General features: G+C 68.6%; 50 protein-coding genes and 2 pseudogenes. 27 read left to right on the top strand and 25 right to left on the bottom strand.

Annotation, left to right across the window (positions count from 1 at the left end; all coding sequences use genetic code 11):
* Nucleotides 1-134 precede the first annotated feature (134 nt).
* A complete protein-coding gene (locus tag AB0395_RS37470; protein ID WP_366289456.1) occupies nucleotides 135-641 on the bottom strand; it encodes a TetR/AcrR family transcriptional regulator in 507 nt (168 codons plus the stop codon).
* Between the two features lie 113 nt (nucleotides 642-754).
* Here AB0395_RS37470 and AB0395_RS37465 point away from each other — a divergent pair, with 113 nt between their 5' ends.
* Both AB0395_RS37465 and mnmA read left to right on the top strand, forming a co-directional pair.
* Nucleotides 755-1,918, top strand: a complete 1,164-nt coding sequence (locus tag AB0395_RS37465) for a cysteine desulfurase family protein (RefSeq protein WP_366289454.1) — start codon at nucleotides 755-757, stop codon at nucleotides 1,916-1,918.
* Nucleotides 1,919-2,127: 209 nt separating this feature from the next.
* Nucleotides 2,128-3,198, top strand: coding sequence for a tRNA 2-thiouridine(34) synthase MnmA (gene mnmA / locus AB0395_RS37460; protein WP_366289451.1), 1,071 nt, complete (start codon nucleotides 2,128-2,130; stop codon nucleotides 3,196-3,198).
* A 140-nt stretch (nucleotides 3,199-3,338) separates the two neighbouring features.
* Here mnmA and AB0395_RS37455 read toward each other — a convergent pair whose 3' ends face one another.
* The 7 genes from AB0395_RS37455 to AB0395_RS37425 all read right to left on the bottom strand — a co-directional run bounded on the left by AB0395_RS37455 (nucleotide 3,339) and on the right by AB0395_RS37425 (nucleotide 8,060).
* Complete coding sequence (locus tag AB0395_RS37455; RefSeq protein WP_366289449.1) at nucleotides 3,339-3,962, bottom strand: DNA-3-methyladenine glycosylase I; 624 nt, start codon at nucleotides 3,960-3,962, stop codon at nucleotides 3,339-3,341.
* A 4-nt stretch (nucleotides 3,963-3,966) separates the two neighbouring features.
* Entirely contained in the window at nucleotides 3,967-4,638 is a 672-nt protein-coding gene (locus AB0395_RS37450) for an alpha-ketoglutarate-dependent dioxygenase AlkB (RefSeq protein WP_366289446.1), read from the bottom strand.
* A 507-nt stretch (nucleotides 4,639-5,145) separates the two neighbouring features.
* A complete protein-coding gene (locus AB0395_RS37445) occupies nucleotides 5,146-5,436 on the bottom strand; it encodes an Ada metal-binding domain-containing protein (RefSeq protein ID WP_366289443.1) in 291 nt (96 codons plus the stop codon).
* Nucleotides 5,433-6,173, bottom strand: coding sequence for a 2OG-Fe(II) oxygenase (locus AB0395_RS37440; protein ID WP_366289441.1), 741 nt, complete (start codon nucleotides 6,171-6,173; stop codon nucleotides 5,433-5,435). The genes AB0395_RS37445 and AB0395_RS37440 overlap by 4 nt, the downstream gene beginning before the upstream one ends.
* Nucleotides 6,170-6,787: a methylated-DNA--[protein]-cysteine S-methyltransferase gene (locus AB0395_RS37435; RefSeq protein WP_366289438.1), complete on the bottom strand. Its 618-nt coding sequence runs from the start codon at nucleotides 6,785-6,787 to the stop codon at nucleotides 6,170-6,172. The genes AB0395_RS37440 and AB0395_RS37435 overlap by 4 nt, the downstream gene beginning before the upstream one ends.
* A complete protein-coding gene (locus AB0395_RS37430) occupies nucleotides 6,784-7,275 on the bottom strand; it encodes an RNA polymerase sigma factor (RefSeq protein ID WP_366289436.1) in 492 nt (163 codons plus the stop codon). The genes AB0395_RS37435 and AB0395_RS37430 overlap by 4 nt, the downstream gene beginning before the upstream one ends.
* A 50-nt stretch (nucleotides 7,276-7,325) precedes the next feature.
* Entirely contained in the window at nucleotides 7,326-8,060 is a 735-nt protein-coding gene (locus AB0395_RS37425; RefSeq protein ID WP_366289433.1) for a methylated-DNA--[protein]-cysteine S-methyltransferase, read from the bottom strand.
* A 132-nt stretch (nucleotides 8,061-8,192) separates the two neighbouring features.
* On the opposite strand from AB0395_RS37425, the gene AB0395_RS37420 reads away from it, so the two are divergent.
* Entirely contained in the window at nucleotides 8,193-8,432 is a 240-nt protein-coding gene (locus AB0395_RS37420) for a TOBE domain-containing protein (protein WP_366289430.1), read from the top strand.
* Here AB0395_RS37420 and AB0395_RS37415 read toward each other — a convergent pair.
* Nucleotides 8,395-8,940, bottom strand: a complete 546-nt coding sequence (locus tag AB0395_RS37415) for a hypothetical protein (RefSeq protein WP_366289428.1) — start codon at nucleotides 8,938-8,940, stop codon at nucleotides 8,395-8,397. The two genes, AB0395_RS37420 and AB0395_RS37415, sit on opposite strands and share 38 nt — an antisense overlap.
* 102 nt (nucleotides 8,941-9,042) lie before the next feature.
* Complete coding sequence (locus AB0395_RS37410) at nucleotides 9,043-9,396, bottom strand: gamma-glutamylcyclotransferase family protein (RefSeq protein WP_366289425.1); 354 nt, start codon at nucleotides 9,394-9,396, stop codon at nucleotides 9,043-9,045.
* A 165-nt stretch (nucleotides 9,397-9,561) separates the two neighbouring features.
* On the opposite strand from AB0395_RS37410, the gene AB0395_RS37405 reads away from it, so the two are divergent.
* Nucleotides 9,562-10,257, top strand: a complete 696-nt coding sequence (locus tag AB0395_RS37405) for a M24 family metallopeptidase (protein WP_366289423.1) — start codon at nucleotides 9,562-9,564, stop codon at nucleotides 10,255-10,257.
* Nucleotides 10,258-10,305: 48 nt separating this feature from the next.
* The gene (locus tag AB0395_RS37400) at nucleotides 10,306-10,512 is read left to right on the top strand and encodes a hypothetical protein (RefSeq protein ID WP_366289421.1); all 207 of its coding nucleotides are present in this window, start codon (nucleotides 10,306-10,308) and stop codon (nucleotides 10,510-10,512) included.
* Between the two features lie 51 nt (nucleotides 10,513-10,563).
* On the opposite strand, the pseudogene AB0395_RS37395 reads toward AB0395_RS37400, so the two are convergent.
* The 3 genes and pseudogenes from AB0395_RS37395 to AB0395_RS37385 form a co-directional block, all read right to left on the bottom strand.
* Nucleotides 10,564-10,833 (bottom strand): annotated as a pseudogene (locus AB0395_RS37395) (pyridoxamine 5'-phosphate oxidase family protein); the annotation flags it as partial.
* Nucleotides 10,793-11,500 (bottom strand): RraA family protein, encoded by a 708-nt coding sequence (locus AB0395_RS37390; RefSeq protein ID WP_366289419.1) that lies wholly within the window; start codon nucleotides 11,498-11,500, stop codon nucleotides 10,793-10,795. The pseudogene AB0395_RS37395 and the gene AB0395_RS37390, both read right to left, overlap by 41 nt.
* A 97-nt stretch (nucleotides 11,501-11,597) precedes the next feature.
* Nucleotides 11,598-12,239: an MBL fold metallo-hydrolase gene (locus AB0395_RS37385; protein WP_366289416.1), complete on the bottom strand. Its 642-nt coding sequence runs from the start codon at nucleotides 12,237-12,239 to the stop codon at nucleotides 11,598-11,600.
* Between the two features lie 155 nt (nucleotides 12,240-12,394).
* Between AB0395_RS37385 and AB0395_RS37380 the strand changes: the two genes are divergently transcribed.
* On the top strand, nucleotides 12,395-12,856 hold the full coding sequence (locus AB0395_RS37380) for a hypothetical protein (RefSeq protein ID WP_366289413.1): 462 nt from the start codon (nucleotides 12,395-12,397) through the stop codon (nucleotides 12,854-12,856).
* A 109-nt stretch (nucleotides 12,857-12,965) separates the two neighbouring features.
* On the opposite strand, the gene AB0395_RS37375 is transcribed toward AB0395_RS37380, so the two are convergent.
* The 4 genes from AB0395_RS37375 to cseB all read right to left on the bottom strand — a co-directional run bounded on the left by AB0395_RS37375 (nucleotide 12,966) and on the right by cseB (nucleotide 16,610).
* Nucleotides 12,966-14,057, bottom strand: coding sequence for a transglycosylase SLT domain-containing protein (locus AB0395_RS37375; protein ID WP_366289411.1), 1,092 nt, complete (start codon nucleotides 14,055-14,057; stop codon nucleotides 12,966-12,968).
* Nucleotides 14,054-14,374, bottom strand: coding sequence for a hypothetical protein (locus AB0395_RS37370; RefSeq protein ID WP_366289409.1), 321 nt, complete (start codon nucleotides 14,372-14,374; stop codon nucleotides 14,054-14,056). Before AB0395_RS37370 ends, AB0395_RS37375 begins: the two co-directional genes overlap by 4 nt.
* Before the next feature lie 261 nt (nucleotides 14,375-14,635).
* Nucleotides 14,636-15,892, bottom strand: a complete 1,257-nt coding sequence (locus tag AB0395_RS37365; protein WP_366289407.1) for a HAMP domain-containing sensor histidine kinase — start codon at nucleotides 15,890-15,892, stop codon at nucleotides 14,636-14,638.
* A gap of 1 nt (nucleotide 15,893) precedes the next feature.
* Nucleotides 15,894-16,610 (bottom strand): two-component system response regulator CseB, encoded by a 717-nt coding sequence (cseB, locus tag AB0395_RS37360; RefSeq protein WP_366289405.1) that lies wholly within the window; start codon nucleotides 16,608-16,610, stop codon nucleotides 15,894-15,896.
* Nucleotides 16,611-17,030: 420 nt separating this feature from the next.
* Here cseB and AB0395_RS37355 point away from each other — a divergent pair, with 420 nt between their 5' ends.
* Genes AB0395_RS37355 through AB0395_RS37345 form a run of 3 tightly spaced genes read left to right on the top strand, consistent with a single transcriptional unit; the run spans nucleotide 17,031 to nucleotide 18,038 of the window.
* Nucleotides 17,031-17,357 (top strand): PadR family transcriptional regulator, encoded by a 327-nt coding sequence (locus AB0395_RS37355; protein ID WP_366289403.1) that lies wholly within the window; start codon nucleotides 17,031-17,033, stop codon nucleotides 17,355-17,357.
* Nucleotides 17,354-17,710 carry a DUF1048 domain-containing protein gene (locus tag AB0395_RS37350; protein WP_366289400.1) on the top strand — a complete coding sequence of 119 codons (357 nt, stop codon included), beginning with the start codon at nucleotides 17,354-17,356 and terminating at the stop codon, nucleotides 17,708-17,710. The genes AB0395_RS37355 and AB0395_RS37350 overlap by 4 nt, the downstream gene beginning before the upstream one ends.
* A gap of 1 nt (nucleotide 17,711) precedes the next feature.
* Nucleotides 17,712-18,038 (top strand): DUF1048 domain-containing protein, encoded by a 327-nt coding sequence (locus AB0395_RS37345; protein ID WP_366289398.1) that lies wholly within the window; start codon nucleotides 17,712-17,714, stop codon nucleotides 18,036-18,038.
* 18 nt (nucleotides 18,039-18,056) lie between these two features.
* On the opposite strand, the gene AB0395_RS37340 is transcribed toward AB0395_RS37345, so the two are convergent.
* Nucleotides 18,057-18,185, bottom strand: coding sequence for a hypothetical protein (locus AB0395_RS37340; RefSeq protein ID WP_366289395.1), 129 nt, complete (start codon nucleotides 18,183-18,185; stop codon nucleotides 18,057-18,059).
* Between the two features lie 93 nt (nucleotides 18,186-18,278).
* Between AB0395_RS37340 and AB0395_RS37335 the strand changes: the two genes are divergently transcribed.
* The 5 genes and pseudogenes from AB0395_RS37335 to AB0395_RS37315 all read left to right on the top strand — a co-directional run bounded on the left by AB0395_RS37335 (nucleotide 18,279) and on the right by AB0395_RS37315 (nucleotide 20,710).
* Nucleotides 18,279-18,566, top strand: a complete 288-nt coding sequence (locus AB0395_RS37335; protein WP_366289392.1) for a hypothetical protein — start codon at nucleotides 18,279-18,281, stop codon at nucleotides 18,564-18,566.
* A gap of 369 nt (nucleotides 18,567-18,935) precedes the next feature.
* A complete protein-coding gene (locus AB0395_RS37330) occupies nucleotides 18,936-19,118 on the top strand; it encodes a hypothetical protein (protein ID WP_366289389.1) in 183 nt (60 codons plus the stop codon).
* A 102-nt stretch (nucleotides 19,119-19,220) separates the two neighbouring features.
* Entirely contained in the window at nucleotides 19,221-19,487 is a 267-nt protein-coding gene (locus AB0395_RS37325) for a S8 family serine peptidase (protein WP_366289387.1), read from the top strand.
* Nucleotides 19,488-19,604: 117 nt separating this feature from the next.
* Nucleotides 19,605-20,039 (top strand): annotated as a pseudogene (locus AB0395_RS37320) (S8 family serine peptidase); the annotation flags it as partial.
* A gap of 167 nt (nucleotides 20,040-20,206) precedes the next feature.
* The gene (locus tag AB0395_RS37315) at nucleotides 20,207-20,710 is read left to right on the top strand and encodes a hypothetical protein (RefSeq protein WP_366289385.1); all 504 of its coding nucleotides are present in this window, start codon (nucleotides 20,207-20,209) and stop codon (nucleotides 20,708-20,710) included.
* A 113-nt stretch (nucleotides 20,711-20,823) separates the two neighbouring features.
* Here the strand turns inward: AB0395_RS37315 and AB0395_RS37310 are convergent, their stop codons facing one another.
* A complete protein-coding gene (locus tag AB0395_RS37310) occupies nucleotides 20,824-21,780 on the bottom strand; it encodes a TetR/AcrR family transcriptional regulator C-terminal domain-containing protein (protein ID WP_366289382.1) in 957 nt (318 codons plus the stop codon).
* A gap of 64 nt (nucleotides 21,781-21,844) precedes the next feature.
* Here AB0395_RS37310 and AB0395_RS37305 point away from each other — a divergent pair, with 64 nt between their 5' ends.
* Nucleotides 21,845-23,695 (top strand): right-handed parallel beta-helix repeat-containing protein, encoded by a 1,851-nt coding sequence (locus AB0395_RS37305; protein WP_366289379.1) that lies wholly within the window; start codon nucleotides 21,845-21,847, stop codon nucleotides 23,693-23,695.
* A gap of 537 nt (nucleotides 23,696-24,232) precedes the next feature.
* On the opposite strand, the gene AB0395_RS37300 is transcribed toward AB0395_RS37305, so the two are convergent.
* Together AB0395_RS37300 and AB0395_RS37295 are read right to left on the bottom strand one after the other, a co-directional pair.
* Nucleotides 24,233-24,667 (bottom strand): hemerythrin domain-containing protein, encoded by a 435-nt coding sequence (locus tag AB0395_RS37300; RefSeq protein ID WP_366289377.1) that lies wholly within the window; start codon nucleotides 24,665-24,667, stop codon nucleotides 24,233-24,235.
* Between the two features lie 22 nt (nucleotides 24,668-24,689).
* Nucleotides 24,690-25,757 (bottom strand): alkene reductase, encoded by a 1,068-nt coding sequence (locus AB0395_RS37295; RefSeq protein WP_366289375.1) that lies wholly within the window; start codon nucleotides 25,755-25,757, stop codon nucleotides 24,690-24,692.
* A 66-nt stretch (nucleotides 25,758-25,823) separates the two neighbouring features.
* Between AB0395_RS37295 and AB0395_RS37290 the strand changes: the two genes are divergently transcribed.
* Both AB0395_RS37290 and AB0395_RS37285 read left to right on the top strand, forming a co-directional pair.
* Complete coding sequence (locus AB0395_RS37290; protein WP_366289372.1) at nucleotides 25,824-28,028, top strand: LuxR C-terminal-related transcriptional regulator; 2,205 nt, start codon at nucleotides 25,824-25,826, stop codon at nucleotides 28,026-28,028.
* A gap of 499 nt (nucleotides 28,029-28,527) precedes the next feature.
* Nucleotides 28,528-28,839 carry a hypothetical protein gene (locus AB0395_RS37285; protein WP_366289369.1) on the top strand — a complete coding sequence of 104 codons (312 nt, stop codon included), beginning with the start codon at nucleotides 28,528-28,530 and terminating at the stop codon, nucleotides 28,837-28,839.
* Nucleotides 28,840-28,871: 32 nt separating this feature from the next.
* Here AB0395_RS37285 and AB0395_RS37280 read toward each other — a convergent pair whose 3' ends face one another.
* Entirely contained in the window at nucleotides 28,872-29,351 is a 480-nt protein-coding gene (locus tag AB0395_RS37280; protein WP_366289367.1) for an ATP-binding protein, read from the bottom strand.
* Between the two features lie 428 nt (nucleotides 29,352-29,779).
* Here AB0395_RS37280 and AB0395_RS37275 point away from each other — a divergent pair, with 428 nt between their 5' ends.
* Together AB0395_RS37275 and AB0395_RS37270 are read left to right on the top strand one after the other, a co-directional pair.
* Complete coding sequence (locus AB0395_RS37275) at nucleotides 29,780-30,613, top strand: helix-turn-helix transcriptional regulator (protein ID WP_366289459.1); 834 nt, start codon at nucleotides 29,780-29,782, stop codon at nucleotides 30,611-30,613.
* Between the two features lie 21 nt (nucleotides 30,614-30,634).
* Nucleotides 30,635-30,847 carry a DUF397 domain-containing protein gene (locus AB0395_RS37270; protein WP_366289364.1) on the top strand — a complete coding sequence of 71 codons (213 nt, stop codon included), beginning with the start codon at nucleotides 30,635-30,637 and terminating at the stop codon, nucleotides 30,845-30,847.
* A gap of 332 nt (nucleotides 30,848-31,179) precedes the next feature.
* On the opposite strand, the gene AB0395_RS37265 is transcribed toward AB0395_RS37270, so the two are convergent.
* Nucleotides 31,180-31,674 (bottom strand): hypothetical protein, encoded by a 495-nt coding sequence (locus tag AB0395_RS37265; RefSeq protein WP_366289361.1) that lies wholly within the window; start codon nucleotides 31,672-31,674, stop codon nucleotides 31,180-31,182.
* Between the two features lie 250 nt (nucleotides 31,675-31,924).
* Entirely contained in the window at nucleotides 31,925-32,623 is a 699-nt protein-coding gene (locus tag AB0395_RS37260; protein ID WP_366289358.1) for a hypothetical protein, read from the bottom strand.
* Nucleotides 32,624-33,982: 1,359 nt separating this feature from the next.
* Here AB0395_RS37260 and AB0395_RS37255 point away from each other — a divergent pair.
* The 8 genes from AB0395_RS37255 to AB0395_RS37220 are packed head-to-tail and all read left to right on the top strand — an operon-like array spanning nucleotide 33,983 to nucleotide 42,417.
* Nucleotides 33,983-35,008, top strand: coding sequence for a hypothetical protein (locus AB0395_RS37255; RefSeq protein WP_366289356.1), 1,026 nt, complete (start codon nucleotides 33,983-33,985; stop codon nucleotides 35,006-35,008).
* A 48-nt stretch (nucleotides 35,009-35,056) separates the two neighbouring features.
* Nucleotides 35,057-35,842, top strand: a complete 786-nt coding sequence (locus tag AB0395_RS37250; RefSeq protein ID WP_366289353.1) for an FCD domain-containing protein — start codon at nucleotides 35,057-35,059, stop codon at nucleotides 35,840-35,842.
* Between the two features lie 50 nt (nucleotides 35,843-35,892).
* Nucleotides 35,893-37,050 carry an extracellular solute-binding protein gene (locus AB0395_RS37245; protein ID WP_366289351.1) on the top strand — a complete coding sequence of 386 codons (1,158 nt, stop codon included), beginning with the start codon at nucleotides 35,893-35,895 and terminating at the stop codon, nucleotides 37,048-37,050.
* A 25-nt stretch (nucleotides 37,051-37,075) separates the two neighbouring features.
* Entirely contained in the window at nucleotides 37,076-38,230 is a 1,155-nt protein-coding gene (locus AB0395_RS37240) for an ABC transporter ATP-binding protein (protein ID WP_366289348.1), read from the top strand.
* The gene (locus AB0395_RS37235; RefSeq protein WP_366289345.1) at nucleotides 38,227-39,135 is read left to right on the top strand and encodes a hypothetical protein; all 909 of its coding nucleotides are present in this window, start codon (nucleotides 38,227-38,229) and stop codon (nucleotides 39,133-39,135) included. Before AB0395_RS37240 ends, AB0395_RS37235 begins: the two co-directional genes overlap by 4 nt.
* Nucleotides 39,132-39,968 carry an ABC transporter permease gene (locus AB0395_RS37230; protein ID WP_366289342.1) on the top strand — a complete coding sequence of 279 codons (837 nt, stop codon included), beginning with the start codon at nucleotides 39,132-39,134 and terminating at the stop codon, nucleotides 39,966-39,968. The genes AB0395_RS37235 and AB0395_RS37230 overlap by 4 nt, the downstream gene beginning before the upstream one ends.
* Nucleotides 39,965-41,206 (top strand): amidohydrolase family protein, encoded by a 1,242-nt coding sequence (locus tag AB0395_RS37225; protein ID WP_366289339.1) that lies wholly within the window; start codon nucleotides 39,965-39,967, stop codon nucleotides 41,204-41,206. The genes AB0395_RS37230 and AB0395_RS37225 overlap by 4 nt, the downstream gene beginning before the upstream one ends.
* A complete protein-coding gene (locus AB0395_RS37220; protein ID WP_366289337.1) occupies nucleotides 41,203-42,417 on the top strand; it encodes an amidohydrolase family protein in 1,215 nt (404 codons plus the stop codon). The genes AB0395_RS37225 and AB0395_RS37220 overlap by 4 nt, the downstream gene beginning before the upstream one ends.
* Nucleotides 42,418-42,543: 126 nt before the next feature.
* On the opposite strand, the gene AB0395_RS37215 is transcribed toward AB0395_RS37220, so the two are convergent.
* Entirely contained in the window at nucleotides 42,544-43,380 is an 837-nt protein-coding gene (locus AB0395_RS37215) for an intradiol ring-cleavage dioxygenase (protein WP_366289335.1), read from the bottom strand.
* Nucleotides 43,381-43,564 lie beyond the last annotated feature (184 nt).

Below are 43,564 nucleotides of genomic sequence, written 5' to 3'. Positions count from 1 at the left end.
CACCTACACCCGCCAGGTCGTGCTGGCCGTGGACGTGGACCGGCTGCACTCAACCGCCATGGATGAGGGCCTGCCCGCCGACCAGGCGTCAGGGATCGGCTGTCAGAGCCTGGTTGTCAGGGCCCGGTCGGTCGTCAGGCGGACAGCAGGGCCAGCAGGCGCTGCTTCAGCTCCGTGTAACGCTCGTCGTCGTAGAGCCCGGGGTCATGGCTCGCCAGGTCCCACAGCCCCTCGCAGGCGAGGCGCACAATCTGCGCCGCCATGGGGTCGGGCTCGCTGTCGAGCCCCTCGCGGTGCCAGCGGGCCATCGCCTCACGCAGTGGGGCGAGCAGGTAGAGGTTGCCCGAGGCGCTGGTGACCACGGCCCAACGTCGCAGCCTGCCGCTTCGCACGGCGGCGAACGTCGCGTCCAGATAATTCTTGGTGTAGGTGTCGTGGCCCTGCTGGGCGACGAGCTGGTCGAAATCCTCGATCAGCCGCTCGACCATGCCCTTGATCAGGGCTTCCTTCGTGCCGAAGTGGTAGAGCAGGCCGCCTTTGCTGCATCCGGCGCGCTCGGCGACGGCTGACAGGGTGAGCGCCTGAGAGCCCTGGTTGCACAGCAGATCCTCTGCCGCGTCCAAAAGCTCTTCCCGTCTCATGCGTCTTACTGTACCGGCTGGACGGTTTAGTGGTCAAACCGGGGGGTGGGCTCCTCGCGGAGCACGGATACCCTTGGAGAGCCACAAGCGATCTGGGGAAGGGAAGTGCGGTAGTGGAGTCCGCCTATCTCGATCACGCGGCGACCACGCCGATGCTTCCCGAGGCGATCGAGGCTATGACGGCCCAGCTCGGGCGGGTCGGCAACGCGTCGTCGCTGCACACCGCAGGCCGACGCGCGCGCCAGGTCGTCGAGGAGTCGCGCGAAAGCGTCGCCGACGCGCTCGGGGCCCGGCCAAGCGAGGTCGTGTTCACCTCCGGGGGCACCGAGGCCGACAACCTGGCCATCAAGGGCCTTTACTGGGCGCGCAGAGCCAAAGGCGCGACCCGCATCCTGGTCAGCGCCGTCGAGCACCACGCCGCGCTCGATCCCGCGCACTGGCTGGGCGACCGCCAGAACGCCGTCGTCGAACTGCTCGACGTGGACGAGTTCGGCCGGGTGCACCCGCAGACCCTTCGCACGGCCATCGAGCGTGACCCCGACAGCGTCGCCCTGGTCAGCGTCATGTGGGCCAACAACGAGGTCGGCACCGTGCAACCGGTGCGAGTGCTCGCGGCGATCGCCCGTGACCACGGCATCCCCTTCCACACCGACGCGGTCCAGGCCGTCGGTCAGCTTCCCGTCGCGTTCGCCGACTCCGGCGTCGACGCGCTCACGCTCTCCGGGCACAAGGTCGGCGGCCCGATGGGGGTCGGCGCGCTGCTGCTGGCCAGGGGCGTCGACCCGGTGCCGGTGCTGCACGGCGGCGGCCAGGAACGCGACGTGCGCTCCGGCACGATCGACGCTCCCTCCGTGGCCGGTCTCGCCGCGGCGGTGCAGACCGCGGTCGCCCGTCAGGCGGAGACCGCGGCGCGGCTGACCGGGCTCCGCGACGCCCTGATCCGCAAGATCCGCCAGGCCGTTCCCGACGTGATCCTCAACGGCGACCCGGTGAACCGGCTCCCCGGCAACGCGCACTTCTCCTTCCCCGGCTGCGAGGGTGACGCGTTGCTCATGCTCCTGGACGCCAAGGGCGTCGAGTGTTCGACGGGCTCGGCGTGCTCCGCGGGCGTCGCCCAGCCCTCCCACGTCCTGCTCGCCATGGGCGCGGACGCCGTCAGGGCGCGGGGCTCGCTCCGCTTCTCCCTCGGTCACACCTCGACAGAGCCGGATGTGGACCGGGTGGCCGACGTCATCGCCCTGGTCGTCGAGCGCGCCCGCCGCGCCGGTCTGACCTGACGGTGGCACGCGTCCATCACGCCGTCTGATCCGGCGACGGCGCGTGCCCGCCGCACCGGCTCGGTTTGACGATGGCGCGTGCCCGCCGTGCCGGTTCGGTCTGAGGGTGGCGCGTCCGCCGTGCCGGTTCGGTCTGAGGGCGGCGCGCGTCCGTCGTATGCTCCCGGCCCGACGATGTGTGCGCCGACGCGGGTACGCTCAAGGGTGTTATGAGACTTCGCGTGCTTGCCGCCATGTCCGGCGGCGTCGACTCAGCGGTGGCGGCCGCCCGCGTCGCCGAGGCCGGTCACGATGTCACCGGCGTGCACCTCGCCCTGTCCTCGAACCCGCAGTCGTATCGGACCGGTGCCAGAGGGTGCTGCACGATCGAGGACTCCCGGGACGCGCGCAGGGCCGCCGACGTGATCGGCATCCCCTTCTACATCTGGGACATGGCCGAGCGGTTCCATCGTGACGTGGTCGAGGACTTCGTCAGCGAGTATGCCGCGGGCCGTACGCCCAACCCGTGCCTGCGCTGCAACGAGAAGATCAAGTTCGAGGCGGTCCTGGACCGTGCCCTCGCGCTCGGCTTCGACGCGGTGGTCACCGGGCACCACGCCCGGATCGTCGACGGCGTGCTGAGCCGTAGTCCCGACGAGGGCAAGGACCAGTCCTACGTGCTCGGCGTGCTCACCAGGGAGCAGCTCAAGCACGCGATCTTCCCACTGGGCGACTCGACCAAGGCGCAGGTCCGTGAGGAGGCGGCGCGGCGCGGGCTCATGGTCGCCGACAAGCCCGACAGCCACGACATCTGCTTCATCGCCGACGGTGACACGCGGGGTTTCCTTGAGCGGCGTCTCGGCGCGGCCCAGGGCCCGATCGTCGACGAGTCCGGCGAGGTGGTCGGCAGTCATGAGGGGGCGTACGGTTTCACCGTCGGCCAGCGTAAGGGCCTGCACATCGACCGTCCCGCCCCGGACGGCCGTCCGCGCTACGTGCTGTCCATCGAGCCCGTCTCCAACACGGTCACGGTCGGCCCGCGCTCGGCCCTCGAGGTCGGCACCATCGTGGCCGGGCGTCCCGTGTGGAACGGGCCCGCCGCGGAGCCGTACGAGCCGCTGGCCTGCACGGTTCAGCTGCGCGCCCACGGAGAGGTCTACGGCTGCCGCGTCCAGCTCTCCGGGGACGAGGTCCACATCGCGCTCGACACCCCCGCGACCGGGGTCGCCGCTGGTCAGGCCGCCGTGTTCTATCTGGAGGACACCGTGATCGGGTCGGCCACGATCGCCAAGGCGGGGTGAGCGGGACCGCGGCGATGTGACCCGCTTCCAGTGTAGGTGCGGCCCGGGATCGACTCTTCGGGTCCTGGGATCGCGTGGGCCCAACATCTGTAGGGCGATCTCAACGTCAGTGGGACCGTTCGGGATCAGGTGTAGGAGGGTCACGATGTCCAGATTCCAGAGCTGCCCCGTCGATGCGAGCCGAGCAGATGGGTGTCGACGATGCCGATCGCCTCCATGAGCGCGTACATGGTGGTCGGGCCGACGAAGGCGAATCCGCGTCGGCGCAGCTCCTTTGACAATGCGACCGACTCGGCGGACTTCGTGGGGATCTCTGCAAAGGTCCGGGGGCAGGGCGTGCTCTCGGGGCGGAAGGACCACACCAGCTCGGCCAGGCCCATCTCCTCACGCAGCATGACGGTGGCGCGGGCGTTGGTGATGGTCGCCTGGATCTTCTGCCGGTTGCGCACGATGCCGACGTCGGCCATCAACCGCTCGACATCGGTCTCGGTGTACGCAGCGATCGTGTCCGGGAGGAAGTTGTCGAACGCCGCACGGAACGCGGGTCGCTTGCGGAGGATCGTTGCCCAGGACAGACCCGCCTGAAATCCTTCGAGACTGACGCGCTCGTAGACGCCGCGTTCGTCCGTGACCGGCATGCCCCACTCTGTGTCGTAGTAGTCACGCAGCAGAGGGGCAGCGGCTGCCCATGCGGGCCGGGCGAGCCCGTCGTCCCCGACGACGACGCCGGGGTCGGCAGTGGTGCTGCTTGCGTCCTGTGTCATTCGATCACCCGTCAAGCCCGGTCATGCGCATCGTGATGTTGATCCGGCCACGACTGATGCCGCATCCCTCGGGGGCGGTGCTCTCGTGCACCTTGGTGACACCGTGGTAGGCCAGTCGGGCGGGTCCGCCGAAGACGAAGAGGTCGCCGGAGGCCAGCAGCACGTCGGTATAGGGTCTGCCGCGGCTTTCCGTGTTGCCGAATCGGAACGTGCAGCTATCGCCGATGGACAGCGATACGACCGGGGCGCGGGAGATCTCGTCCTTGTCTTGGTGCATTCCCAAGCGGGCCTGTGCGTCGTAGTAGTTCACCAGCGCGGTGTCGGGCGTATAGGAGCGGATCGCGGCTGCGTCGTGGCCGGTGGCCTTGAGGGCTTGTCGTCCCAGGCGGATCATCCAGTCGGGGAACGGGAGGACACGGGCGCCGTTCACGTCGGTGGCCTCTCGCGTGTACTCGTACGGTCGCCAGTGCCAGCCCAGACATACGGTGCGCACCGACATCTCGTGTCCGCGGACCTTCGCGGCGCGGATGGGGACAGGGCCTTGCACCCACTCGTGGAACTGATCCACGATCCATTTCTGCTGTTCCCGAGTCAGCCAATCAGGGACCAGGGTGGCGCCCGGGGTGATCTCTCCCCCGTCACGCTCGGGGATCTCCGGAGTGAACAGCGCTGTCATCGCTTGCCCTCCGTGTGTGTGAGGTGCACGAGGGAAGCGTGCGCAACGAGCCAGGCGGTACCGTCTGCGCTTGCGCCGGCCAGGCCGTCCAGATTGGTCAGTCCGACGAGTGCGAGAGTGCGCGGGTCGCCGATTCCGGCGGTCGCGAGGGTGCGTGCGGGGCTCCAGGGAGTCGACCACAGCAGCCGCCGGGTCATCTGTGCCCAACCGGTTGCCGGCCCGACCATCACCCACAGGTCGGGGTCGGCGGCGGCGAACCGTGACGCGTGACGCAGCCAGGAGGCCCCGGCCTCGGGCCGGTGATCGTGTCGAGAGTTCCGCCTCCTGTGCGATCCCAGGCCGATTCGATCAGGCGTGAGGTCGCAAGGGCGTGAGGGGTGCGGCCGGAGCCGATCACGATATTGCGGGCACAGCGGTCGCGAGCAATTCTGATGACGGTCGCGACCTCGGCATCCGTAGCCGTCAGGTCCGCGTCACAACTCGCTGACGCCTTCAGCAAGGGGCTGGTCAGGGCTTCCATCGTTCACCGTTCTCTCTGGCGCTCTTCCACTTCTGAAAGTGGTCCCTGCAGCAGGCTCCGCAGGGGCGGAACCCGGCGGCGACCGCCGTGGCCTCGTCAGCGAAGAAGACCCGGTGCTTCACGTAGCCACCGCGAGCGACGGCGCGCAGCGCGGCGAGACAGTCGAGTCGCCCGTAGATCTTCGAGCCGCGATGGCCGCCCCACAGCCCCTTGACCACAGACCGATAGGGACAGCCGTCTGCCCCCACAAGGATGTACGGCTTCGTTGCGTCGCTCATGCGGCGTCATGGAAGACGAGAGCGAGGGTGTGACGTTCGCCGGACCGGATGGCGGATACGCCGTGCCGAACCGGCGCGGCGGACCATCCGCGGGCGGACCTGACGGGTCGGTCGCGGGTGGTGAAGAGGTATCCGTGACCGTGCGGCAGCAGCGTGGCCGTGCCCCGAGACTGGGCGCGCGGGCGCTGTTCCAGCAGCAGGAACTCGCCACCCGTATGATCCACGCCGGGCTCGTTGAGGTTGATCACGACCTGCAACGGGAACACGAGGTCGCCGTACAGGTCGCGATGCAGAGCGTTCCAATCCTTCTCGCCGTAGTGGAGCAGGATCGCCGAAGACTTCGTCTGGCCGGCGTCGTGGCACATCTGAAGCCACTCATCAAGCGAGTCCGGCCACGGTGCGGGCCGGCCGAGCTTGGTCCACCAGTCGCGGGCGATGGGAAGCAGTCGCGGATACAGCGCCTGCTTGAGCCGCTCGATCGGTTCCGGATACGGCGCGTTGAAGTATCGGTACTGGCCCTCACCGAAGCGGTGCCGGCCCATGTTGACGGTGCTGCGGAACAGGCCGTCCTGCTCGTACAGCTCCCTGATCTCCACGGTCTCCTCCGGGGTCAGCAGTTGCGGCAGCAGTGCGCCGCCGTACTCGTTGACCTCTGTGGTGATCGCCTCCCAGTCGCCGGACTCGACGCGGCTGTACCACCGATCCGTCTTCCTCCTGGCCGCCTTCCCGGTGCTCATGTTGCGGCCTCCAGGTTCAGCAGCGTGGTCTTGGCCTCGAGCCCGCCGATGTAACCGCCGAGCGTGCCGTCGGTACGCAGCACGCGGTGGCACGGGACGACGATCGGCAGCGGGTTGGTCGCACAGGCGGTGCCCACCGCTCGGACGGCCTTGGGGTTGCCGACGAGCTCGGCCATGTCTCGGTAGCTGCGGGTCTGGCCGTACCCGATCTCGGGCAGATGCGTCTGCACGAGGCGCCGGAATCCGCGAGACAGGGACAGGTCCAGCGTCAGGTCGAAGACCTGGCGGTGCTTGGCGAAGTACTCGTCGATCTCGCGAGCCGCTTCGTCCAGCCGCTTCGGGGCGCGCAGGATGCGCGGGCTAAGCTTCTGGCCGAGGGTCTCCAGGACTCGATCGTGGTCCTCGCCGGCGTACGCCACGCGGACCAGCCCTTTCGGGGTGGCGGCGAGCAGCAACTTGCCGACAGGTGAGTCGATGGTGGTGTAAGCGACATCGAGGAGATCGGCTCGCTCTACCGCCTGCTCCAGACGGTGGTGGAGCCGACTGAGAGTGCCGGCATCCACAGGCGTCGACAGCAGGGCGGTCATGTCGTCATCGTGGCGAATGTCGTTCATGATGATGCTCCTTTCGTGATCGCGCCCGGATATTTCTTCCTGAGATTCTTGAGCCCGTCTGCGGCGGCTCTTCGGGCCGCCTCAACAGTGCCGCCGAGGATCTCTGCGATCTCGGCGTATGCCAGCCCCGCCACATAGCGGTAGGCGACAGCCTGGCGTTGTTTGCTCGGGAGCCCTTTCACCGCGGCCCACAGGTCAGAGTCCCCAGAGTCCGGGATGCCCTGCCCTGTCGGTGCTTCCGGTACCTCGTCGATCGGTAGGGGATTCCTCTTCGCGACACGCAGCACGTCGATCGCCTTGCGATGCGCGATCGTCACGAGCCATGCCTCCACGTTCGCCGTCTCAGGCAGGTCGGGATAGGCGCGCATGGCGGAGAGGAAGGTCTCCGACCATGCGTCGTCCGCGTCGTGCGGGCCGAGGACGATCCGGCAGACGCGCAGCACGGTTGCGCCGTGCTGCGCGACTACGTTCTCGAATGGTTGTTTCATGTCCATCCCATTGAAGACATGCTTGTCAGTGGCAAACGTGAGTTTTCCGGTCAGAACAACCGTCCAGCGCTGACCGCAGGCGGCTCCTCAAGCTTCAGCAGCGCCTGCTTGCGCTCCAGTCCGCCGGCGTATCCGGTGAGGGAACCATTGGAGCCGACGACGCGGTGGCACGGCACGAAGATGCACAGCGGGTTCGCACCCACGGCCTGTCCGACCCGTTGCGCGAGACTGCGGTCTCTGACCTGCTCGGCGATACGACCGTAGGTGGTCGTGTCACCGCACTGAATGCTCTTCACGATGTCCCAGACAGTGTGCTGGAACACGTCCCCCTCGGCGGCGAGCGGAAGATCGAACTGCTTACGTCGACCCGCCAGGTAGTGGCGCAGCTGTCGGGCAGCTTCGTTCAGCAGCGGGTCCGTCGAGTCGGCCACCTCGGGGCCGAACGTCTCCTGCGAAGGCCGACGGACGTGGTGCCTGAAGTACAGGCCGGCAATCGTCTCGCCCTTTGCAACGAGCGTGATCGGTCCAAGGCGGGTCTCGATCACGATGTGTCGAGTGCTCATCTGCGTTTCCCTTCTCCTAGCTGGTAGACGTGCGCCGCTCGCAGAACGTGAGATTTCAGATGGTGTCGTCGCCGGTGACATGGGCGACGTCATCTCCCGTCGGCGGATCGCCTTGCGCAGCGAGACCAGTACGCACAGCTCGTACGGGATGCGCTCGATCCGGCCGCGGTCGTCGACCACCGCCTCCTGCCAGTCCTCGGGCGCCACATGCTCGATCGGCACGGTCTCGGTGTGGTCGTAAACAGCTCGACCTCGGCCTCATCCAATGTCCAGCACTCGATGTGGAGGGCCTCCAAGAGGGATGTCGGTGGCGTGCCGGCCTGAGCGACGCCTTGTCGGGGAAGGGGACAGGCGATGAACGATGTCGATCGGGGAGTGGTTGTCATGCGGTTGAGCGCGCGTAACAAGATTCCGGCGAGGGTCACCGCCGTGACCCACGGTGAGGCGACGGCGAATGTGGAGCTGGACGCCGGTGGGGTGCGGCTGGTGGCCTCGATCACCACCGAGGCCGCGCGGGAGCTGAGCCTGTCGCAGGGCAGCGAGGTGATCGCGGTGATCAAGGCCTCCGACCTGATCCTGGCGGTGAAGGACTGAGAGCGCGGAGCAGCCGCCCGGAGGGCGGGCCGGAAAAGCCGGTCCTCCGGCGCGGCGTCGCCAAGCCGTTCGTCGCCCTGCACCGGGCCGAATCCCCGGCTCTTCCCATGGAAGACGGGGACTGCTTCCTTCGGGGGTGGCCGACGATGAGGCGTAACGAGCCGACGAACTCCGGCTGGCTGCGCAACGCGCCATACCTGGCGTCCCACGCCCCGGAGGCGAGATCGTCTCTCAGGCGGCCGACGCCGCGCGCCTCGGCGGTCGCCTCCAGGGCCGGGACCGCGGTGGCCGGGCGTTGCGCCCGCATGGCCGCCGACGGCTCAACGGCCAGCACGTAGCGGTCGTCCGGTTCGTAGGAGCCCGCCCCGGCACCGACATTGACGACGGTACGGGCATCGCCGAGCGCGGCATGGACGTAGGCGGCGATGCGCGGGTCGGTGCGACGCTGCACGGCATACCCATGGCCATGGGTGTCGTAGTCGAAGTCTCCGGCGGCAGTGGCGATCATCGATGTCGTCCCTTCTGCGATGCGAACACCTTGTTCACCACGCGTCGCCGGGCGGGGTTCACCACGCGTCGCCGGGCGGGCGCGGTTTCCCCGGGCCCGGGCTCAGGGGGCGGTGTAGACCCAGGCGCGCACGCCCGAGGCGAGCGTCACCAGCGCCCGCTGGTAGTCGGCCACCTCGTAGTCGTCGGCGGCCGCCAGCTCCGTGGTGGTGATCTCGAACACCGTTCCCTCGACCTGGTGGGCGGGATCGCCCGTCGCGCGCACGATCGGATGGCGGTCGGCGCCGCTGACCGCGACGACGCCGGGGTCGGTGATCGCCACCATCGACAACGTGTAGCCGCACAGCACGTCCGCTCTGCCGTCCAGCTCCCTGCCGAAGGTCGACACCTGCACCTCGCGCTGCCGCAGCGTCCCGTAGGAGAACAGATATGTGCGGTCCGCAGTGGCCTCGGACAACGGACGTTCCTTCCCGTGTCGGCGTGGGCTTACCCGCCGAAGTGTAGAACGCGCCGATCATCACTCCGCCGCCGGGGCGAAGCCCCCTCCCGGAACGGCGGACATCGCCGATCTAGGCCGAGCCCGTTTCGAAGCGGCTGTGATGGCCGGTGATAGCGTCGCGCCATGCAGACGGTGGATGAAGAAGCCCGAGCGGTGGCCCTCCTGGACGCTCAAGGCAAGGCCGTGGAGCTTTTCGCGCAGGTGGAGCAGCGCGGGCTGGTGCGGCCCGGCGTGCTGGAGTCGGTGGTGAGCGCGCAGGTACGCGACCTGGCCGCGGACCTTTTCGGCGTCAGCCGTTACTGGCACAAACGGATCGTGCGCTCAGGCCCCAACACCTTGCACCCCTACCGCGACAACCCGCCCGACCGGGTCATCGGCGAGGACGACATCGCCTTCCTGGATTTCGGGCCGATCTTCTCCCAGTGGGAGGCCGACTTCGGACGCACCTTCGTCCTGGGTGATGATCCAGTTAAGCACCGCCTGCGAGACGAACTGGAGCCCCTCTTCACCAAGGCCAAGCAGTTCTTCCTCACTCAGCCCGACATCACCGGTGAGACGTTGTTCGCGTACGTGAACCAGTTGTCCGAGGAGGCCGGCTGGGAATACGGCGGCCCGCACGCAGGCCACCTCGTGGGTGAGTTCCCCCACGAGAAGGTGGCCGGCGACAAGGTCCACAGCTACATCGCCCCCGGCAACGACATGACCATGCGCCGACTGGATACCCTCGGGCGCCGCTGCCACTGGATCCTCGAAATCCACCTCGTCGACCGCGAACGCGGCATCGGCGGTTTCTACGAGGAACTGCTGACCTTGAGCTGACCGCCCCCGTGCGCCGAGGCGGTCACCGGCAGGGGTGGCCGCCCGCCGGTGTCGGTCCAGGCGTTTGGCAGGACGAGCCGGACGACGTCGCGGGTCAGCGACAGGCGGTGCTCTCCGGAAGGCGGGGGCGGCGACCAGACCGGGGTCGGCGGCGAGCCTGCTCTCGGCATCCCGCAGGGCGGCCTCGGCCTCGGCGGGATCGTCGAGAACCTGGGACTGGCGGCCGGTGAGCGCCTCGGCGCGCGAGGCGGGTGAGCGCGCCAGGAAGTCGGCCGCGCCGCGGTCGGCGCCGGTCGCCGTGACCGTCCCGCGGACGCGGATCTGACGGCCCTGCCGCGGCCAGTAGAACGTCAGGGCCGCGTGCGGGTTGGCCGCCAACTCGCGCCCCTTGCGGCTGAAGGCGCCGGAGGCGAACTCCGGCGCCGAGCCCGTCGTCTGATCACGTAAACGGTTCCCGGCGGGAGAGAGCGGTTGAGACGGCGGCGGTGTCGCGCCCGAGGTGTCCGGCGCGATCCCACCGCCACCGGGCGTGGGGTCACTCCTCGATGGCCCCGCCGACCGCCCGCAGGTGGTCACGGAAGGTCAGGGAGGGCGTCTGCTCGCGCTGGGCGAGGTAGGCGCCGAACCCCACCTGGTCGCGCAGGGAGACACCCCCGTGAATCCGTTCGGCCTGGCGCCGCTCGGTGTCGCGGATCGTCTCCGCGAGCGTGAAGAGGTCCTCGGCGCGGTCGGCCGGTACGAAGAGCACGCCGTCGTCGTCGCCCAGGACCAGATCGTCACGGCCGACTGTCCAGTCGCCGACGACGGCGGACTCCAGTGCCCCCTCGGGGCGCTCGTCCAGGCGCTGGGGACCGGTCGGGATCGAGCCCAGGCTGAAGACCGGCAACCCGATCGCCCGTATGTCGGCCGTGTCGCGGTGCAGCCCCCAGATCACGACCCCTTCGAGCCCGGCGGCCTGGGCCTCCAGGACCACGAGGTCGCCGACGCAGCTCTCGTCGAGCCGCCCGCCGTTGTCGACCACCAGCACGTCGCCGGGCGCGGCCTCCTCGAACGCCTCCAGGAAGACGTCGACGCTGCCGGCGTGCCGGGCGGGGGACACCCGCCCGGCCAGACGGCTGCCAGGCACCACGGCGCGGGTAAGTGCGGGGGCGCAGCGCACCGGGACCCGGGCGCGGATGCACGCGTCCGCCAGATGGGCGGTCGTCAGCGTCTCGAACCGCCGCCGTAGTTCCTTGGAATCCATGCCGTGCCTCCTGGCACCCGGTCGATCATCACTCGGACAGGTGAACGTCAGCCTGTAGCGACTGTAGATCAGGGAGGGGAACCGCGGTATGCCCCGGCTACGGCAGCATGACGGACTCGCCCGGCTTCAGGCGGTGGATCTCCGCCTTCTGCTTGTCGGACTCCATCTCGAGCCACCTGTCGATGAGGCCGAGGCCGATGTCGTTGAGCAAGCCGTCATGGGTTGAGTAGGCCCTGGCGGGGCGGACCTCGCGGAGGTACTCGATCATCTCGTAGGCCTTCAGCCACGGCGCGTTGGTCGGCACCAGCAGGGTGGGCACCTCGACTCCGGGCGGAGTGAGCGCGTCGCCCGGGTAGAAGACCTCCTCGTCCACCAGGAAACCGACGTTGCGGACGATCGGCATGTCCGGGTGGTTCGGCGCGTGCCACTCGCCGACGGCCTTCACCCCGAATCCCGCCGTGTCGAAGGTGTCGCCGTGCCGTACGACCTGGATCTTCGCCGGGACGTCGGCCAGCGTGGCGGCGACCGCCTCGTTGGTCCAGATCTCCAGCGCGGGGTTGGCCTCGGCCGCCCTGCGCAGCCGCTCGGCCTCCACGTGGTCGAAGTGCTCGTGGGTGATGAGGACGGCCCGCGCCCCCTCCAGTGCGGACTCCTCGCTGAAGGACCCCGGATCGATCACCAGGGCCGACTCGCCTTTCTCAAGGCGGACGCATGCGTGCCCGAACTTCGTCAGCTTCATCCTCCCAGCCTAGTGGCGTCCCGCCTGACGGGCCGGAGTGGGCGGTGGCGCTAAAACGGCGGTAATTGGCAGGAATGAAAAGGGTGGGCCGAAAGTCGTCTCGATGCGGTCATTAATGCCGTAGCAATTCCTTTTCACGGGGCGGAGAAGTATGTATGAGTGACAGGAAAACGACCGAGAGCGGTCGGCGGGGGTGGCGTCGGGCATTGGCCGCCGGGCTCGTGTTTCTCGCGTTCTCGGGTACGGCGGCCGCGGCGAACGCCGATTCGGCCGCCGGGCACGCGGCGGCGCCTTCCGCGTCCCCCTCGGCGGGCACGGGCACGCAGGGCGCCGATTCCGGCGGCGGGGTCCACACCATGGGCATCGGACTGCAGGTCTCCCCGTTGCGCGACGCCTGGGTGCACCACATGCCCCTCATCAACACGATCCCCGACCGCGTCTTCACCGCCCATCCCGGCGACAATCTGGCCGCTGTCTGCTGGATCTACGGGGAGCTCTACCAGGGGAACTACACCTGGGTCCTGGTCATCGACCGGAGCCAGGACAACGCCGTGGGATACCTCAGCGTGCTTGACCTGCCGTATTCCCCGTCCAACGCACCCTGCGGTTCGTGGTGAACGCCGGGCGCCGCGAAGATCCACGACCCCTTCGCGGCGCCCCGGTCCGCCCGCCTCATGCGCCCGTCCTGGCCGGCCGCCCGAGGCGGGCGCGAGCCGCCGGGGAGCGTCAGTAGCCGACGTAGCCGGTGCCGGTCTTGGAGCCGACGACGCCGGGCACGTTCGAGACCGAGCCGTAGCGACTGATCGCGTAGCGGACTCCCGCGATGATGTTGTCGACCGGGTTGTAGATGTCGTCGTGCCCGGCCAGCTTGTAGCTGTTGAAGGTCGGGTCGATGGTCTGCATCAGGCCCTTCGACGGATGCCCCGCCGCCGCGTTCGAGTCCCACAGGTTGATCGCATGCGGGTTGCCGCCTGACTCGTGCTGGATGATCATCGCGATGTCGCTGGGGTTCATCTTCTCCACCGGGTATCCCCGCGCCTTCAGGATCTCCAGCGCCTGGTCGATCCACTCCTTGAGCTGACCGGTCGGCGCGGGACCACCGCCGGGCGGCGGCGGTCCGCTCGCCCCGTAACCGCCGAAACCGCTGCCGGAGGCGCCGCCGTCCGCACTCCCGCCGGGCCCGAGGTGGGGCCGGTAGCCGACGGTCCTCTCCCAGACGACGGTACGGCCCACGCCGGGCACGAACGTCTGGTCGCCGGGTGCCGGGATGCCGGAGAAGGAGAGCTGCCGTTCGCCCATGTACTTCCTGACGTCGGCGAGCGCCTGGGTGACGGCCTTTTCTGCGGCCTCCACGTGGGGGCGGGCGTCGGCCACGGCCGTGTTCACCAGCGAGGCGATGTGCGGCTGGAGGTCCTTCTCCTTCGCGTCGGGGTTGCCGGAGCGGTAGGTGGCCACGTCGTCGAGGAGGGTTGAGCAGACGGTGCCGACCTTCGACTCGGAGTTCCTCAGCACCCCGGCCGCCGTGTCGAGGGAGTTGGCGCAGTTCGCCAGCGCGTCGTGGAGGGCGTCCGCCGCCTTGCCGTACTTGCGCATGTAGACGCCGAAGGCGTCGGCGGACTCGCCCTTCCAGGCCTCGTCGACCGCGTTGACCGCGGCGCCGAGGGTCCCGGCGTGCTCGACGAGCTTTCCCGCCGTGCCGCGCCAGCGGGTGGCGATGGCGCCGACGGCGTTGGCGTCGGCGTTCACCTTGTTCGCGAGGTCGAGGAGCGCGCCGCCGCCCGGCAGCGTGGAGACCTGCTCCAGGGTGCCCACGGTCACCCGGCCCCGTTGGCGGCGTCGGCCGCGCGGACGTTGTCCTCGATGTCGTTCAGGGCGCGCTCGACGTCCTTGAGCTTGCCGGTGACGTTCGCGAGCTCCTCGTCGACCGTCCTTTCGATCCCGTCGACGGCCGTGGCGAGCGCGGAGGAGTCGGTCAGCCTGCCGAACACGGTCGAGTCGGTCCCCTTGGCGGGATACGGATCGCCCAGCTCGCCGAACTTCCCGACCAGCTTCTTGGCTGTCGTACGGCACTGCTCGAGCGCGTCGTAGTTGTAGTCGATTCCCGCCACCCCGTCGACTCCCTCCCGTTCTGGCACAAAGTCGAGCAACGTTGATCATAGGGGAGGAGGAGTGACGACTCCGGAAAGATCAATGATTCTGCAGGTGTTTCTCATAGATTGACCGTCTTAGCCTACTAGCGGGGGCTTTCTCCGGTTTGGAGGTAGTACGCAATCATGCTCAGCGTGCGTTCCCGGCCCCCGGCGCCGTTCTCCGCGTCGAGATGGGGCAGATCCCAGGACCGCTGAAGAAGGCGGAAACGCCCAGGAGCGTCGACATCGGACCCGAATCGGCCCGGGTCAGTCCCGCAGGGCGCTCTCGGGAAGGCACAGGACGGCGACCGCGCCGCCACCGGGGGCGTTGGCGAGTGTGAGATCGGCGCCGACGACCCCGGCCTGACCGACGACGATCGCCAGGCCGAGGCCGTGTCCCCGGCCGCGCTCGGCCGCTCCCGTGCGGAACCGCTGCGGTCCGTGGGTCAGCAACTCGTCCGGGAAGCCGGGGCCGTGATCGCGCACGACGATGGTCGTTCCGTGCACGGCGACCTCCACCGGAGGGCGTCCGTGCCGGTGGGCGTTGATGACGAGGTTGGCGATGATCCGGTCCAGACGGCGCGGATCGGTCTCCGCGACCGGCGCGCCGGTCACCGTCACCGTCGCCTGGAGTCCCGTCCGCCGTACGGACTCCTCGACGACCTCGCCGAGCGGCACCGGCACGCGGTCGGCCCGCTCTGCGCCCGCGTCGAGGCGGGAGATCTCCAGCAGGTTCTCCACCAGGGTCCGCAGCACCCGCACTCGGTCGCGTACCAGGTCGGTGACCTCGCCGTCCGGGAGCAGTTCGGCCGAGGTCATCAGGCCCATCACCGGGGTGCGCAGCTCGTGGGCGACGTCGGCGGTGAAACGCTGTTCGCTGAGGAGCCACCGCTGCAGCGAGCCGGCCATCGAGTCGACCGCCGCGGCGATCTCGACGATCTCATCTCCCTCCCGGCCTGTCACGCCGATCCTGGCGTCCAGGTCGCCCTCCGCGATGCGGCGCGCCGTTCGGGCGACCCGGCGCAGCCGCCGGTTGGGCAGTTCGGCGGCCAGGGCGGCCAGCGGAACGAGGACGGCGAGGGCGGCCAGCGTGACCATGACGATGTGGCGGTCGAGCGCCTGGAGGCTGCGCAGTTCCGCCCCCATCTCTATCGACACGAACAGCGGCTCGCCCTTGACGACCTCCCCCGCCCACATCCATGGCTGGTCGGGCTTGCTGGTGTCGTACCAGTAGGAGGTCCCCTCCCCTCCCCTCCGCAGCTGCTTCAGCAGCGGTTCGGGGGCCTCGTCGAGGTTGGGGTAACCCTCCGTGTCGCCGGTTTTGCGGTACGCGGCGATGTCGGCCTCGAGTTCCCGGTAGGCGTGCTGCCGGCCGATCGTGAGCGACCATTCGTACGTCACCCGGTGGGCGAGCACCCCGACCACCGCCGCGACCACGCACGCCACGGCGGCGGTCAGGGCGGCGATCTTCCAGCGCAGGGAGCGCCAGTTCAGCAGATGGCGCGCCGAGGTGAGGAGGCTCATCTCAGCGCGGCAGCTTGTAGCCGAAACCGCGGACCGTCTCGATCCGGTCGGCGCCGATCTTCTTGCGCAGCCGTTGCACGCACAGATCGACGACCCGGCTGTCCCCGTCCCAGCCGTAGTCCCAGACGTTGCGCAGTAGCGTCTGCCGGTCGAGCACGATCCCCGGGTTGGCGGCGAACTCCAGCAGCAGCCGCAACTCGGTGGGTGCCAGGACGACCGGCTCGCCGGCCCGGCGCACCTCAAGGCCCTGCGGGTCGATGCTCAGGTCCCCGAAGACCAGGCAGGCGCCAACCGGCTCGGGGGGCCGCTCGGCCGGGGGCGCGGGCGGGACGAACGCCGCGCGGCGCAGGAGCGAGCGGATCCGCGCCACCAGCACCGCCGTGTCGACGGGCTTCACGACGTAGTCGTCGGCACCCGCCTCCAGCCCCGAAACCACGTCGAGCGCGTCGCCCCTGGCCGACATCATCAAGATCGGCACCACGCTCGACTCCCGCACCTTCCGGCACAGCCCGATGCCGTCCAGCGCGGGCAGCATCACGTCGAGCAGCAGCAGGTCGTGTCGCCCGTCGCGGAAGAGCTCAAGCCCGGTCAGGCCGTCGCCGGCCGCGGACACCTCGTAGCCGTATCGCTCCAGGGTCATCGCGACCGTCTTGCGGATCACCTCGTCGTCCTCGACGAGGAGTAGCGAGGGTGGACTCTCGCTGTCCGAAACAGACATCTCTTCCCAAAGTAGGTGTACGACTCGCTGGCGACACTACAACAACCTGCCGCGCCCATCCTGTGGCCACTGTGTTTCCGCGGCGGCTTGGGCGTGTATCGGCCGTGTATCGGTGGGTCGCGAATCCTCGGGCGGCGATGGACGTCACCGGTTGGACGTCACCGGCCGGATCGCTCCGGCCGGGTGCGCGGCCGTCGTTTTTTGCGCGCTTTTCGTCAATCTGTCAGCACGGGGTCCCGGTAGCAATGGAGCAGAATCCAACAAACCTGCCCCTGACCTGCCGTGAGTGATGTTCCGTACCGAGACAGAAGGACTCCGTGGTCTGTGCTCGCCGCCTGCTGGGCATGGTCGGCTACTCGGTGGTACCGTATAGTGGTACTCGGCGCCACCGAGTACCCGGAGGATGGAAGAGGACCCACGATGGACGACCTGACGGAGATGCTGAAGGGCACGCTTGAGGGCTGCGTGCTTGAAATCATCGACAGCGAGGAGACCTACGGGTACGCCATCACGCGTCGGCTGAACGAACTCGGCTTCGCCGACGTCGTCGAGGGGACGGTTTACACCATCCTGCTGCGACTGGAGAAGAACGGGCTCGTCCAGGTGACGAAACGACCGTCCGGGCTGGGACCGCCGCGCAAGTTCTATGCGCTCAACGACGCGGGGCGCAAAGAACTCGCGACGTTCTGGGCGAAATGGGAGTACGTCACATCGCGGATCGACAAGCTCAAGGAGGGCGGGAGATGAACTTCTGGGAGACCATTACAGGCAGTGATCTCACCAGGGAATGGAAGGCGTTCGAAGCCCGGGCCGAGGCACTGCCGGCCGACTACCGGACGGCGTGGGAAGAGATCAAGGGTCATCTTTCTCCCTACTCGGACTTCACAGGTCGAAACCTGATGCCGATTCTCGACGGTGCTCTGGGGCTGCTCGAAGAGACGGCGGCCGATGGACAGAGCATTCACGAGGTGCTGGGTGACGACATCGAGGGCTTCAGCGCGGCGCTGGCCGGCGGAGAAGGGGCTCGGAACTATCGCGACCGGTGGCGCGAGCAGTTGAACAGGAACGTCGCAAGGAAATTGGGCCGGCTGGGAGGCTGACGTGGGCATCCAGGACATCATCGAGGGCAAGAAGCAGTGGCGGGCGCACATGGCGCGGGTCAAGGCGCTCCCGCCGGACTATCAGATCGTCTACAAGGAGATTCAGAGGTACCTCTTCAAGGTTGGACCGATCGACCTGCTTGACGGGCCCCTGCTCTCAGGGATCGTCGACTTCTTCGAGGAGGGCGTCGCGACAGGCAAGGGAGTCCTGGAACTCATCGGCAACGACGTCGCCGCCTTCTGCGACGACCTGGTCAAGGACTCGCGCACCTACGCGGACATCTATCAGGAGTCCATCAGCGGGGAACCCGGCACGGCCGAGAAGTAACACCCGTCGACCGGGCCTTTACCGCTTGATCAGCGCCAGCGCCTGCATCGTCGGCGCATGCAAGGTGTTGGTCGACCCGAACTCCAGCGCCTTGATGATCTGAATCAAGCCCGTGCGGTAGTGGTTGGTGTTGGAGGCCTTGAACACGCGCTGCTTGTGCTGCCGGTACGAAGATCCCCTGGCCTTTATTCATGCAGCAGCGTCACCAGAGTCTTGTAGCCGCTGGGCACCGCGGGATGGATGACGTCCTCGGCCGTCTCGGTCGGTGCCTCCAGCGCGGCCTCGGGCGTCTTGAATCTGAACTCTAGCCCCCTCGCCGGCGCGGCCCGAGTCGGCGAGGCCGCCGGCGACCTGCCGCTGAACTCGCCCAGCGGCGACATCGTCGTCGAGCGTGCGTACGGCGCGCTCACCGCGAAGAGCGCCTCGGGCGCCGTTGGGGTCGGAGAGGTGTTCCTCCGCACCTACGCCGGAAACCGCGAGGTCGGCATCCGTGAGGGCACGCCGGCCGGCTCGACGCGAACGCCATAACCAACAACGTGTGCAACGAGCCGGGCACCGCGACGGCCCAGAGAGGGCCGAGCAGATCGTCAAGGCACGTGCACACCGACACCGGTGACATGGTGCTCCACAACCTCCACGACCGCACCGAAACCAGTACGAACTGGAGTGGCGAAGATCCTCGATTGCCCCGTAAACCCGAATGCGCCTAGGTCAAGGGCGGGTTCGTTGGATTCTGCTCCGTTGCTACCGGAACCCCAACACCTGACCGCCCGGTCCGACCCTGCCCCCGACGGCACATTGCTGTTCGTGATTGGTGGTTCTCTGTAGCGCAATGATTACTTAAAGTGATGCGAAGACGTGGGGGCGGAAGCAGTTCCCATCTGCAAAGGAGAGAACATGAGCATCTCCAGCACCATGCCGCAGCTGTCCGCCCCGGTCGGGCGGACCGTCGTCGGAGCCCCGGCGAGCGACGCCGCGGGCGTCGTCCCGTCGTGGTGGCTGGACACCTTCCGCGGCTCCGCCGGCAACTTCATCGACAGAGTCCCCGGCACCCCCTTCGCCGGTGAGGGCGACGAGTAGCGAATCCCTCCCGAGGTGAGCGTCGGCGCTCCACGTCGGCGCTCACCGACGGTCACGAGAGTCCGACACGTAAGCGCATCGGTTCTGGCGGGAGTCTGTTGCATGAGTGAGCTGTCAGCGATCCCGGGGTTGGCGGGACTGTGGCGCCTGACCACCGGCGACGACCGGATCACGGTGGCCGTCGTCGACGGCGCGGTCGACACCGACCATCCGGCGCTGGCCGGGGCCGACATCACGCGCGTGCAGGGCGCCGGAGCCGCCGCGGACGTCACAGGCAGGAAGAAGGCTCACGGCACGGCCGTGGCCAGCGTGCTGCTCGGCCGGCACGACGGCCCGGTCCCCGGCGTGGCCCCCGGATGCCGGGAGTGAGCGTGCCCGCCTTCTGCGACCAACGGCCGCGGACCTCGCAGCTGGACCTGGCGCGCGCCGTCGAGGCCGCGGCCGACGCGGGCGCGCACGTGATCAGCATCAGCGGCGGACGGCGCGGGAGTGCTGATCACCGCCCCGGCTGGAAACGACTACGGTGAGTGCGGCATCGCCCCGGCCATCCTGCCCGGCGTGCTGGCCGTGGGGGCGCACCGCCCCGACGGCACCATGTACCAGTACAGCAACTGGGGAAAGTCTTATCGTCATCACGGCGTCACCGCTCCCGGCGGAGACGTGCTCGGCGGCCTGCCCGGCGGTGGTGTCAAAGCCCGCAAGGGCACCTGCGTGTCCGTCTCCATGGTCACCGGCGCCGCGGCTCTGCTGGTCAGCCTGCAACGCCACCTCGGCCGACCGGCCGATCCCCTGGCGGTGGGGGAGGTGCTCCTGCACACCGCCCGCTCCTGCACCCCCGACCAGGCCCACGGTGAGCCCGAACGCTGCCTGGACGGCCAGCTCGACCTCCCGGCCGCCACCCGGCTCATCCTGCGCGGGTGACCTCCGTCGATCGACCACCCGAGGGTGATCATCCGAGGATGATCGCCCGCGGCCGGAGGCCGCCGCATCGTGACCGGTTCCCACCGGTGTGACCGTCCTGAGCCAAATCTGGGCATCCCCGTGCATGTCGATCAGCCGGTCAGGCGGGGGCGAAGGACACTGCTGCCATGAACGGGCGTGATACGAGTGCGGAATCGGAGCGGGTGGAGTTCGCGGGCGCCGTGTACGGCTCGCTGCTGGCGGCTTCCGTGATCGCCGGCTCGACCGCGGAGGGCGGACCGCCGTCCGCGGCGGAGCTCGTGACCCTGCTGATCTGCACGGGGGTGGTGTTCTGGATCACCCATGTCTACGCCCAGGTCGTCAGCCGCGGGTATCCCGTGAAACCCCTCACCTGGACGAACCTGCGCGCGGTCGCCAGGGACGAGTGGCCGCTGGCACAGGCGTCGATCCCACCGGCTGTGGCCGCCGCCTTCGTCTCCGGGTTAGGAGTGTCCGACGTGGTCGCGGCCTGGACGGCGCTGGGGGTCGCAGTGGTGAGCCAGGTCACCTGGGCCGTCACGGCCGCGGTCAAAGTCCACTCCTCCAAGAGGGTCGTCATCGTCTCCGGGATCATCAACCTCGTCCTCGGCCTGGTCATCGTCGCGCTCAAGACCGTGATCGCCTCCCACTAGGGCCCGTTCGAGGTTCGGATGACCGTGTGAGTGAGAACGGCCGTCACCGGTATCGATCAACGTGCCGTCGATGTCGAAGCGGATCCTCCTGAAGATCCGGACTCCGGCGGACCCTAGGGGGATCTGCGCTTCCTGTAGGCGCGTTGCTGGCAGGCACGGGAGCAGTACGCCCTGGGGCGGCCCGAGGGCGCTCGGTCGACGGGGGTGCCACACTCCTTGCAGAGCGCATTTTCGTCACGAGTTTCATCACGCTGCTGGATGAGGAGTTCGACGCCGTCGAGCAGGCGGGCAAGGCCGAACTCGAACGAGTCCTCGGGATGGTCCCAGCCGCCCGCCTCCCAGAGGCGGGACAGGGTCGGATAGCGGTCGAGGCGCTCGAAGAGGGAGCCTTGGGTGCCCCACCATTCCTGCTCGGACACGCCGCTGTGCCGTTCGGCCTGCGCGACCTCGACCAGCAGCAGGGCCTCGGCGTCCACGAACCGGCCGATCAGGCCAACCACGGCGATCACCTCGCCGGGGGGAAGGCCGGTGTCGGCGACGACACTCAGCATGTACTCGTAGTGGGCGATGACGTTGGGGCCGGGGATGTGACGGGTGCCGCGCACCTCCGCCAGCCAGGGGTGTCGCCTGCGCAGCTCCCATCCCTCCCTGGCGCAGGTCTCCAGCCGCGCTCGCCATCCGCCCCCCGAGGGCTCCGCGCGGACGCGTCCGGCCCGCTCGTCCGCCACGTGTTCCCCGGACTCCCCGAGGGGCTCCTCGGACGGCACCGGTTCCCCCGCGGCGCGTCCGGCCGCCGCGGGCGCGGCGGGACGCTCTCCCATCACCTCGTCGCGCATGAGATCGACGAGCTGATCACGGCCGGGGATGTGGCGGTAGAGGGACATGGTGGTGAACCCGAGCCGCTCGGCGACCTTGCGCATCGAAAGGCCCGCCAGCCCCTCTTCGTCGGCCAGCTCGATCGCGGCGCGCACGATCCTGACCAGACTCAGGCCAGGCCTGGGGTCGTGTTCCGTCTCGCCCCACAGCAGTCTCACTCCGCGGTCGGGATCTTTGGCCTTACCTCTGGTCATGTGCCACCTCCTTGTTTATGGTGTTATACATTGTGTACGCCATAAACAGTGAGGTGATGTTTCCATGACAGAGCTCTACGTCGCCCCTTTCGGTGACGACTCCTCTCCCGGTACGGCGGAGCGCCCCTTCGCCACCCTTGACCGTGCCCGGCTCGCAGCCCAGGACCTGTCCGGCGATGTCGTCGTCCAGGTGCGGGCGGGCACGTACGCGCTGACCGAGCCCCTCCGGTTCGCGGAGGCCGACGCGGGTCGTGACGGCGGCCGAGTCGTCTACCGGGCCCACGGCTACGGGACCGCCGAGCGGGAAGAGGTGGTGATCAGCGGTGGTCGCGAGATCACCGGCTGGCGGGAGCAGGACGGCGTGTGGCTGGCCCAGGTCGGCGACCTGGACACCCGCCAGCTCTACGTCGACGGGCGACGGGCCGAACGCGCCGCCGTCGATGTCCTCCCCGGCGCCGTGACCGCCACCGAGACCGGCTACATCACCGACAGCCTCGAACCGCTGAGCTGGCACAGCCCGTCCGACGTCGAATTCGTCTACCGTGGCCGTTACCCGTGGACGGAGGCCCGCTGCGCGGTGGCCGCCGTCAGCGGCGACCATGAAGACGGCGCTGACGGCAGTGACGGTGAGGGCCATGGTGGCGACGGGGGTCGCGCTGGCACCGGTGGTGACGACGGGGGCGAGATCGCGGGACGTGACGGCCGTTCCGGCTCGACCGTCATCACGATGGCGCAGCCCGCCTTCGGTCACGCCATGAACCTCTACAACTCCGCCTGGGCCGGTGAGACCTCACACGGTCCCGGCCTGCCCACCCGCCTGGAGAACGACACCTCCTTCCTCACCGAGCCCGGCACCTTCACGCTGGACCGTTCGCGTCCTGGCCGCCATGTCCTGCGTTACCTTCCCCGGCCGGGCGAGCACCCGGAGCGCACCCGCGTGGTGGCCCCGGTGCTGGAGACGCTGCTGCACCTCACCGATGTCCACGACGTCTCCTTCCAGGGCCTGGTCTTCGCCGACGCCACCTGGCTGCGGCCGAGCCGTACCGGGGGCTTCCTGCACTACCACGGCAGCGGCTACTACGAAGGCGGCCCCGTCGAGCGGGTAACGATCGTCGAAGGAGAGGCATGGGTGACGATTCCGGGAAAATCCGCATCGATCCCCGCAGGGGTGACGGTGAACGGTGGCACGAAGGTGTGGTTCGAGAATTGCCGTTTCACCCGGCTCGGCGCCACAGGGCTTGAGATGTCGAAGGGCGTGGACGTTGGAGTGAGAAGCTGTGACTTCGACACCCTTTCCGCCTCCGCCATCACGGTCACCGGCAGCCGCGACGCGCTGATCGAGGACAACTGGGTTCACCACATCGGGCTCGACTACCCCGGTTCACCGGGCATCACGCTCGCGGACGCCGTCGACTGCACGGTCTCCAACAACCACGTCGCCGACGTGCCCCACTGCGGCATCGTGATCACTCCCGGGCGGGGTACCCGCATTCTGGGCAATCTCACGACGGACACGATGAAGGTGCTGGCCGACGGCGGCGGGATCTACGTCGCGGGCCCGCAGGGCGACTCCTCCGAGAGCGGCGCCGTGATCCGGGGCAATGTCATCAAGGACACGCGCACGCCGTACAACTTCGGTCTCTACACCGACTACGGCGCCGCCTGGGTGACGGTCGAGGAGAACGTGGTCACGCGGGCCGACAGCACGGCCGTCCTCCAGGTCGCGCCGCCGCTGGAGAACGTCGTCTACCGGGGCAACTTCTGGGACGCCGACCCGGTCGGCAGCGACACCCCGCCGGAAGGGGTCGTCTACGAGGGCAACGTCACGCTCGCCGACGAGCGGAAGCTGGAGAGCGCCACGGCGGACATCCAGTCCCGCGCGGGGCTCCTGCGCCGCCGAAAGGCTGACGGCTAGGGCCGATTTCGAGGTCCGGTATGTAGTGGTGTGTTACGCACCCTAAGTGGAGAGATCTCCGGTTGAAGGGGTGTCGGCCAGTAAGGGGCTGGATGCCGGAGATCTCGTGCCGGCCCCGGCTGTGACACGGTTTCCGCCGGGCCAGGCCGGCTTCCACGCTGGTGCGCCACAGCCGCCGCCGAACCGCCCGCCGCGCATGACAGCGCGGCCTCGCACCCCGGTGACCATCCGTTGATCCGCGTCAGGTCGTCCGGGACGGCGCCCCGGAGAGGCCCGTCCCACCTGACGTGACGCGTCCCCGCCCACCCGCGTCGCTTCAGCGGAACACGACGGCGGCCACGACATCCCGGCCGGGTTCCCGGTGAGGCCGGGGAAGGGAGGGCGAGGCGTACCCCACCTTGTTGTGGGATGCCTCGGCCATGTCGGGGTGCCGTTAAGAACTATGCGATGAGCCGCCAATACGCGTCTGAGCTGGGCTTCGCGAGTTAGGGGTACTCGATCCCGTTCGTCGTGGTTTTGTGCTTCATGGTGATCACTTCATGGTTTTGGCTGCGGATTGGGCAGTTTGTTTAGCGCTGTCACAAGCTGCTCCTCTTCGTAGTTGAAGTGTCTCTCCAACTCGGCGGTCAGGCGGTTGAGGTCCGCCCGGACCCGCTGGGGATTGTCCTGCCTGAGCGCTTCATGCAGGTCGTGGTAGATGCGTGCCACCACGATGTGTTCCTCTCTGAGTTTCTCCAGTGCTGGGCGCAGTTCGGGGAAGTACTTTTCCAGCAGGGGGAAGCCGAGGCGGTCCTCGCCCTGATGGTGCTCGTGGAGGGCGTCGCAGAAGGTCAGGCAATGTGTTTTGAGGTCGGTGCTCAGCAGTTGCGGCAGCGTCGTGGTGGGGTCGTTCAGCTGGGCGTCGACCTGGGTGCGCACTGTGGCGAGCTGTTCGCGCAGGCGGGCGTGGATCGCGATCAGCTCGTCGCCCACGGCTCTGGCACGCTCGGTCACGTCAGCCTGCCAGGGGCGGGTAGTTGGTGTAGCCATGGTGGTCGCCGCCGTAGAAGGTCTGCGGGTCCGGCTCGTTGTATGGGCCGCGGGCCCGGATCCTGGCGGGCAGGTCGGGGTTGGCCAGCCAGAGCCCGCCGAGGGCGACGACGTCGGCCACGGGCAGCGCGGCCTCGGCCTCCTCGGCGGAGGCGAACATCCCGGCGACGGGCGACTTGCCGGTGTGTGGGTTGAGTACGAGCGTGCCCGGCCATGCCGCCCGCAACTGCTCGGTCAGAGAACGGTCGCCGATCTCCAGCAGGTGGACGTAGGCCAGGTCGGAGCGCAGGGCGCGGAGCAGCGCGGTGTACAGCCCCGCCGGGTCGCTCTCCTCGATGCCGTTGTAGGGGTTCCCCGGCGAAAGGCGGATACCGGTCCGTCCGGGGCCGATAGCCTCGGCCACCGCCTGGGCGACGTCGAGGGCGAAGCGGGCAGGCTCGCCGTACTCATCGGCACGTAGGTTGACGTTGTCGGACAGAAACTGGTGGATCAGGTACCCGTTGGCGGCGTGCAACTCGATCCCGTCAAATCCGGCGGCCATCGCGTTGCGCGCGGCGGATGCGAAGTCGGCGATCGTCTCAGCGATCTCCTCCAAGGTCAGCGCGTGCGGCGTGGGATGGTCGAGCTGCCCCCCGGCGTGGCCGACCATCTGGCCGCCGGACGGCACGGCGGAGGGCGCCACGGGCAGTCGCCCGTCGAGGTAGAGGCTGGGGTGGGCCACCCGGCCGCTGTGCCAGAGCTGGGCGAAGATGCGTCCGCCTCGCTCGTGCACGGCATCGGTCACCTTCCGCCATGACTCCACCTGCTCGTCGCTGTGCAGTCCAGGGGTGTTGATCGACCCCTGGCCGACGACCGACGGCTGAATGCCCTCGGTGATGATCAGACCTGCGCTCGCCCGCTGGGCGTAGTACTCCACCATCAGGTCCGAGGCCAGGCCGTCATAGGAGCGGCTGCGGGTCATGGGCGACATGGCCAGCCGGTTGGGCAGGTCGAGCTCGCCCACGGTCACGCTGTCGAAAAGGCTCTTCGTCATGGCGCCGACGCTAGAGACAGGACCACTGGGGCCGATTCCGTAGCACCACTGGATAGCGTTACTGGTGTGCATGATCTGCAAAGGGCGGAGATATCAGCCGCCACAGCACGTACGGCCAACGGCACCAGCACCGCCATCGTCGTGCATGGTGAGGCCGGCATCGGCAAGACCACGCTGGTGGAGGGCGTCCCGGCATTGCGTATCGCTGGGATCGAGGCCGAGGCGGACTTGCCGTACGCGGCCATGGACCGACTGCTGCGCCCCTTGGCCGCGCGGGTCGAGACGCTCCCGGCCGCACAGGCTCAGGCACTGCGCGGACTCGTGACCCGCCCTGAACAGAACCCGTACACGGTCGGCCTCTCCCTTCTCGCGCTGCTGTCGGACCTGGCACCCACGACGGTCGTGATTGACGATGCGCACTGGCTTGACCGGCAGACGTCCGAGGCGCTGTTGTTCACCGCCAGACGGCTGGACACCGATGGCATCGCGATGATCTTCATGGCAGAGGACGGGTTCCCCGCGCCGGGTCTGCGCTCACTCACCCTGGAGCGGTTGCCGGACGCGGCCGGCCTGCTCGACGGCATCGAGCTGAATCCTCAGGTGCGGGCCAGGATCGTTCAGGAAGCGGCAGGGAACCCGCTGGCGCTGCTGGAGTTCGCCCGCGCGCTCACCTCCGAGCAGCGCCTTGGCCAGGTCATGCCCGTGTCCGTGTTGCCTGCGGGCAACGCCGTGCTGGCCCGGTTCGGGCACCGCATAGCCACGTCCGTGGCCCACGAGAGCCGTCCGCTCCTGACCCTGGCGGCCGCCGAGCCAGACGGCGACCTGGCGACCGTCATGGCGGCAGCGACGGCGCTTGGCCTGGCCGAGCGCGACCTGGCCGCGGCGGAGGGAGTGCTGCGCGTGAGCGGGATGCGGCTCGCCTTTCGCCATCCCTTGGAGCGCAGCGCCGCCTACTACCTGGTCCCGCTAACCGATCGGCTGCGCGTCCACCGCGCGCTGGCCGAGGCGACGGCCGATCCGATCCGCCGCCTCGGCCACCTCGCTGTGGCCACCCTCACCCCCGACGAACAGATCGCGGCCGAACTGGAAGATCTCGCCCGACGCTCCGATCCGGCACTTGCGGCCTGCGTGCTCGACCACGCGGCGCAGCTCAGCCCGGTCCCGGCCGAGCGCACCCGGCGCAGCAGCGAGGCGGCCAGGAATCTGCTGTACACCGACGACCACGAGCGCGCGTTGTCCCGCCTGGCCCGGCACGCCGGAGTCCACGACGCCCTGCTCGCCGGGGACGATCAGGCCGCCCTGGCCCTGGCGACCAAGCAGATCGCCCACCTACGCAAGCGTGGCGCGCCGGGCGAGCTGCCCGAGATCCTGGGCCTGCTCGCGCGGGCCCAGGTCGCGGCCGGCCAGTACGGCGAGGCCCGGGCGTCCCTTGAGGAGGCCGCGCAGATCGCCGGCGCCGTGGGCGGGGAAGAGCCGTCCACCGAGCCGCTGGCAGAGATCGCCGCCATCCAGGGCGACGCGACCGGTCTGCCGGGGCTGCTGGCGCTGGGCCACGGCCGCTACGAGGAGGCGCTTCGGCACCTCCAGGTCGCCTGGCGGAAACGGCCGACGGCCATGACGGTCGCGGCTGATCTGGTGGAAGCCGCCGTCCGTGCGGGCAGGCCGGAACTTGCCGCCGAACCGCTGGATCGGCTCACCGCCTGGGCTCGATCCGGTGGCCAGGCCTGGGCTCAAGCCGTCGCGCTGCGTACACGCGCCTTGGTCGCTTCCGAGGAAGAGGCAGGCGAACTGCTGGCGCGAGCTGTCCACCTGCACGAGGGAGCGGGCCGCCCCTTCGAGCGAGCACGGACCGCGCTGCTGTTCGGCCAGTGGCTGCGCAGAGCGCGACGCAAGGCCGAGTCCAGGCACCCGCTGCAACTGGCCACCGAGCTGTTCGAACGCCTCGGCGCCAGGCCCTGGGCGAACCGCGCCCGCGGTGAGCTGAGCGCGTCAGGCGCGGCGTCCGCGACCGCTGCGCCACCTGGCAAGGACCCGCTCGACGGCCTGACCCCGCAGGAACGCCGGATCATCCAGCTGGCCGCTGCGGGCGTCAGCAACCGCGAGATCGCCGCGCAGCTCTTCCTCAGCCCTCGCACGGTGGAATACCACCTCTACCGCGCCTACCCCAAGCTCGGCGTGAGCTCCCGCCACGACCTCCGCAAGGCCCTGGCCGTTGTCACCTCGCGGTCGAACAGACCCCGATCTTCGGAGGGTTCGCAGACCCCGTGGTAGTGCCGATACGGCCGTGGACCGACCCCGTGCGTTACCGGGTCCGGGGACTCTGCTGGCGGGTAACAACGCTAAGGATCGAACCGCAGGTCAGCGGGGGTGTGGTGGCGTCGGGTGGTGATCGTTGATCTCGGTTTGGGGGTACTGATCGGTAGCGGTTGAGCGTGTCCGTAGTGTCATGGTTTGTGGCTATTGAGTACCTGTCTGTTAGGGGGCGGACAAGATAAGCGTCAAAGGGCCACCCTGACCGGCACCTTGTCGCGACCATCACTGACGCTGCAGGCCTCCCTGGGCACCTGTGGTCCGCGCAGGAAAGGTCAACGATGTCATGATCGAGAAATGGCCTGGCGTCGGCGGCTGAAGGTCTCAGATGTCTGGCCGGGCGAGCGCGGGATGCCATGGGGAGGTGACGGCAATCCATCGATTACGTTAGGTAGCTCTTTGATCGCTATCTGTAATGTGTCGGGTGGTGACTCTCTTACCTCAGAAAGGAAACCGCCCCATGCGCCCCTTCAATCGCCTCCCCGTCCTCCTGGCCGTGGCCGGAACGCTCGCGCTCGCCTGCGCCAGCCCCGCCTCCGCCGCGCCGGGATTCGTTCGCCTGTACTCGCCGGACGGTCAGGTGAGGACGATCACCGATCCGGAGCCCCGCGCCTGCCATCAGGGTTTTGGTGAGAACAGCGTCGTGGTGAACCGGACCGAGGGCACGATCTTGATCTTCCCGGACCCGAACTGCCGAACCAGGATCTTCAACCCGGTGGATCCCGACGGGACCAGGCATGGCACCATCGGCAGCTTCTTCGCGCTGGACTGAGCCCGGCCCATCCCGGCTGTCCACTGAGAAGATCAGGGGGAGGGAGTGTAGGGGGCCTGGAACCAGACCGCGCGGCCTGGTTTAGCGTCGGCCGTACCCCACCGTCGTGACAGGGTGTCCACCAGGAACAGGCCGCGTCCGCTGTCGCCGTCGGGATCCGTACGGACCACCGGGGGCCCGTTGTCCGAGCCCACGTCCAGCACCTCCACATGGATCACGGCTCCCCGCCCCGGGGGGCTCACTCCGAGGTGGACGAACAGCAGGCCGTCCCGCGAGCGGCTGTGGACGATCGCGTTCGTCACCAGTTCGCTGGTCAGCAGCTTGACGATGTCGAGCGTTTCGACGGGGACGTCCGGAACGGACGTGCTCAGCTGTGCGGTCACCCAGGTGCGGGAGGTGCAGACGGAGGAGGGCACGCCGTCGAGCAGGCGAGTACCCAGCCAGTGGAGGCCGCGCCAGCGCGGCGTCATGAGCAGGGACACCAGCGCCTCCACCTCGGTCCCGCCCCTCACGAGGACACCGCGCGCAGAATCGCCTCCGCCGCTCCCTCGGCGAGTGCCGGCCCCCGCGCGCCCTCCCGTCGGCTGAATCCCCGCCCGTTGGCCCCCCGTACGGCCCGCACTCGGATCGGGCTTCCCGGGACGATCGCCATCTCCAGGGCCGGTGAAGCGCCGACGGGAAGAGGCGACGAGCTGGAGGCCCCGTGGACGCATGAGTCCCAGCTCAGCCGTATCAGGTGAATGAAGTCTTCCTCCCGTGAATCGGACTTCTGTGCAGGTGTTTCCATAACCACACCGCCTCTGTAGTCGTCTAACTACACTCTGTGGAAGTTACCTCAGATCATGTTCCCCCGGTAGTTACCTTTGGAAAATGCCAAAGGTAACTACCGGGCTGAGTTGCGAGAGGATCAGAGTCATTGGTCGCCGACACGAGTCCCACGGTGCGTAGGCGTCGCCTCGCCTCAGAACTGCGACGGCTGCGGACAGAGAGCGGGCTGACCATGCAGGAAGTCGCCGACCGTCTGGGTTTCGCGGCGGCGTCCATCAGCCGCATCGAGACCGGTCGCAGAGGACTTCGGCCGCGAGACCTGAAGGCGTTCCTCGACCTGTACAACGTTCCCGAGGAGGACAGGGAGGCGTTGGCTGTGCTGGCGCGGGAAGCGCAGCAGCGTGGGTGGTGGCAGAACTACGGTGATGTGTTGCCGAGCGAGTACGCGACACTGATCGGCCTCGAAGCCGAGGCGACATCGGTTCGTACCTATCAGCAGACCTTGGTTCCCGGACTTCTTCAGACCGCTGGTTATGCGCGAGCCGTCGTCGAGGCCTCCCGGCCGAATGACACGCCCGACGAGGTCGACCGCCGGGTCGCGGTTCGGATGGAGCGACAGAAGCGGCTCATGGATGGCAGTCCGCTGGAACTGTCTGTCATTCTCGGGGAAGGAGTCGTCCATCAGCACGTGGGAACGGCCCAGACCACCGCCGAGCAGTTCAGGCACCTCGCAGAAGCGAATCGGCGGCCGAACATCATGGTCCAGGTTCTTCCTTACCGGGCCGGAGCACATCCGGCGATAACCGGATCGTTCAACATCGTGGGCTTCCCCGCGCACAGTGACCTGGACGTCATCTACCTGGAGAACATGGCCAGCGGCCTTTACCTTGAGGACGCCACCGACGTCCGAAGGTACGTCGGCGTGTTCGACTACCTCCGCGCAGTTGCCCTCAGCCCGGCGGACAGCATGGCTATGCTGATGGACGCGTCGACGAACCTGACGTAAGTGTCCTCTGGAAGGGGTGGGATGTCCGGTCCGACAGACCTGACCAATACGGTGTGGCGCAAGAGCTCGCGCAGCGGAGGTAATGGGGACTGCGTTGAGGTCGCCGGTAATCTTCCCGGGTTCGTTGCCGTGCGTGACAGCAAGGACCCTTCCGGTCCGGCTCTCGTCTTCACGCGAGGGGAATGGGAAGCCTTCGTCAATGATGTGAAGTCGGGAAGCCTCGGCCTGATCTAGCCGTTCCGGCCGTAGAGCCTGACCATGTCTCGTGAACGGCCTGTCGCCGCTGAGGACTGACAGGGAGCGTGGGCGCGGCTCACCTCATCCGGCCAGGTCGCAGGTGACGTCGCCGCCGGGTAGGACGTCGCGCCGGAGACGCGGTCAGAAGGGGAGTTCGGAGCACGTCAGACGCCGTCGAAGGCGGGGGCGTCGTGGCGGCGCTCGAAGCGGGGGGACGTCTCCGGTGCGTTCACCTGGACGAGGAGCGCGAGGGGGTGAGGTCCGAGGTCAGGTGCGATGGCGGCGCCATGTTCGCGCAGCGGACGATGAGCGGCGGGAGTCGCCTTCCGTCAGACGCCGAGTTCGTCACACAGGTCGACGTAGCGCTCAAGATAATCCGGGTTGCTCCGGAACTCGCCGAGACCGATCACATCGAACTCGTCGGCCGAAGCCGATGCCCGCACGCCAAGTGCGGCAAGCGCCTCGTTTATCGATGTCTGCTCAGCTGTCAGTCGTTTTTCGCCGGCGAATGCCACAGCCCACTGGTCGCCGAAACCGGCGAAGTACTCCGTCTGGATGATCGCGAACCGCGGCTTATCCGTGCCGGTCACCTCACGAACGAGGTCACACAGCACCGCTTCTTCCGGAAATGTGGCGGGAAGGCCGTCGGGCAGGTCGAGCCGTGCGCCACTGCCTCGTCTCGCTGCCCAGTAGCTCGAGAAGTAGTGATCGATCGGGAACACACTGATGTCGTCGTGCACGAGTCTGGCACGCAGCCCCACCGAATGGGCCAGCTCAGCGTCAACCCATCCGGCCACGACGAGAGCACAGATATGGTGACCCACGCCCGCATTCTAGTCAGCGGTCATGGATCACGCCGCGCAGCTCACGGTGACGGGACCGTCTGGCCCGGCGACGGTTCTCCCTCCCGGATCCTGGGGACTCGGAGGTCCGGGACGGCGAGGCGTCACCGTGGTCCGAGCGGTGGTGCGCCCGGACCGTGATGATCGCCGTCCCGGCCGGCTGTCAGGTGTTGACGGCCTTGGGGGAGGAATCGTGCAGAGGAGAGGCCGGTTCGTCGTTGAGGCTCTCGCCTTAGCGGACGGCTGCCAGGTTGAGGACCGTGAACTCCACGTTTCCGCCCGTGGGCACCATGGCGCAGAGCGGTTTACGGGCCTTGTCCCGCTGGAGAGCGGACGGAGGCTCGGGAGGACGGCCGGAAGCGTTCGAAGCGCCTGACTTCTCGCCGGGTACGGAGACCGTTCCTGGGGGTGTCCTGCATGTGAGGGCTCCCTTCTGGTCGGTGTCCCAGTAGACGACTGATGTGGGAGATGACGATGTCCCCGTCGCGAAACCGTTTTCTGTGCCTACTCCGCCTGCCGTTCCGCTGCGAGGATCGTAGACGAGCGTGGTGAAGCGAGCGGCGGCGGTTTTCCTCTCCGCGATCCCGGAACCGTCGGGAAGCAGCCTCGCCAGGCCGAATCCCGAGCCCAGGGTTTCCGGGCCTTCCAGCGTCCTGATGCCGGGAAGCGCCTGCCGTCCCGATCCGTCGGGCCGCCCGATCACCAGGTTTCCGTCCGAGACGCCGCCGCACCAGTCAGGGCCGCACCGGAGGCCGGAGACCTTGTCTGAGGTTTTGGTGTCGACGATCTCGGAGGTGGAAAGATTGACCAGTTTCGTCTGTCCCCTGTCGGGAGTCGCGTCCTTGGGAACATCGGTCGCCCACGGCCAGGTCAGCAGGCTCAGCCCATCTGTGCCGGGGAGCTTCCGGGGAGTTCCTCCGGCGATGGGCACGCTGTAGTGAAGTCAGGGCCTCGGAATCCGAGGAGGACAGCGCGCCCGTGGCGAGAACGCTTCCCGCACCGATGACGGCGACGGTTCCCACGGTTGAGAGCGTCGCCTGAAATCTCGCTCCTGAGCGACCTGAAGCGCCCCGGCGACCACTGGAAATGCTCATTGCCTCTTCACCCCGTTCTCAGGCCGGATGGTCAAAGCTGGGCATCAGCCACGCCAGCTGGCGCCGGTAGTTCGTATGCGCGTTGCTGGTGCACAGCTCCGACATCAGAAAGCCCGGGTCGTTGGCGTCGCTGTTGAAGGTGATGACCCCCTCGATGGGGACCTCGCATCCGTTGCCGCACGCCGCCTCCCCCAGAAAGCCGAAGGTGTCGTAGGACGGGTAGTCCTGCCCGTAGACCTCCGCGCGCCTGCCGTCTTTCGCAGTGTCCTTGATATAGGAGGGCGGTGCTTCGAATTCGACCTCGTCGGCGCCGGGCTGGGCCAGGAACCAGGTGTAGAGCGTCGTACGGGCCCCGTCATGGAATCTGTCATGACGTCCTGGTAACGGGCATAAGCGTGTGCTGTCGTCGCGGTCACCGGGACCGTACTCACGGCGACGAGGCAGGCGACTGTCAGGCGAGCCAGAGACATCTTGGCACGAATCAATTATGAACCTCCTTCGGGGCTTCGTGGAACTATAAGGTTAATGGCCTGTTCGTGTTTGTGAAATGCGTGATCAGTGTCAAGTGACTTTCTGGTTTCCCTGCCATTTGGCAGGGTGGTTGCGGTTGGTGGCCATTCGATGTCTTCGCCGTTATCCGTTTTCGATGGTCGTCATGAAGAGTTTCGGCGACGGTGGCCGGTGGGCAGAGGAGTGAAAATTCCCCCTGTGCTTGTTCGGGGCGATCCAAAATAGGTACGGAAGGGAATCTGAAAACAGAGCGGTCCTGGTGTGGGTGCGGGAATGGCGGGGGTCGGTTTGGTCGGCGTGACCACCGCGTGATATCCGGGTTCGCCCCGCCTGGGCGGCCGCATCGGTGATCGTCTCCGCTGGTCGCGGCCTGGATGGCCGTCGACGGTCTCGTTGTGGCTCGGCGGTGCCGGCTTTGTCGCCGATCGCGTCGAGGCGACCCGGCCGGGCCCGGTCTGCCTGTCCGCTTGCCGGCCCCCGTCTGGCCGGTTGCCCGCGGTCGGCCATGTGGAGATCGCAAATGACCAGGCCGGAGATGTCGAGACCCGGTCGCGACGGCGGTCGTCGCCTGTCCGTCTGGCGCTCGGAGGCCGGCCGAGACGACCCTTGACAATGAAATAAGAACTAGCCCATAGTCCTTTAAGCGACACGGCCCAAACGGGTGGAAACATCCAAAGGAGGTCCTAATGGGCGACTTCAGGACTCATTCCCAGCTCATCGAAGCCGCGCTCCAGCGATGCAACGTTCGTCCCGACGAGCGGGTGGTCATGCTGAGCTCCCGGATCATCGATCCCGCCGACCTGGCACCGTACGAGGAAGCTCTCCGCAGGACGTCGGATCACGTGATCTCGGTGCGCTATCACCCGATGGAGGTCACCGACGCGCATCACATGAACGACATGCTGCTGGCCGCGATGCAGCAGGCGCAGTTCGTGCTCCACTACCGTGGCGGCGTCTTCCCGACGCCGTTCGCCCAGCTTACCGCGCACTCCCGTGGCATTCCCGAGGTGGCAGCCTCCGGCACCCGGTGGCTCGACATCTGCCTCAACGAGGCCAACCAGTTCAGGCTCTATCCCTCGGACGAGATCGTCGAGGAGGCCATGGACGCCGCCCGGCTCATGGAACGTACCAACGAGATCCATCTGACCAGCGACGGGGGCACCGACCTGGTGCTGCGCAAGGACGGCCGGAAGGGGCACCGTCAGCTCGGACTCGCCGACGAGCCGGGCATCTGGGACAACTTCGGCTTCGCGATGGTGGCCTGCGCACCGCTGGAGGACTCCGCGAACGGTGTCGTGGTCGTCGAGCCGGGTGACGCGATGCTGCAGATGGGGGCCACGGTCCGCGACCCGATCATGTTGCACATCGAGAACGGGCGCATCGTCAAGATCGAGGGCGGGGAGTCGGCGACGGCGCTCAGCCAGTGGCTGGAGCGCTGGCAGGACCCCGAGTCGTACGGCGTCTCGCACATCGGCTGGGGTCTGCACCCCAACGCGGTCTGGACGGGCAGCCCCCGGTTCACGCCGGTCGACGGAGAGTCGTACCGGGGCAGCATCCTCATCGCGTTCGGCTCCAACACCAGTGACATGCCCGCCCGGCACTCCGGGATCGGCGGCACCCGGCACTGCGCCTCACATCTGGACATTCCGCTACTGAGCCACAGCTTCGCCGTGGACGGCGTCCCGGTCGTGAAGTCGGGCAAGATCGTCTGACCTGGTAGGGCCGTCGGGACCTACGTGACCGAAAGAGGGATAGACCCCGTGAGCGATGAGACCGTCAACGCGATGCTGCAGGACCTGGCCGAGCTGTCCAACTTGGACCGGGTGGCACCCACGGCGACCGCGTCGCGCGTTCTGGTGGAGATCGTCGACTCCATCCGCTACACCGCGATGCGCGAGGGTGACCGGCTGCCGAGCCTCGACGAGTTGGCGGTGGCCCTCGGGGTCTCCCGCGAGAACGTCCGGCGCGCTGTCACCGCTCTCGCGGAGGCCGACGTCCTCGACGTCAGGGTCGGCCGGGGTGGCGGCACGTGGGTCAAGGACCGTGCGGGCATTCCCATCGCTCTGAGCCAGGTCATCTCACAGTCGACCTCGATGTCCGAGTGGGAGGACCTGGTGGCGGTCCGCCAGCTTCTGCAGACCGAGGCCGCACGGCTGGTCGGCGAGCGGCGGGACCCGGCGATCATGGAGCGAATCCATGAGTACCTCATCGAGCTGCAGCGGGAGGCGGCCGGTGGGGACGTGGCCCGGGTCCTGTTCGCCGCCAACGAGCTGAACTGCGCGATCGCCGTCCTGTGCGGCAACCGGGTCCTCGCCCGTAGCCTGCTCCGCACGATCGACCTGATCTCGGTGATCGGAGTCTGGAGCATGTCCGACCTCGACCCGGCCCCCGGATTCATCAGCCGGGTCGAGGACATCAGCCGCCGTCTTGTGCGCGGCATCGCGGCGGGTGACCGCGAACAGATCAATGCCACCGTCGCCGAGCAGATGAGCTTGACGCTCGGGGTGCTCAAGGGCGGCGAGGGCGCGCTGTCGGGGGACACGTGAAGGCCGGTGACGTGAGCGTCACCCGGCTCAACCCGAGAAAGGCGACGAATATGGCTTCTCGATTCATGCAGGGGAGGCCCCAGACCGTCATGGCCGTGTCCTCGGCTGTGCCCTCAGGTATGTCCCGGCGGAACTTCCTGGCTTTGACGGCGGGCATCGGAGGAACGCTGGTCCTCGCCGGATGCGGTGACGGCGGCGGTGCGGCGGGCGGCGCGGGCGGCGGTGCCGACGAGCTGTCCGTGCTCTACTTCCAGGGCGCGGGCCAGGAGATCGTCCCGGAGAAGGTGCTCGCGGCGTTCCGTACGGCGCACCCCGACCTGAAGATCAAGACGATCATCGGCGGCTCGCGGTATCCAGAGGTGATTTCGGCGTACAAGGCGAGCGGCACGGCCCTGGTCAACACCGGGCTGTTCACCGCGCAGGCCATGGCGCAGGGGGCCGGGATCGACATGTTCCGCCCGTTGAGCGGTACGGACGTGCCCCGTGCCGGGTCGGCCGACCAGGCTTACCGGCAGTTCGGCGACGCGGGCGTCCCGTTCAACACCAACGTGGTCGGACTGGTGCACCGTACCGACCTGGCGGACGCGCCGACCTCCTGGCTTGACCTGCTCGACCCCGCCTACCGGGGCAAGGTCGGCCTGTACGACGCACCTCAGGGGATCCTCATGGGCGGCCTATGGGCGGTCAACAAGGCACTCGGGGGTGACCCGGAGACCCTCGACGAGGGGTTCAAGGCCTTCGCGGAGGCGGCCAAGGCGGGCCAGTTCTCCACCGTCTACAACTCCAACCAGACACAGTTCGACGCCTTCTCCCGGGGCAACGCCGTACTCGGGGTGAGCATCCTCGCCGCCCAGGCGAACTGGGCGGCACAGGGAGCCAAGATCGGATATGTGGCGCCGAAGGAGGGCCAGATGGCCGTCCCGCTCTACCTCGCCGTGCTCAAGGGCGGTGGCGGCGACCAGGAGAAGCTCGCGATCGAGCTGGTCAACGAGCTGCTCAAGCCGGAGAACGTCGGAGGGTACAACGAGAACACCTTCGCGGGCGCGGTGTATCCCGACCTCCCCGCGGCGAAGGAGAAGTCCGAGAACTCCGCGTTGTCGGCCGAGGCGATGGCGAAGGTGCTCCAGGTGGACTGGAAACAGTTCGCCACCGTGGAGCAGAAGCTGGTGGAGCGCTGGAACCGTGATGTCAAGGGCAACCTCCGCTAGCCGGGCCCGGAAGGCAGGAGCGACGATGAGCATCCCGGCCGAAACCGCGCGGACGGTGCCGCCGGACGCCCGTCCAGAACCGCAGGGGGTGACCCTCCGGGGCCTGCGCAAGACGTACGGCACGGCGGTCGCCGTCGGCGGCGTGGATCTCGACATCGAGGCGGGCCGGTTCGCGGCGATCCTCGGGCCCAGCGGATGCGGCAAGTCGACGGTGCTCGGCATGATCGGCGGCTTCGTCGAGCCGACCGGCGGTGAGATCCTCATCGGCGGCCGTCCGATCGTGGGCGTGCCCCCGGAGCGGCGCCCGACGGCGATGGTCTTTCAGACGCTCGCCCTGTTCCCGCACCTGACCGTCGCGGGAAACGTCGCCTTCGGGCTGCGCGTGCGCGGCGTCCGCGGGAACGCCGTGGCGGAGCGGGTCCGTGAGTTGCTCGACCTGGTCCAGTTGGGGCCGCTCGCCGGGCGGCGCATCAGCGAGCTCAGTGGCGGCCAGCAGCAACGGGTCGCCATCGCCCGTGCCCTCGCGGTCGAGCCCGCGGTGCTGCTCCTGGACGAGCCGCTCAGTGCTCTGGACGCTCAGCTGCGCAAGCAGATGCAGATAGAGCTGCGCTCGATCCAGCAGCGTACGGCCACCACCTTCGTCTACGTGACGCACGACCAGCAGGAGGCGATGTCGATGGCCGACCAGGTCGTGGTGATGCGGGAAGGCGCGGTCGAGCAGAGCGGATCGCCGCTTGAGGTCTACACCCGTCCCAGAACCGAGTTCGTGGCCCGGTTCCTGGGAGACGCCAACGTCATCTCATCGGCGTCGGCGTCGGCGTCGGCGTCGGGGTCGGGAATGGCGTTGGGGTCGGGAACGGCGTCGGTCTCCCGGCTCGGGGAGTCCGCCGCCATCGTGCGGTGGCTCAGGACCGAGGTGCCCGCCACCGGCGGCAGGTGGGCGATCCGCCCCGAGGCCGTCACCCTCACCGACGATCCGGGAGACACCGCGCCGATCCGGGGCACGGTCGTCCGGAGCACCTACTACGGGGCGACGGTGCGCTACGAGGTCGAGGTGGGCCTCGAAGAGCCGCTCGTGGTGGTGGTCGCGGGAGAGCACATCCCCTGGCCGGTCGGCGCCGTCGTCGGTGTCGGGCTCGACCCCCGGCGTGTCGTTCCCCTGCAGGACGGACCGGCATGACCACCCGGACCACGGCGCGGCCCGTCCGCACCGGCCGGAGAAAGGCGGGACGGGCGAGGTGGCTGCCCGGGGCGCTGATGACCCCGCCGCTGCTGCTGTTCGGCGCCCTCCTGCTGGCCGTCGTGCTCTTCGTCTACCGCGCCTTCGCCCCGGGAACGACGGGGGAGTCGGGCGTCGTCGAGGCGGTCGGCGCCGGTGCGCTCGACCTCTTCTACTGGGAGGCGATGCTGCGCACGGTGCTGGTCTCCCTCGGTGCGTCGGCCCTCTCCTGCCTGATCTCGCTGCTGGTCGCCTCCGCGCTCGTCGCGGTCGACCGGCGCTCGGTGACCGCGGTGACCATGGCCCTGCTGTTCTCGCCGCTCGTGGTGAGCATGGCGGTGCGAGGCTACGGGTGGCTGCTGATCCTCGACCAGCCGCCGGTCGCGCACTCGCTCGACGCCGCCGGGAGCCTGCTGGGATTCCTCGGCGTTTCTTCGGGGCTCCTCGCGACGGTGGTCGTGCTGGCGCACGCGATGATGCCGATCACCGCCTTCCCGCTCATCGCCAGGATGCGGGAGATCCACGGGCTCCAGGTCAACCGTGCCGCGCGTGACCTGGGCGCCGGATCGTCCCGCGTGTTCTGGAGGGTCACCGTACCGCTGGCCGCGCCGGCGGCGCTGCGTGTGGGCGCCCTGGCCTTCGGACTGTCGATGGGGGCCTTCGGCATTCCGGCGATCATCGGCAGGGGACGCGTCCAGATGGTCTCCGAGCTGGTCTACCAGAACCTGCTGGCGGTCAACTGGCCCACCGCGTTCGTCAGGCTGGCCGTACTGCTCCTCGTGACCGCGGTCGTGGTCACCCCGTTGTTCACGCTCGCGAAACGGCTGGGCCGGCAGGCCGCGCCGAGGCGGGAGAGGTCGGCATGAGAGGGCCCAGGAGAGGGCAGGGACGGATTCCCGCATGGATCGCGATCGTGGCGGTGTGGCTGTTCATGGCGGCGCCGCTGGCGATCGTGGTCGTCAACAGCTTCAACGCGTCGGCGGTCTCGCAGTTCCCGCCCGTCGACTGGTCACTGAGGTGGTACCGCGCCGCGGTCGCCGACGAGTCGTTCCGCGACGGGTTCGCGCTCAGCGTCAGGGTGGCGTTCCTCGCGGCCGCGATGGCCACCGTCTCCGGCCTGACGGCGGCCTACGCCTTCGACCGGTTCCGCTTCCCCGGTTCGGCCGCGCTGCACTCGCTGATCAACGCACCGCTGAGCATGCCGAAGGTCGCCCTCGGACTGGCCGGTCTGATCGGCTATCTGACGGCCGGGAGCTGGTTCGGGTCGCTCAAGACGGTCTTCGGCGGCGGCCTCGCGCTCACCGTGCTGCACGCCGCGATGACGCTCCCCTTCGTCGTCGGCGTGCTGATCTCGGCGCTTGAGGCGGCCGACCACCGGTTGGAGTCGGCTGCCAGGGACCTCGGCGCGGGGCCGGTGACGGCCTTCGTCCGTGTCGTTCTCCCCGCGGTCGTTCCCGGATTCCTGATCTCCTTCGGCTTCTCCTTCATGCTCTCCTTCGACGAGCTGGAGTCGTCGCTGTTCATGTCCTCGCTGTCCGGCGACACGCTGCCGGTCGTGATGTTCACCTTCCTCGAAACCCACCTGGATCCCACCCTCGCGGCGCTGTCGACGCTCCTCCTCGCCGGAACCGGCCTGGTGGCGGCGGTCGGGTTCGCAGCGTTCCGAGTGCTCCAACGACGAACACGAGGTGTCCGATGACCGTTCCCCCGACTCCCCCGCGACCCGAGGTTCTTCTCCGCCCGGCCTGGTGTCTGCTGCCCGACGGCTCGGCTCGGAGCGGGCAGGCGGTGCTCGTCGGAGCCGACGGCTCGATCACCCACGTCGGCGACCCGTCCACGGTTCCGCCCACGGCTCGGGGAGTAAGCCGGGTTGAGTACGACCTGCCGGGGAGCACCCTGCTGCCGGGCCTGATCGACCTGCATCTGGTCGTCCTGCACGCGGGGCCGGTCGGAGCGGCCCCCACCCTGGTGGAACGGATCCTGCGCGCCCAGATCCTGCTCGACCGGCTGGTCGGCAGAGGGATCACCACGGTGCGCGACACCGCCAGCCAGGCCCCGACCGCGCTCGAACTGCGCGACCTCGCGGCCGACGGCACGCTGCGGTCGCCGTCGCTCGTCGTCGCGGGAAGTCCCATCGGGGCCACGGGCCGGGGCGGGGCGGTGTACGGCAGCCAGGAGATCACGGGCGCCGTCGAAGCTCGCCGCGCCGCCCGGCAGCAGGTACGGCGCGGCGTCGACCTGCTGTCGGTGGCGGTCACCAACGGGCTTGCGGGCGGGGGCGGACTGGTGAACGGTCCCGCGGGATGGCAGGAACTGAGACTGGACGAGGTGGAGGCCGTCGTCGCGGAGGCCCACGCGGCGGGCCGCGCCGTCTCCGCCAACGCCCTTGGCCTCGACGGCATCAGGACGGCGGTCAGCGCCGGGGTCGACACGGTGGAACACGCCTCTGAGCTGGACCGGCGGACCGCCGACCTGATGGCCGAGCGGGGCGTCACGATGGTGCCCACGCTGACCGTGGCGCACGACTTCGTCGAGCACGGGCCGGAGCTGGGGCTTTCCGCGCGGCTGATCGAACGGGCCCGCCGCCTGCTCGACAGCACCCAGGAGGCCGTGCGGATCGCCCGTGAGGCGGGGGTGAGCATCGCCGCGGGCACCGACAGCCACGGCGAGGACACCGTCATCGAGGAGATCGGCCACCTGGCCGCGGCCGGGCTCAGCAACCGGGAGGCGGTGCTGGCCGCCACGACCGCCGCGGGCGCAGTGCTGACCGGAGGCAGGGCGACCGGCCAGGTCGCGGTGGGGCACCGGGGCGACCTGCTCGTCGTTGACGGTGAGGTACCGCACGACCTTGGCGCGCTGTCACGGCCACGCCTGGTCCTCAAGGATGGCAGTGTCCTGCTCGACCAGGCCGCACCGGTTATGGCGGTGGCACGATGACCCGCACACTCCTGCGCTGCGGCCAGCTCGTCGACGGCGTCGGGCGGACACTGTCCGATGCGGCGGTCTCTGTCGAAGACGGCATGATCACCCAGGTGCGGCCGTGGGGGACCGGCGACACGGCACGGTACGACGTGGTCCACGACTTCGGGGACCGTACGGTGCTTCCCGGCCTCATCGAGGCGCACGGCCACATGGGTCTCCTCGGTCCCGGGCTTGAGCTGTCCGCCGCGGAGATCGCCGCCCAGGTGTTCGGAAACGTCCGCCGGGCGCTGCGCGAGGGGTTCACCACCGTCCGGGACGCCGGTGGGATCGACGGAGGCGTCGCCGCCTGCGTGAGCACCGGACTGCTTCCCGGCCCGAAGATCCTGCCCTCGGGGCCCTTCCTCACCCAGACCGGCGGGCACGCCGACCAGAGGGGCCCCTGGCACGGGCACGGCAGCGTGTCGATTCCCGGCCTGGTGCGGGTGGCGCTGGTCGCGGACAGTCCCGACGACGTACGGCGTGCCGCCCGTGAGGCGTTCCGCGCGGGCGCCAGCCAGGTGAAGGTGTGCGTCAGCGGCGGAGTCTCCTCCGGGGGAGGGCTGGACCGCTGCCAGTTCAGCGTGGCCGAGCTCCGTGCCGCCGTCGACGAGGCGGAGAGCCACGGCACGTACGTGCACGCTCACGCGCACAGCGCCGCCAGCGTCCGGCACGGCATCGCGGCCGGTGTCCGCCACTTCGAGCACGGCAGCCTCCTCGACGAGGAGACCGCGCGGCTGATGGCGGAGGTCGGCGCGTCACTGGTGCCGACGCTCCTCGTGCTGCACCGGATGATCGGTACGGTCCCGCGGGAAACGGCGGCGCCGCTGGCCGCGCTGATGGAGTCGATGAAGAAGTCCATGTTGCTCGCCCGTGACGCCGGTGTCGTGCTCGGCAGCGGTTCCGATCTTCTCGGGGTCGGCCAGCGCGGCCGGGCCGAGGAGATCGTGCTCAAGGCCGAGCTTCTCGGCCCGATGGCGGCGCTGGTCTCGGCCACCTCGGCGAACGCGGCCATTCTCGGCATCGCCGACCGGGTCGGTTCCGTTGCGGAGGGCAAGGTGGCCGACCTGCTGGTGCTCGACGGGGACCCGCTCACCGACCCCGGCGTCCTGCTCCGGCAGGAGGCCGTCTCGGCCGTCTTCCAGGCCGGAGTGCGGGCCGGGGGTCTCGACACGGGCGACGCAGCCTGAAGCCGCGTCCCGGTCGACATGGGTGACGCCGTTTGAAGCCGCGTCCCGGGAACGGCGGGCCCCGCCGTTCCCGGGGGCGCCGTTCGCGGGCGTCGTCGCAGGTCCGTCAGCCGGTTTCGGGCCGCCTCACGGCCAGCCCTGGCCGTCGTGGACGGCCTCGGGGTCGACTCCCAGGGTGATCGAGGCCTGGACCCCTCCGGCCGGCTGCCCCGCGTCGTACTTCACCTCGAGCATGCCGTCGGCCGGGGTTTCACCGGTGTAGAGCAGGTCCTTGGCGTTGGTGGTGCGCTGCTTGGTGTTGGTCGAGTACGGTCCCGTCCCGGCGACGGCCTCGATCACGTTCTCGGGGAAGTAGAGCTGGCCGGTGTGGCAGTCGTCGCCGCCCGTGTAGGCGCCGTCCTTGAAGGTGCCGTTGACGTGGACCTTGACGTGGATGTGGATCGCCCGGCCGATGTACCAGCCGGGGAAGACGGTCGCGAAGGTGACCCAGCCGTCCCCGTCGGTCATCTGGAAGCCGCGCAGGTAGGTGGTCTCGCTGTCGGGCTGGGCGTGCATGCCGCCGCCGGACCCGCCGGGGGCATCGGTGGGGAAGGTACCGCCGTCGCCGGACGACGCCTTCTCGTACCCCGAGTAGATGCCCAGGGCGTCGCAGTGCCAGATGTCGACGGCCACGTCGCGCAGTGGCCCGCAGTTCTCCGAGTCGACGACCCGGATGCGAAGCGTCAGAGGAACGCCCGGCTTGCCCTCGGTGATGTCCGAGCGGTGCTTGTCGTAATCGAGGTAGTAGGGGCCCTCGATGGTCTCCTTGGTGAGCTTCAGGCAGAGGCTGGAGGATGCTCCCGGGTCGCCCGCGGACGCCGTCGTGGCCAGATAGGCGACGCCAAGCCCGGCGGCGGCAACGGTGACGCCGCCCGCGATGAGGAGCTGGCGGCGGCTCGGACCCGGTGTGTTGCTGTCTTTCATGCGGAGGAACATTAGGGGTGTTATGTAAAGGAAAGGGTGGTATTTGGAGGCGATTTCGGCGTACGGGGCGAGCGGCTCGACGATCCGGGACGGTGAGGGCCGCACGCCGAAAGAGCGGGCTCTCGCGAGCTGGTGGGCGAGGAAGGGAACCCCAGCCGTGGGCAGCAACTGCTTCGGCGTGCCC

Source organism: Streptosporangium sp. NPDC051023 (genome assembly GCF_040689595.1).
Taxonomy (GTDB): domain Bacteria; phylum Actinomycetota; class Actinomycetes; order Streptosporangiales; family Streptosporangiaceae; genus Streptosporangium.
Note: the sequence above shows the minus strand (reverse complement) of the source record. Positions and strands in the feature narration are given on the sequence as shown.

Excerpts from the sequence above, each read along its gene's own strand:
- AB0395_RS37305 (WP_366289379.1), top strand. The coding sequence starts at position 21,845 with ATGACAGAGCTCTACGTCGCCCCTTTCGGTGACGACTCCTCTCCCGGT.
- AB0395_RS37420 (WP_366289430.1), top strand. The coding sequence starts at position 8,193 with ATGAACGATGTCGATCGGGGAGTGGTTGTCATGCGGTTGAGCGCGCGT.
- AB0395_RS37445 (WP_366289443.1), bottom strand. The coding sequence starts at position 5,436 with ATGAGCGACGCAACGAAGCCGTACATCCTTGTGGGGGCAGACGGCTGT.
- AB0395_RS37390 (WP_366289419.1), bottom strand. The coding sequence starts at position 11,500 with ATGGATTCCAAGGAACTACGGCGGCGGTTCGAGACGCTGACGACCGCC.
- AB0395_RS37470 (WP_366289456.1), bottom strand. The coding sequence starts at position 641 with ATGAGACGGGAAGAGCTTTTGGACGCGGCAGAGGATCTGCTGTGCAAC.
- AB0395_RS37240 (WP_366289348.1), top strand. The coding sequence starts at position 37,076 with ATGAGCATCCCGGCCGAAACCGCGCGGACGGTGCCGCCGGACGCCCGT.
- AB0395_RS37270 (WP_366289364.1), top strand. The coding sequence starts at position 30,635 with ATGTCCGGTCCGACAGACCTGACCAATACGGTGTGGCGCAAGAGCTCG.
- AB0395_RS37285 (WP_366289369.1), top strand. The coding sequence starts at position 28,528 with ATGCGCCCCTTCAATCGCCTCCCCGTCCTCCTGGCCGTGGCCGGAACG.
- mnmA (WP_366289451.1), top strand. The coding sequence starts at position 2,128 with ATGAGACTTCGCGTGCTTGCCGCCATGTCCGGCGGCGTCGACTCAGCG.
- AB0395_RS37255 (WP_366289356.1), top strand. The coding sequence starts at position 33,983 with ATGGGCGACTTCAGGACTCATTCCCAGCTCATCGAAGCCGCGCTCCAG.
- AB0395_RS37315 (WP_366289385.1), top strand. The coding sequence starts at position 20,207 with ATGAACGGGCGTGATACGAGTGCGGAATCGGAGCGGGTGGAGTTCGCG.
- AB0395_RS37450 (WP_366289446.1), bottom strand. The coding sequence starts at position 4,638 with ATGACAGCGCTGTTCACTCCGGAGATCCCCGAGCGTGACGGGGGAGAG.
- AB0395_RS37215 (WP_366289335.1), bottom strand. The coding sequence starts at position 43,380 with ATGAAAGACAGCAACACACCGGGTCCGAGCCGCCGCCAGCTCCTCATC.
- AB0395_RS37330 (WP_366289389.1), top strand. The coding sequence starts at position 18,936 with ATGAGCATCTCCAGCACCATGCCGCAGCTGTCCGCCCCGGTCGGGCGG.
- AB0395_RS37220 (WP_366289337.1), top strand. The coding sequence starts at position 41,203 with ATGACCCGCACACTCCTGCGCTGCGGCCAGCTCGTCGACGGCGTCGGG.
- AB0395_RS37440 (WP_366289441.1), bottom strand. The coding sequence starts at position 6,173 with ATGAGCACCGGGAAGGCGGCCAGGAGGAAGACGGATCGGTGGTACAGC.
- AB0395_RS37335 (WP_366289392.1), top strand. The coding sequence starts at position 18,279 with ATGACGTCCTCGGCCGTCTCGGTCGGTGCCTCCAGCGCGGCCTCGGGC.
- AB0395_RS37430 (WP_366289436.1), bottom strand. The coding sequence starts at position 7,275 with ATGAAACAACCATTCGAGAACGTAGTCGCGCAGCACGGCGCAACCGTG.
- AB0395_RS37225 (WP_366289339.1), top strand. The coding sequence starts at position 39,965 with ATGACCGTTCCCCCGACTCCCCCGCGACCCGAGGTTCTTCTCCGCCCG.
- AB0395_RS37295 (WP_366289375.1), bottom strand. The coding sequence starts at position 25,757 with ATGACGAAGAGCCTTTTCGACAGCGTGACCGTGGGCGAGCTCGACCTG.
- AB0395_RS37405 (WP_366289423.1), top strand. The coding sequence starts at position 9,562 with ATGCAGACGGTGGATGAAGAAGCCCGAGCGGTGGCCCTCCTGGACGCT.
- AB0395_RS37235 (WP_366289345.1), top strand. The coding sequence starts at position 38,227 with ATGACCACCCGGACCACGGCGCGGCCCGTCCGCACCGGCCGGAGAAAG.
- AB0395_RS37380 (WP_366289413.1), top strand. The coding sequence starts at position 12,395 with ATGAGTGACAGGAAAACGACCGAGAGCGGTCGGCGGGGGTGGCGTCGG.
- AB0395_RS37230 (WP_366289342.1), top strand. The coding sequence starts at position 39,132 with ATGAGAGGGCCCAGGAGAGGGCAGGGACGGATTCCCGCATGGATCGCG.
- AB0395_RS37245 (WP_366289351.1), top strand. The coding sequence starts at position 35,893 with ATGGCTTCTCGATTCATGCAGGGGAGGCCCCAGACCGTCATGGCCGTG.
- AB0395_RS37350 (WP_366289400.1), top strand. The coding sequence starts at position 17,354 with ATGAACTTCTGGGAGACCATTACAGGCAGTGATCTCACCAGGGAATGG.
- AB0395_RS37435 (WP_366289438.1), bottom strand. The coding sequence starts at position 6,787 with ATGAACGACATTCGCCACGATGACGACATGACCGCCCTGCTGTCGACG.
- AB0395_RS37455 (WP_366289449.1), bottom strand. The coding sequence starts at position 3,962 with ATGACACAGGACGCAAGCAGCACCACTGCCGACCCCGGCGTCGTCGTC.
- AB0395_RS37325 (WP_366289387.1), top strand. The coding sequence starts at position 19,221 with ATGAGTGAGCTGTCAGCGATCCCGGGGTTGGCGGGACTGTGGCGCCTG.
- AB0395_RS37355 (WP_366289403.1), top strand. The coding sequence starts at position 17,031 with ATGGACGACCTGACGGAGATGCTGAAGGGCACGCTTGAGGGCTGCGTG.
- AB0395_RS37365 (WP_366289407.1), bottom strand. The coding sequence starts at position 15,892 with ATGAGCCTCCTCACCTCGGCGCGCCATCTGCTGAACTGGCGCTCCCTG.
- cseB (WP_366289405.1), bottom strand. The coding sequence starts at position 16,610 with ATGTCTGTTTCGGACAGCGAGAGTCCACCCTCGCTACTCCTCGTCGAG.
- AB0395_RS37385 (WP_366289416.1), bottom strand. The coding sequence starts at position 12,239 with ATGAAGCTGACGAAGTTCGGGCACGCATGCGTCCGCCTTGAGAAAGGC.
- AB0395_RS37310 (WP_366289382.1), bottom strand. The coding sequence starts at position 21,780 with ATGACCAGAGGTAAGGCCAAAGATCCCGACCGCGGAGTGAGACTGCTG.
- AB0395_RS37415 (WP_366289428.1), bottom strand. The coding sequence starts at position 8,940 with ATGATCGCCACTGCCGCCGGAGACTTCGACTACGACACCCATGGCCAT.